This window comes from Luteococcus sp. H101, assembly GCF_038433155.1.
GTDB lineage: Bacteria > Actinomycetota > Actinomycetes > Propionibacteriales > Propionibacteriaceae > Luteococcus.
In genome coordinates, this window is record NZ_JBCDMW010000029.1 from 1 (window position 1) to 57,433 (window position 57,433).

Annotated in this window: 47 protein-coding genes and 1 riboswitch (1 of these 48 cut by a window edge); of the genes, 27 read left to right on the top strand and 20 right to left on the bottom strand. The window is 69.5% G+C overall.

Annotated features, from left to right (window positions below; genetic code table 11):
• Nucleotides 1–137 precede the first annotated feature (137 nt).
• The 5 genes from AAEX60_RS12030 to AAEX60_RS12050 all read right to left on the bottom strand — a co-directional run bounded on the left by AAEX60_RS12030 (nt 138) and on the right by AAEX60_RS12050 (nt 4,145).
• Complete coding sequence (locus AAEX60_RS12030) at nt 138–917, bottom strand: alpha/beta fold hydrolase (protein WP_342103769.1); 780 nt, start codon at nt 915–917, stop codon at nt 138–140.
• A 2-nt stretch (nt 918–919) separates the two neighbouring features.
• Nucleotides 920–1,201 (bottom strand): muconolactone Delta-isomerase, encoded by a 282-nt coding sequence (gene catC, locus AAEX60_RS12035; protein WP_342103771.1) that lies wholly within the window; start codon nt 1,199–1,201, stop codon nt 920–922.
• A complete protein-coding gene (gene catA / locus AAEX60_RS12040) occupies nt 1,201–2,070 on the bottom strand; it encodes a catechol 1,2-dioxygenase (RefSeq protein ID WP_342103773.1) in 870 nt (289 codons plus the stop codon). Before catA ends, catC begins: the two co-directional genes overlap by 1 nt.
• Nucleotides 2,071–2,133: 63 nt before the next feature.
• A complete protein-coding gene (locus tag AAEX60_RS12045) occupies nt 2,134–3,240 on the bottom strand; it encodes a mandelate racemase/muconate lactonizing enzyme family protein (protein ID WP_342103775.1) in 1,107 nt (368 codons plus the stop codon).
• Entirely contained in the window at nt 3,237–4,145 is a 909-nt protein-coding gene (locus tag AAEX60_RS12050) for a LysR substrate-binding domain-containing protein (RefSeq protein WP_342103776.1), read from the bottom strand. Before AAEX60_RS12050 ends, AAEX60_RS12045 begins: the two co-directional genes overlap by 4 nt.
• A 245-nt stretch (nt 4,146–4,390) precedes the next feature.
• On the opposite strand from AAEX60_RS12050, the gene benA reads away from it, so the two are divergent.
• From benA to AAEX60_RS12070, 4 genes are read left to right on the top strand one after another with little or no spacing between them, the layout of a single operon-like run.
• Nucleotides 4,391–5,791, top strand: coding sequence for a benzoate 1,2-dioxygenase large subunit (benA, locus tag AAEX60_RS12055; RefSeq protein WP_342103779.1), 1,401 nt, complete (start codon nt 4,391–4,393; stop codon nt 5,789–5,791).
• Between the two features lie 2 nt (nt 5,792–5,793).
• Complete coding sequence (benB, locus tag AAEX60_RS12060) at nt 5,794–6,294, top strand: benzoate 1,2-dioxygenase small subunit (RefSeq protein ID WP_342103781.1); 501 nt, start codon at nt 5,794–5,796, stop codon at nt 6,292–6,294.
• 11 nt (nt 6,295–6,305) lie between these two features.
• Nucleotides 6,306–9,095, top strand: a complete 2,790-nt coding sequence (gene benC, locus AAEX60_RS12065) for a benzoate 1,2-dioxygenase electron transfer component BenC (protein ID WP_342103783.1) — start codon at nt 6,306–6,308, stop codon at nt 9,093–9,095.
• A 45-nt stretch (nt 9,096–9,140) separates the two neighbouring features.
• Complete coding sequence (locus tag AAEX60_RS12070; protein WP_342103784.1) at nt 9,141–11,843, top strand: helix-turn-helix transcriptional regulator; 2,703 nt, start codon at nt 9,141–9,143, stop codon at nt 11,841–11,843.
• A 107-nt stretch (nt 11,844–11,950) separates the two neighbouring features.
• On the opposite strand, the gene AAEX60_RS12075 is transcribed toward AAEX60_RS12070, so the two are convergent.
• Nucleotides 11,951–12,847 (bottom strand): LysR family transcriptional regulator, encoded by an 897-nt coding sequence (locus AAEX60_RS12075; RefSeq protein WP_342103785.1) that lies wholly within the window; start codon nt 12,845–12,847, stop codon nt 11,951–11,953.
• 72 nt (nt 12,848–12,919) lie between these two features.
• Here AAEX60_RS12075 and AAEX60_RS12080 point away from each other — a divergent pair, with 72 nt between their 5' ends.
• Genes AAEX60_RS12080 through AAEX60_RS12090 form a run of 3 tightly spaced genes read left to right on the top strand, consistent with a single transcriptional unit; the run spans nt 12,920 to nt 15,467 of the window.
• Nucleotides 12,920–14,107 (top strand): thiolase family protein, encoded by a 1,188-nt coding sequence (locus tag AAEX60_RS12080; protein ID WP_342103786.1) that lies wholly within the window; start codon nt 12,920–12,922, stop codon nt 14,105–14,107.
• On the top strand, nt 14,107–14,802 hold the full coding sequence (locus tag AAEX60_RS12085) for a 3-oxoacid CoA-transferase subunit A (RefSeq protein ID WP_342103787.1): 696 nt from the start codon (nt 14,107–14,109) through the stop codon (nt 14,800–14,802). The genes AAEX60_RS12080 and AAEX60_RS12085 overlap by 1 nt, the downstream gene beginning before the upstream one ends.
• A complete protein-coding gene (locus tag AAEX60_RS12090) occupies nt 14,799–15,467 on the top strand; it encodes a 3-oxoacid CoA-transferase subunit B (protein ID WP_342103788.1) in 669 nt (222 codons plus the stop codon). The genes AAEX60_RS12085 and AAEX60_RS12090 overlap by 4 nt, the downstream gene beginning before the upstream one ends.
• A 345-nt stretch (nt 15,468–15,812) precedes the next feature.
• Here AAEX60_RS12090 and AAEX60_RS12095 read toward each other — a convergent pair whose 3' ends face one another.
• Nucleotides 15,813–16,772: a S66 peptidase family protein gene (locus AAEX60_RS12095; protein WP_342103790.1), complete on the bottom strand. Its 960-nt coding sequence runs from the start codon at nt 16,770–16,772 to the stop codon at nt 15,813–15,815.
• Between the two features lie 194 nt (nt 16,773–16,966).
• Here AAEX60_RS12095 and AAEX60_RS12100 point away from each other — a divergent pair, with 194 nt between their 5' ends.
• A complete protein-coding gene (locus AAEX60_RS12100) occupies nt 16,967–18,118 on the top strand; it encodes a hypothetical protein (RefSeq protein ID WP_342103791.1) in 1,152 nt (383 codons plus the stop codon).
• A 160-nt stretch (nt 18,119–18,278) separates the two neighbouring features.
• Here AAEX60_RS12100 and AAEX60_RS12105 read toward each other — a convergent pair whose 3' ends face one another.
• On the bottom strand, nt 18,279–19,148 hold the full coding sequence (locus AAEX60_RS12105; RefSeq protein WP_342103793.1) for a hypothetical protein: 870 nt from the start codon (nt 19,146–19,148) through the stop codon (nt 18,279–18,281).
• A 98-nt stretch (nt 19,149–19,246) separates the two neighbouring features.
• Here AAEX60_RS12105 and metG point away from each other — a divergent pair, with 98 nt between their 5' ends.
• From metG to AAEX60_RS12145, 8 genes are all read left to right on the top strand, one after another.
• Nucleotides 19,247–21,052 (top strand): methionine--tRNA ligase, encoded by a 1,806-nt coding sequence (gene metG, locus AAEX60_RS12110; protein WP_342103795.1) that lies wholly within the window; start codon nt 19,247–19,249, stop codon nt 21,050–21,052.
• Between the two features lie 198 nt (nt 21,053–21,250).
• Entirely contained in the window at nt 21,251–23,701 is a 2,451-nt protein-coding gene (locus AAEX60_RS12115; RefSeq protein WP_342103796.1) for a DUF2207 domain-containing protein, read from the top strand.
• Nucleotides 23,702–23,816: 115 nt separating this feature from the next.
• Entirely contained in the window at nt 23,817–25,454 is a 1,638-nt protein-coding gene (locus tag AAEX60_RS12120) for a vWA domain-containing protein (RefSeq protein ID WP_342103798.1), read from the top strand.
• Nucleotides 25,455–25,464: 10 nt separating this feature from the next.
• Nucleotides 25,465–26,091, top strand: coding sequence for a 5-bromo-4-chloroindolyl phosphate hydrolysis family protein (locus AAEX60_RS12125; RefSeq protein ID WP_342103800.1), 627 nt, complete (start codon nt 25,465–25,467; stop codon nt 26,089–26,091).
• Nucleotides 26,088–27,233: a hypothetical protein gene (locus AAEX60_RS12130; protein ID WP_342103802.1), complete on the top strand. Its 1,146-nt coding sequence runs from the start codon at nt 26,088–26,090 to the stop codon at nt 27,231–27,233. Before AAEX60_RS12125 ends, AAEX60_RS12130 begins: the two co-directional genes overlap by 4 nt.
• Nucleotides 27,234–27,350: 117 nt before the next feature.
• Nucleotides 27,351–28,685, top strand: coding sequence for a toxic anion resistance protein (locus AAEX60_RS12135; protein ID WP_342103803.1), 1,335 nt, complete (start codon nt 27,351–27,353; stop codon nt 28,683–28,685).
• Nucleotides 28,686–28,722: 37 nt separating this feature from the next.
• The gene (locus tag AAEX60_RS12140; RefSeq protein WP_342103805.1) at nt 28,723–29,607 is read left to right on the top strand and encodes a Sir2 family NAD-dependent protein deacetylase; all 885 of its coding nucleotides are present in this window, start codon (nt 28,723–28,725) and stop codon (nt 29,605–29,607) included.
• A 515-nt stretch (nt 29,608–30,122) separates the two neighbouring features.
• Nucleotides 30,123–32,018, top strand: coding sequence for a cell wall-binding repeat-containing protein (locus AAEX60_RS12145; RefSeq protein WP_342103807.1), 1,896 nt, complete (start codon nt 30,123–30,125; stop codon nt 32,016–32,018).
• Nucleotides 32,019–32,277: 259 nt separating this feature from the next.
• Here the strand turns inward: AAEX60_RS12145 and AAEX60_RS12150 are convergent, their stop codons facing one another.
• The 4 genes from AAEX60_RS12150 to AAEX60_RS12165 form a co-directional block, all read right to left on the bottom strand.
• The gene (locus tag AAEX60_RS12150; RefSeq protein ID WP_342103808.1) at nt 32,278–33,207 is read right to left on the bottom strand and encodes a CPBP family intramembrane glutamic endopeptidase; all 930 of its coding nucleotides are present in this window, start codon (nt 33,205–33,207) and stop codon (nt 32,278–32,280) included.
• Entirely contained in the window at nt 33,204–35,036 is a 1,833-nt protein-coding gene (locus AAEX60_RS12155) for a DUF2207 domain-containing protein (protein WP_342103809.1), read from the bottom strand. Before AAEX60_RS12155 ends, AAEX60_RS12150 begins: the two co-directional genes overlap by 4 nt.
• 239 nt (nt 35,037–35,275) lie before the next feature.
• A complete protein-coding gene (locus AAEX60_RS12160; RefSeq protein ID WP_342103810.1) occupies nt 35,276–36,940 on the bottom strand; it encodes a phospho-sugar mutase in 1,665 nt (554 codons plus the stop codon).
• Nucleotides 36,941–37,126: 186 nt separating this feature from the next.
• Nucleotides 37,127–37,951: a purine-nucleoside phosphorylase gene (locus AAEX60_RS12165; RefSeq protein WP_342103811.1), complete on the bottom strand. Its 825-nt coding sequence runs from the start codon at nt 37,949–37,951 to the stop codon at nt 37,127–37,129.
• A gap of 47 nt (nt 37,952–37,998) precedes the next feature.
• Here AAEX60_RS12165 and AAEX60_RS12170 point away from each other — a divergent pair, with 47 nt between their 5' ends.
• Together AAEX60_RS12170 and AAEX60_RS12175 are read left to right on the top strand one after the other, a co-directional pair.
• A complete protein-coding gene (locus tag AAEX60_RS12170; protein ID WP_342103813.1) occupies nt 37,999–39,426 on the top strand; it encodes an NAD(P)H-quinone dehydrogenase in 1,428 nt (475 codons plus the stop codon).
• A gap of 145 nt (nt 39,427–39,571) precedes the next feature.
• A complete protein-coding gene (locus AAEX60_RS12175) occupies nt 39,572–41,077 on the top strand; it encodes an APC family permease (protein WP_342103814.1) in 1,506 nt (501 codons plus the stop codon).
• Between the two features lie 4 nt (nt 41,078–41,081).
• Here AAEX60_RS12175 and AAEX60_RS12180 read toward each other — a convergent pair whose 3' ends face one another.
• From AAEX60_RS12180 to AAEX60_RS12190, 3 genes are all read right to left on the bottom strand, one after another.
• Nucleotides 41,082–41,951 (bottom strand): alpha/beta hydrolase, encoded by an 870-nt coding sequence (locus AAEX60_RS12180; RefSeq protein ID WP_342103816.1) that lies wholly within the window; start codon nt 41,949–41,951, stop codon nt 41,082–41,084.
• Nucleotides 41,951–42,796: a hypothetical protein gene (locus tag AAEX60_RS12185; RefSeq protein WP_342103818.1), complete on the bottom strand. Its 846-nt coding sequence runs from the start codon at nt 42,794–42,796 to the stop codon at nt 41,951–41,953. Before AAEX60_RS12185 ends, AAEX60_RS12180 begins: the two co-directional genes overlap by 1 nt.
• 102 nt (nt 42,797–42,898) lie before the next feature.
• Nucleotides 42,899–44,668, bottom strand: coding sequence for an ATP-binding protein (locus AAEX60_RS12190; RefSeq protein ID WP_342103819.1), 1,770 nt, complete (start codon nt 44,666–44,668; stop codon nt 42,899–42,901).
• 141 nt (nt 44,669–44,809) lie between these two features.
• On the opposite strand from AAEX60_RS12190, the gene AAEX60_RS12195 reads away from it, so the two are divergent.
• The 4 genes from AAEX60_RS12195 to AAEX60_RS12210 all read left to right on the top strand — a co-directional run bounded on the left by AAEX60_RS12195 (nt 44,810) and on the right by AAEX60_RS12210 (nt 49,020).
• Complete coding sequence (locus tag AAEX60_RS12195) at nt 44,810–45,322, top strand: NUDIX hydrolase (RefSeq protein WP_342103821.1); 513 nt, start codon at nt 44,810–44,812, stop codon at nt 45,320–45,322.
• A 48-nt stretch (nt 45,323–45,370) separates the two neighbouring features.
• A riboswitch (cobalamin riboswitch) is annotated at nt 45,371–45,500 on the top strand.
• Nucleotides 45,501–45,566: 66 nt separating this feature from the next.
• Entirely contained in the window at nt 45,567–46,634 is a 1,068-nt protein-coding gene (locus tag AAEX60_RS12200) for a CbiQ family ECF transporter T component (RefSeq protein WP_342103822.1), read from the top strand.
• Entirely contained in the window at nt 46,631–48,220 is a 1,590-nt protein-coding gene (locus tag AAEX60_RS12205) for an ABC transporter ATP-binding protein (RefSeq protein ID WP_342103823.1), read from the top strand. The genes AAEX60_RS12200 and AAEX60_RS12205 overlap by 4 nt, the downstream gene beginning before the upstream one ends.
• Before the next feature lie 65 nt (nt 48,221–48,285).
• Nucleotides 48,286–49,020, top strand: a complete 735-nt coding sequence (locus tag AAEX60_RS12210) for an ECF transporter S component (protein ID WP_342103911.1) — start codon at nt 48,286–48,288, stop codon at nt 49,018–49,020.
• Nucleotides 49,021–49,266: 246 nt separating this feature from the next.
• Here AAEX60_RS12210 and AAEX60_RS12215 read toward each other — a convergent pair whose 3' ends face one another.
• A complete protein-coding gene (locus tag AAEX60_RS12215) occupies nt 49,267–49,956 on the bottom strand; it encodes an SDR family oxidoreductase (RefSeq protein ID WP_342103824.1) in 690 nt (229 codons plus the stop codon).
• A gap of 147 nt (nt 49,957–50,103) precedes the next feature.
• On the opposite strand from AAEX60_RS12215, the gene AAEX60_RS12220 reads away from it, so the two are divergent.
• The 4 genes from AAEX60_RS12220 (at nt 50,104) to AAEX60_RS12235 (ending at nt 53,446) form a co-directional block, all read left to right on the top strand.
• Nucleotides 50,104–50,511: a hypothetical protein gene (locus AAEX60_RS12220; protein WP_342103825.1), complete on the top strand. Its 408-nt coding sequence runs from the start codon at nt 50,104–50,106 to the stop codon at nt 50,509–50,511.
• 432 nt (nt 50,512–50,943) lie between these two features.
• Nucleotides 50,944–51,789 carry a MetQ/NlpA family ABC transporter substrate-binding protein gene (locus AAEX60_RS12225; RefSeq protein ID WP_342103827.1) on the top strand — a complete coding sequence of 282 codons (846 nt, stop codon included), beginning with the start codon at nt 50,944–50,946 and terminating at the stop codon, nt 51,787–51,789.
• Nucleotides 51,786–52,778 carry a methionine ABC transporter ATP-binding protein gene (locus AAEX60_RS12230; protein WP_342103829.1) on the top strand — a complete coding sequence of 331 codons (993 nt, stop codon included), beginning with the start codon at nt 51,786–51,788 and terminating at the stop codon, nt 52,776–52,778. Before AAEX60_RS12225 ends, AAEX60_RS12230 begins: the two co-directional genes overlap by 4 nt.
• Nucleotides 52,775–53,446, top strand: a complete 672-nt coding sequence (locus AAEX60_RS12235) for a methionine ABC transporter permease (protein ID WP_342103831.1) — start codon at nt 52,775–52,777, stop codon at nt 53,444–53,446. The genes AAEX60_RS12230 and AAEX60_RS12235 overlap by 4 nt, the downstream gene beginning before the upstream one ends.
• A 3-nt stretch (nt 53,447–53,449) precedes the next feature.
• Here AAEX60_RS12235 and AAEX60_RS12240 read toward each other — a convergent pair whose 3' ends face one another.
• The 4 genes from AAEX60_RS12240 to AAEX60_RS12255 form a co-directional block, all read right to left on the bottom strand.
• Complete coding sequence (locus AAEX60_RS12240) at nt 53,450–54,052, bottom strand: Maf family protein (protein WP_342103833.1); 603 nt, start codon at nt 54,050–54,052, stop codon at nt 53,450–53,452.
• Between the two features lie 107 nt (nt 54,053–54,159).
• On the bottom strand, nt 54,160–54,822 hold the full coding sequence (locus AAEX60_RS12245; RefSeq protein WP_342103835.1) for a DUF937 domain-containing protein: 663 nt from the start codon (nt 54,820–54,822) through the stop codon (nt 54,160–54,162).
• A gap of 161 nt (nt 54,823–54,983) precedes the next feature.
• Entirely contained in the window at nt 54,984–55,226 is a 243-nt protein-coding gene (locus tag AAEX60_RS12250) for an acyl-CoA carboxylase subunit epsilon (RefSeq protein WP_342103836.1), read from the bottom strand.
• Nucleotides 55,227–55,240: 14 nt separating this feature from the next.
• Nucleotides 55,241–56,824 (bottom strand): acyl-CoA carboxylase subunit beta, encoded by a 1,584-nt coding sequence (locus tag AAEX60_RS12255; protein ID WP_342103838.1) that lies wholly within the window; start codon nt 56,822–56,824, stop codon nt 55,241–55,243.
• 81 nt (nt 56,825–56,905) lie between these two features.
• Here AAEX60_RS12255 and AAEX60_RS12260 point away from each other — a divergent pair, with 81 nt between their 5' ends.
• Nucleotides 56,906–57,433, top strand: partial view of a biotin--[acetyl-CoA-carboxylase] ligase gene (locus AAEX60_RS12260; protein WP_342103840.1) — the 5' portion only. The gene runs 270 nt beyond the window's last position; only the first 528 of its 798 coding nucleotides appear in the window; its start codon is at nt 56,906–56,908; the stop codon falls past the right edge of the window.

Sequence of the window (57,433 nt, forward strand, 5' to 3'; positions counted from 1 at the left end):
GCGGTCGGCTGGCGCCACCAGGCCCGGTGACAACACCCCCCGGATCATGCGTACGACAGGGGCACAGAGTCATGCCGGGCCCGGCGACCGTAACCCCGCCCTACGGGGTCACCAGCAAGGTAACGGGGTGGCGGCGCTCAGCCGACGTGATCCAGCAGGGCGGCCGCCGTCTCCCGCGGGGCCTCCAACGGCGCCAGGTGCCCGACGCCCTCCAGCACCCGGAAGCTGCCCCGGCCCACCCGCTGCGCCAGCCGACGCATGGCCTCCGGCGGGCTCACGGGGTCATCCGCACCGGCCAGGCACAGCACCGGCGGGGTGATTCCGGGCAAGAGGTCTGCGATGTCGTAGTCGGCCAAGGCCTCGCACAGCCGGGCGTAGCTCTCCACGTCCACATTCGCCAGGTCCGTCAGGGCCTCCTGGCGACGATTCTCGGGCCAGGCTGCCGCCCGGGAACCGAACCAGCGGGCGGGGGTCCCCGCCAGCACCGGGCCGATCCCCTCGCGTCGCACCAGGGCGGCGCGTTCCAGCCAGGCCTGGGGACCGCCGAAGGCCGAGCCGCTGCACAGCGCCGCCGAGGTGGCCACCCGCTCCGGGTGGTGCAGGGCCAGCAGCAGGGCCACGGCCCCGCCAATCGAGTCACCCGCCACGTGGAACTGCTGACCGGCGCCCAGCTGGGCGTCGACGGCCGTCAGCACCGCCTCGGCCAGCTGCGGCAGGGTGAGCGGATGATGATGGGCCGGGGCCCCGCCGTGGCCGGGAAGATCCCAGGCCACGACGTGGTGCCCCGACAGGAGCTGGGCCGCCCCGCCCCACAGGCGTCGACCCGAGGTGCCCATCGAGGGGCCGAGCAGCAGCAGTGGCTGCTCGGCGTCCCCGGCGAGCGGGGTCAGGCGGATCTGGGGGTGGGGCGTGCCCATGGTCACTCCTTGATGTCGGACGGATGCTTGGCGAGCGGGGTGACCTCGATGTCCATGTACTTGAACAGCGGGAGCCCCCACAGGATCTCGTGCAGCCGGTCATTCGACGCGACGTCGAAGACCGAGTAGTTCGAGTACTGGCCGGGAATCCGCCAGATCTCGGGCCACTCCCCGTCACGCTGGAGCTGCTGCGAGTACGCCTTCTCCTTCGCGATGGTCTCGTCGCGCAGCTGCGGGTCGAGGTCGAGAGGGATGTTGACGTCCATCTTCACCAGGTAGAGCATCAGGCATCAGCCTTGTCCAGCACGAAGCCGTACTCGACGGTGGAGGTGCCATTGCCCTGGTCCTTCGGGTCCAGGATCAGCTCGGGCTTCACGGCCGAGGCGATGTCGTCGTCATTGTGCTCGTCGCCCGGGAAGTAGAGCTGCGCGGTGAGCAGCTGGTGGCCGGGGGCGGAGACCTTGACGTGCAGGTGGGCCGGACGCCAGGCGTGCCAACCCGCGGCGGCGATCAGCTTGCCGCAGGCGCCGTCGGTGGGGATCTGGTACGGCGACGGCTGGATGGTGTTGATGGTGAAGGTGCCGTCGGCGTTCACCGGGAAGGTGCCGCGCAGGTTCCACTCGGGCTGGCCGGGGGCGAACTGGGAGTAGAAGCCCAGGTCATCGGCGTGCCACAGCTCGATCTTGGCGCCCTCCATCGGCTTGCCGTCGGTGTCCAGCACGGTGCCGGTCCACTGCAGCTTCTGGCCGGGCTCGTCGTCGCGCATCGGGATCTGGCCGTCGGCGCAGACGGGGGAGTTGGGCACGTAGTAGGGGCCCTCGATGGTGCCCTTGCTGCCCTTGCGGTCCTTGGTGGCAACCTCCTCGACGATGTGCTCCACCCAGACGTCCAGGAAGAGCGGCCACTCGCCGTCCAGACCCACCTGGATCAGCCATGCCTTCAGGGCGTTGTACTCGTCGTAGGTGACGTCCTCTTCGCGGATGGTCTTCTCGATCTCGCCGAGGATGCGCTTGGCGAGCATGTCGACGCGCTCCTTGGGGGTGTCCTTCACGGCGTCGAAGGCGGCGGCCTTGTCGCGCTCGAAGTTCGCGGTGGCGCCGGCACCGGCCTGGGCAGCGGTGCCCTTGCTCTCTTCTTCCAGGTACTGCGACATTGCGGTGTCCTTTCGGTTGTGCACCCGCCAACGGTCGTGGCGGAGCGATCTTGGGGGGTGGGGTCAGCCGTCCGTGCGGTAGTGGCGCAGCTTGTCGGCGTCGATCTCGACGCCGAGGCCGGGCCCGGGACGCACGGACAGTTCCCCGTCCTGGATGACGAGCGGCTCGGTGAGCAGGTCGTCGCTCATGTCCAGGAAGTTGGAGAGCTCACCGGCATGACGGCTGGTGAGCCGGTGGGCGGCACCGAAGACGACGGTGCACAGGCTGCCCAGCTGGGTGTCGATCTGGTTGCCCATCACCACCTCGACGCCCAGCCCCTCGGCCAGGTGCAGGGTGCGCTGGCTGGTGGTGAAACCGGTGCGGGCGGTCTTGATGGAGATGGCGGTGGCCGATCCGCCCAGCAGCTCGCGGGTCACCTCCGCCGGCGTGGTGGCCGACTCGTCGGCGATGTAGGGCACCTCGATCTGGGAGACCAGCCAGCGCCGGCCCAGCACGTCGTCGGCCGGGTTGAGCTCCTCGGCGAACGCCAGGTCCAGGCCGGCCATCTGGCGCCAGGCCCGGGCGGACTCGGCGGCGCTCCAGCCGCGGTTGCCGTCGACGTAGAGGGTGGCGGTGTCGCCGAAGTGCTCCCGCAGCGCCTGCACGACGGCGACGTCCAGCTCGACGGGATGGCGGCCCACCTTCACCTTGAAGGTGGTGATGCCGTACTGGTCACGCATCCGCTGTGCCTCGTCGACCATCTTGGCGGGATCGTCGAAGCCGAGCATGTGGCTCACCCGCATCCGGTCGCTGTAGCCGCCCAGCAGGTCGGTCACCGACGTCTGCAGGGTGCGGCCCAGGGCATCCCAGACCGCCATGTCGATGGACGACTTCGCGGCCGGGTTGCCGACGGTGCGCTCCATCACGGCGGCCATCTGCTCCCGCGCGGTCAGCTCCATGCCCACCAGCGCCGGGGCGAAGATCTTGGTGATGACGGCCACGACGCCGTCCTGGGTCTCGCCATAGGTGAAGGGGCGGGGCACCGCGTCGGCGGTGCCGACGACGCCGTCGCTGGTGTGCACCCGGACCAGGACGTGCTCGGCCGCGTGCACCTCACCGGAGGCGAACTTCAGCGGCTTGCGGTAGGGGATGGCATAGGGAATCGCCTCGATGGCGGTGATGGTGGTCATGCGTCCTCCTTGACTCTCGGGTGCGCCTCGGCCCGCAGGGACTCCAGGGCATCCAGGGCCCGGGCCAGCAGCGGCGAGGGGTCGTCGGCCCGCACCGCCAACGACAGGTCGACGCTCGCCGTGTCCGGCAGCTCCCGGATCACGACGCCGCGGGGTTGGATGGCCCGCGCCGAATCGGGGACCAGCGCGATCCCCAGCCCGGCCGAGACCAGGGCCAGCAGGGCCGCCGTGCCGGGGGCGCGGTGGGCGACGCGGGGGGCGAAGTCCGCCCGACGGCAACTGGCCAGCACGGCCTCGTTGACGGTGGACATCTCCGCCGAGTAGGTGATGAAGGGCTCGGCCCGCAGGTCCGCCATGCCCAATGCGGGCTCGGGCACCAGCCGGTGGTCATGCGGCAGCGCCAGCAGCAGCCGCTCCTGGGCGATGCTGCGGGTCAGGATGTTCGGCTCCGAGACCGGGCCCCGCAGGACGCCCAGGTCCAGCCGGCCGTCCAGCAGCGCCTGCAGCTGGCGGGGGGTCAGCATGTCGGCGTGCACGTCCAGGGTGACCTCGGGCAGGGCGGCGCGCACCATCCGCGCCACCAGGGGGAGCTGGCTGTAGGCGCTGGTGCCGGTGAACCCGATCCGCAGCAGGCCCTGGCTGCCCTCGGAGATGTTGCGGGCGCGCTCCACGCTGCGGTCAAGGTCGGCCAGCAGCCGTCGGACGTCGGAGTGGAAGCTCTCCCCGGCGGCGGTCAGGCACACCTGCCGGGTGGTGCGGGTGAACAGGGCCACGCCGAGCTCCGACTCGAGCCGACGGATCGACTGGCTCAGGGCCGGCTGGGCCAGGTGCAGCCGCTCAGCGGCCCGGCCGAAGTGGCAGGTTCCCGCCACGGCGTCGAAGTACTGCAGCTGTCGCAACTCCATGGGGTCACCTCCTGTGGCTGTCGGTCGCCTGCTGGATAGCGGTGCGGCGTCGGTGCCGCTGGGTCGACCTGGGGTCCACGCTAGGGCCCGATGATCCATTGACACAAGGATCAATTTGAGAGCTATTCATAACTCAAAAGTATCAAAGTGGACTGGGGTCCCCCTAGGCATTTGCCGGTGTGACCACCCCCATGAGCCGTGGTGGACTTGCCGACCATGACCCCCCAATGCTGTGGAGGAAGACGATGAGCGACACGCTGGCACGTATCACCAAGACCCTGGACACCGCCCTGGTGGAGGATCCGGCCGCTGGCCTGTACCGGGCCAACCGCGCGATCTTCACCGACGAGGAGATCTTCGAGCTGGAGATGAAGCACATCTTCGAGGGCAACTGGATCTACCTGGCCCACGAGAGCCAACTGCCCGAGCCCGGTGACTACCTCACCACCTACATCGGCCGGCAGCCGGTGGTGATCACCCGGGATAATGCGGGTGGGATGCACTGTCTGATCAATGCCTGCGCCCACCGCGGCGCCATGATCTGCCGTCGTAAGACGGACAACCGCAAGACCCTGACCTGCCCCTTCCACGGCTGGACCTTCCGCAATGACGGCACCCTGCTCAAAGTCAAGGACCCCGACGGCGCCGGCTACCCGTCGAACTTCGACACCGACGGTTCGCACGACATGACCAAGGTGGCCCGCTTCGAGAACTACCGCGGATTCCTGTTCGGCAGCCTGAATCCCGACGTCCCCTCGCTGGCGGAGCACCTGGGCGATGCCACCAAGGTGATCGACATGCTCGTCGACCAGTCCCCGGAGGGCCTGGAGGTGCTGCGCGGCTCGTCGACCTACACCTACGACGGCAACTGGAAGGTGCAGGCCGAGAACGGCGCCGACGGTTACCACGTCACTGCCACCCACTGGAACTATGCCGCCACCACCTCGCGTCGCGGCACCGGCGAGAGCGCCAATGACACCAAGACCCTGGACGCCGGCCAGTGGGGCAAGTCCGGCGGCGGCTACTGGAGCTACCCGAACGGCCACCTGTGCCTGTGGACCTGGGCGGGCAATCCCGCCGACCGGCCGCTGTGGGACCGGATGGAGCAGCTCAAACAGGAGTTCGGCGAGGCCAAGGGCGAGTTCATGGTCAAGGGCTCCCGCAACCTGTGCCTGTACCCGAATGTCTACCTGATGGACCAGTTCAGCACCCAGATCCGCCACTTCCGGCCGATCGCCCCGGACAAGACCGAGGTCACCATCTACTGCATCGCGCCCAAGGGGGAGAGCGACGAGGCCCGGGCTTGGCGAATCCGCCAGTACGAGGACTTCTTCAACGCCTCCGGCATGGCCACCCCGGATGACCTGGAGGAGTTCCGCAGCTGCCAGCTCACCTACCAGGCCAGTGCCGCCCCGTGGAATGACATGAGCCGCGGTGCCGAACACTGGCTGACCGGCCCCGACGAGGTGGCCACCAGCCTGGGCATGGACGGCGTGATCTCCGCCGGCGTGAAGAACGAGGACGAGGGGCTCTACCCCGTGCAGCACGGCTACTGGCTGCAGACCATGCGCAAGGCCGTGGAGCGCGAGGCCGCGGTGCATGACTACCAGAACAAGCGTGGCACCACGTCGGGCAAGGAGGCCTGAGCATGAGCGAGAAGACCATCACCCATCACGAGATCGAGCAGTTCCTCTACCGGGAGGCCCGCCACCTGGATGACCGCGAGTTCGAGAAGTGGCTGGAATGCTATGCCGACGACGTCGTCTTCTGGATGCCGGCCTGGGATGACCGGGACCTGCTGACCGAGGACCCGCAGCGGGAGATGAGCCTGATCTACTACTCCAACAAGGGCGGGCTGGAGGACCGGGTCTTCCGGATCCGCACGGAACGCTCGTCGGCCACCTCCATCCCGGAGCCCCGGACCAACCACTACATCGCCAATGTGGAGGTGATCGAGCGCCGCGGTGACCTGGTGGACGTCCGCTTCAACTGGCACACCATGTACTACCGCTACAACACCGTCGACCCCTACTACGGCACGTCCTTCTACACCATCGACTTCTCCGGCGACGGTCCGCTGATCCGGCGCAAGACGGTGGTGCTGAAGAACGACTACATCCACCATGTGGTCGACGTGTACCACGTCTGAGCGGGGGAGCCATGACGAGCACCGAGAATGAGGTCCCCACCCACCAGGTGGCGTTGACCTTCGAGGACGGCGTCAGCCGCTTCATCAAGGTCCGGGAGGACCAGACGGTGGCCGACGCCAGCTACCGCCAGCGGATCAACATCCCGCTGGACTGCCGCGACGGCGCCTGTGGCACCTGTAAGGCGCTGTGTGAGTCGGGCGACTACGACGGCGGCTCCTACATTGAGGATGCCCTGACCGCGGACGAGGCCGCCAAGGGCTACGTGCTGCCGTGCAGCATGAAGCCGAAGAGTGACCTGGTGCTGCAGATTGCCGGGACCTCGCAGATGGCCAAGGCTGGCGCCTCCACCTGGAAGGGCACCGTCACCGGGATCGAGCACCTCTCGGCCACCACGGTGCAGCTGTCCGTGGAGGTGGAGCGACGCGATGAGCTGGTCTTCCTGCCCGGCCAGTACGTCAACATCGGCGTGCCGGGAACCGACCAGAAGCGTTCCTACTCCTTCAGCAATGCACCCGGCGAGCCCGTGCTCACCTTCCTGATGCGGGTCAGCCCCGGCGGCGTGATGTCCACCTGGCTGACCGAGCGGGCCGCGGTGGGGGACACGCTGGAGATGGACGGCCCACACGGCTCCTTCTTCCTGCGCGAGACCAACCGGCCGCTGCTGCTGGTGGCCGGCGGCACCGGGTTGGCGCCGATCCTGTCCATCATGCGGCAGCTGCGTGACCAGGGGGTCTCCCGGCCCACGCACCTGGTCTACGGGGTCAGCGGCGACGCCGACGTGGTGGCGCTGGACCAGATCGAGGGGGTGGCCGCCGAGCTGCCCGAGTTCAGCTGGGACTTCTGCGTCTCCCGCCCGGATTCCGACCAGATCGACGGGCGGGCGGTGAAGAAGGGCTATGTGATGAGCCTGATCGACGCCGAGCACCTGCACGACGGCGAGGTGGCCATCTACCTGTGCGGCCCGCCGCCGATGGTGGAGGCGGTGCGCCAGGACCTGGACGAACGCGGGGTGGAACCGGACGGCTTCTACTTCGAGAAGTTCGCCCTGGCCGTGCCCGCCGCGGCCGCCAAGCAGGCCGCCGAGGGCCTGGAGGAGGCCGAGGACCAGGCGGCGCGGGATGCCGAGGTGCTGGCCGCGGAGCCGCAGGCCGTCGCGACCCAGACCGCGGCACCCCGCGCCGGGGAGGCCCGCACCGGGGAGTCCGGCCGCGGCGAGGCCCAGGTGCTGCTGTTCGCGGCGGATGCCCGCAATGTCGCCAAGCAGCAGGTCTTTGCCCCGGCAGAGCTGGAGCCCCGGCCCGGCCCGGCGGCCGACCACGGCTCCACCCTGCGCCGGATCGCCAAGCAGGAGGCCTTCGCCTCCGACGGGAGCCCGGCCAGCGGTGCACCCGTCGAGGCGGGCGGTGAGCTGCTGTTCGTGCCACAGGCGCGCAACATCGCCAAGCAGCAGACCTTCCCCGTCGGCAACCAGCAGCCGCTGGTGGCCAGTGCGCAGGCGGACGGTGACCCGCAGATGGTGGCCGAGGACGGGTACCAGATTGGCGAGGAGCATCCCGACGTCCAGTTCTCCGACGCCCTGTTCGACGCCCGCGCGGCGCTGGAGCTGGGTGCCCTGGACCTGACGATCGGCAGGCTGGATGCCACGCAGATCTCCGGCTACCGGCTGCTCGCGGAGGCGACGGCCAAGCACGTCGACGGGGAGAATCTGGTGGACCCGGCCGGCTTCACCGAGGCCAATGGCGCCTTCCACGACTACCTGTTCGGCCTGACCGGCAATGCGCACCTGCTGCAGGCCCACCAGGCGCTGGACGTGAAGGCGCACATGAACGAGGCGCTGCGCGATGCCACCTGGATCGACGCCCGGTGCACCGCCGACCACGTCGAGCTGGTGGACCTGATCGAGGCGGGGGACCGGGATGGCGCCCGGGCCCTGCTGGTGGCGCACGCGGAACGGGCCAAGCAGACCACCCGTCGGGCCATGAACGAGAGCCGGGACCGCAGCAAGCCGCGCTTCATCACGCCGGGACGGTTCGCCAACCAGGTGGTGCTGGTCACGGGTTCCGCGCAGGGGATCGGGGCCCAGGTGGCCCGCCGGATCGCCGCGGAGGGCGGCAGCCTAGTGCTGGCCGACCGCTCGCCGCTGGTCCAGGAGCTCGTCGTCGAGCTGCAGGGTCAGGGCGCCCAGGTGGTGGGCGTCGAGTGTGACCTGGAGCAGGGGGCCGGTGCTCGCCAGATGGTGGAGCAGGCGCTCGAGCGCTTCGGCCGGCTAGACGTGCTGGTGAACAATGTGGGCGGCGCGATCAACTTCAAGCCCTTCACCGAGTTCACCGACGACGAGATCCAGGCGGAGATCACCCGCTCCCTGATGACGACGCTGTATGCCTGCCGGGCCGCCCTGCCCGTGATGCAGCGCCAGCAGTCCGGCGTGGTGGTCAACGTCTCGTCGGCGGCTACCCGCGGCATCCACCGGATCCCGTACTCGGCGGCCAAGGGCGGCATCAATGCGATCACCGCGTCGCTGGCCCTGGAGTACGCCGGTGACGGCATCCGCGTGGTCGGGACGGCCCCCGGCGGCACCGAGGCGCCGCCGCGACGGATCTCCCGCGGCACGCCCGAGGCCCGCACGGAGCAGGAGCGGGCCTGGTTCCAGGCGCACATCGACCAGACCCTGGAGCACTCGCTGATGGGGCGCTACGGCACCCTCGACGAGCAGGCGGCGGCGATCTGCTTCCTGGCCTCGCCCGAGGCCAGCTACATCACCGGCTCGGTGCTGCCGGTTGCGGGCGGCGACCTGGGCTGACCCGAAGGGCTGGTCGTCGAGGGTCCCGCAGGCTACTGTGAGCCGGTGGGACCCTCGACGATCCTCCCGAGCCGGCAGCGTGTGCTGGAACGGCTGCGCGACGCCGCGCGGCCGGGCCAGGGCTCACGCCTGGTGGTGGTGGACGTGGTGCCCGGCTCCCGCACCGACCTGCTGCGCGACGCCTTGCCCGGCTGCCGTGAACTGGTGGGCCTGTCCTGGCAACAGCCCGACCCCCTGGCCCTGCTGCGGCCGCTGATCGGCCCGTCGGCCACCCAGGATCTCAGCCCGGATCACAGCCCCGGCACGCTCGCCGCCGGCTGGCTGGCCGCGCTCCCGGTGGCCGCAGCGGAAGCCTGGGATGCCATCGTGCTGGTCCGGCAGGCGCAGCACGCAGATGCCGCCAGTCTGCAGGTGCTGGCCAGCGCCGTCCACCAGGCCACCGAGCGGCGGATCCTGGTGGTCCTGGAACTGGGGGAGGCGCGGATCGACAACCCCCTGCGGCAGTTGCACGATGAGCTGCGGGTGGCCGCGCACCAGGTGCTGCGGATCGGGCCCGTCACACCCGAGGACGTCGCGGAGATCGCCGCGCAGGAGGGCTTGCCCGCCAGTGCCGGGCTGGTTCGACGCCTGCTGGACCACTGCGGCGCCGACGAGTCGGAGGTGGTGGCGACCCTCCGGCTACTGGCGGCGCGGCGCGGCACCCAGGCCGAGCGGCTACCCGTCTCCGGTGCCCTGCGGGCCCGGATGCTCACCGCCCTGACCAGCCTCGATGACCGTGCCCGGGCCCTGCTGGCGGCATGCGCGGTGCTGGAGGAGGCCCGCCCGCTGGACCGGGTGGACAGCTCTCTGGCCGCCCGGATGGTGCAGGAACCGGCGCCGCTGGGCCCGCTGAGCGAGCTGTCGGCGGCCGGGCTGCTGGACATCCACGGCCCCGACGCCCGCTGGGTGGGGCTGCCCAGCGCGGCCCAGCGGCAGTGCGTCCTGGATGGCGTCGGGCTGCCGGAACAGACCCGGCTGCATGAGTTGGCGAGCCGCCACCACCCCGACGAGCGGGCCAGACTGCGCCACCGGTGGCTGGCCCGGCCGCAACCCGACGACCAGCTGGCCGCGCGGGCCGAGGAACTGGCCACGGCCCGCGCGGTGCGCGGCGAATGGCTGGCCAGCTTCGAATTGTGGGAGCTCGCCGCGCAGGCCTCGGCCGAGGACGTGGTGGCGGGCCGCCGCTGGGTGCAGGCCGTCGACTCCCTGGTGGCGGCCGGTGACCTGACCCAGCTGGAGGGCCGGATGGCGCGCTTGGAACAGGTCCGGGAGACGGCGCTGCGCGAAGCCTGCCTGGGCTATGTGGGCTGCCTCAGTGGGCGGCCCACCACAGCCGGAACCCGGTTGGAGCGGGCCTGGGAGCTGTGCAACCAGCAGCGCGAACCGCAGGTGGCCCGGCTGGTGGCCGAACGCCAGGTGCTGCATGCGCTGGCCCGCTGCCGCGCCGAGGACGTGATCACCTGGGCAGGCCGGGCGGCCGAGCCGGCGCCCGACGGCGTGGGGGAGGCGGGCACCAGCCAGGAGGCGGAGGCGGTGGGCTGCGTCGCCCTGGCGGCGGTGAAGGGCCCCAAGCCCGCCCTGCGGCGCCTCGACGAACTGGAACGGGTGGTGCCCGAGGGCACCATCATCCAACGGATCCTGCTGGCGCGGGGCTGGGTGCAGCTGGCCGCCGGTGAGCACCTGTTGGCTCGCGACGAGCTGGAGCGCGCGGTGGCCGCCGACGGCTGGGGCGGCTCCTTCCGGATCGGACTGTGGGCCAGCGCCTGGCTGGCCCGCCTGCACCTGGAGACCGGGCGCTGGGAGGAGGCGGAGCAGGTGGCCCGACGGGGTCTGGACGGCGCCAGCGAGCGGGGTCTGGCGCTGCTGGTGCCGTTGATGCAGTGGACCCTGGCCGAGCTGGCGGCCCTGCGGGGAGACTGGGCGGCCGCGGATCGGGCCGTTCGGGGCGGCGTGGCCGATGCCTCCCACTACGAGGTGATGCGGGTCTCCGCCGCGCTGGCCCGGGCCTCGGTGGCCCGCGCCCGGGGCAATCCCGAGGGCGTGTTGGAGGCCCTGACCCCGTTGGAGCAGTCCTGGGCCCGCGGGTGGGTCTCCGCGCCGGGCTTCTGGCCGTGGGTGGAACTGCGGGGCGACGCGCTGCTCACGCTGGGCCGACGCGCCGAAGCCGATGACTTCCTGCGCCCGCACGAGGCGCGTGCCCACCGCCAGCGGCACGCGGTGCAGTCGGCGCGGCTGGGGGGTCTGCGGGCCCGGCTTGAGCTGCTCGGGGGAGAGGCGGACAAGGCCCGGGCCCTGCAGGCCGCCTCGCTGTCCGAACTGCAGCGGCGGCCGCTGCCGCTGTGCCGGGCCCGCCTCCACCTGGGCTGGGCGGCCGCCCTGCGTCGCTCCGGCCGACGCAGTGAGGCCGAGCAGGAAGCGGACCTGGGCAATCGGCTGCTGGCCACGCTGGGCGGGTGGGTGGGTCACGGCCCGACCGACGACGAGATGCCCGGCGACGGCCGTCCGGCCGCGGCCCCGTCCCTGACCGCGCAGGAGCTGGCGGTGGCGGAGCTGGTGGCCAGCGGGCGCACCAATCGGGAGGTGGCCGGCGAGCTGTTCGTCTCGGTCAAGACGGTGCAGTACCACCTGACCAGGGTCTATGCGAAGCTCGGGGTGCGCTCCCGGGGCGAGTTGGCGGCGCGCGGCGTCGCCGACGTCACGGTTTCCTGACGCGTGTCGCCGGACACGTGCCGCCCGACGACGCGCCGCTTCCTCAGCGCGCTTCGCCGCCGCCCCGTGGGGGATTCTCGCGCACCAGCGACTGCCTCGCCGGGCCGTCAGTTGCCGGGCGCGCTCAGTTCTCGCAGGATGGCCAGCGCCCGGTCCAGCTGCGGTTCCCGGGGCCCCGCCCGATGCGCCGCCACCAGCTCCAGCCGGGCCTGGGCGTCGCCCAAGGGGATGAACCGCACCCCGTCCAGGGCCAGCGCCTTCACCGGCTCGGGGACGATCGCCACCCCCAGACCCCCGGCCACCAGGGTCACCATCGTCGAGGTCTCGCCGACCTCGTGCCGCACCCGAGGGGTCACGCCGCAGCCGGCGAACAGCTGCTGGACCAGGCCATTCATGGCGGAGCGGCGGGGTGAGGAGTGCAGGATGAGGTCGCTGCCGGCCAGCTCCGCGACGTGGGTGACCGGCCGGTCCGCCAGCGGGTGGTCGGCCGGGACGGCCGCCAGCAGACGGTCCCGGCGCAGGGTGCTGGTGACCAGGCCGGCGTCGTCGTGGATGGGCCGCATCACGGCCAGCTGGATGCTCCCCTCGCGCAGCGCCTCCGCCTGGTCCCGGCTGAGCATCTCGCCCTGGAAGGAGACCTCCACCCCGGGCAGCTCCTGCCCCAGCCGTCGGGACAGGGCCGGCAGCAAGCTGTAGGTGACCGAACCGACGCATCCGATCGCCAGCTGACCCACCATGCCCTGCGCCACCCGGCGCGCCCGGTCATCGGCGGCTTCGACGGCGGCCAGGATCTCCCGCGCGCGCACCAGGTAGTCGGATCCGGCGGCGGTGAGCTCCACCCGTCGAGTGGTGCGGGTGAACAGCTCGGTGCCCACCTCCTGTTCCAGTCGCTTGATCTGCTGGGAGAGTGGGGGTTGGGCCATGTGCAGCCGCTCGGCGGCCCGGCCAAAGTGGCATTCCTCGGCCACTACGATGAAGTATTCCAGCTGTCGCAGACGATCCATACCCAGCAGGATATCAATTGGGTAGTATATTGATACTTCACAATATCGGTGCTGGGTCGTAGCGTCATGGACATGACCTCCTACGTGTACTCCGCGGTGCGGACCCGGTTCGGCAAGTTCAACGGTGGCCTTGCCGGGGCGCGCCCCGACGACCTGACTGCCGCCGTGATCCGCGCCAGCCTGGCGCGCCACCCCCAGCTGGATCCCGCCCGGATAGACGACGTGGTCTGGGGCAATGCCAACGGTGCCGGCGAGGAGAACCGCAATGTGGGGCGGATGGGCGCCCTGCTGGCCGGTCTGCCGGTGAGCGTGCCCGGCACCACCGTGAACCGGCTGTGTGGCTCCAGCCTGGACGCCGTGATGATCGGTTCCCGGGCCATCGACGCGGGCGATGCCGACGTGATCCTCACCGGCGGCGTCGAGTCCATGACCCGGGCCCCGTGGGTGCTGCCCAAGCCGGACCGGGCCTTCCCGGCCAAGGACCTGGCGGCGGTGTCCACCACCCTGGGCTGGCGGCTGGTCAACCCGGCCATGCCCAAGGAGTGGACCGTCTCGCTGGGTGAGGCCAATGAGCAGCTGCAGGCCGAGTTCGGCATCTCCCGGGAGCGCCAGGACGAGTTCGCCGCCCGGTCCCATGTGCTCGCGGACCGGGCCTGGGCCGACGGCTTCTACGACGAGCTGGTGTGCGAGGTGGAGGGCGTCGAGCTGACCCGCGACGAGTCGATCCGCCCCGGCAGCAGCCCGGAGAAGCTGGCCAGCCTCAAGCCCGCCTTCCGGCCCGACGGCTCGATCACCGCCGGCAATGCCTCACCGCTCAACGACGGGGCCAGCGCCGTTCTGCTGGGCTCCGAGAAGGCCGCGGACCTGCTGGGCGCCCAGCCGCAGGCCCGGATCGCGGGCCGCGCGGCCCACGCCCTGGAACCGCAGCGGTTCGGTTTCGCGCCCGTCGAGGCCGCCAACCGGGCCCTGCAACGGGCCGGGATCGACTGGTCCCGGGTGGGTGCCGTCGAGCTGAACGAGGCCTTCGCCGTGCAGTCGCTGGCCTGCGTCGACGCGTGGGGGATCGACCCCGAGATCGTCAACGCCAAGGGCGGCGCGATCAGCATCGGGCACCCGCTGGGGGCCTCCGGCGGCCGGCTGGTGGGCACGCTGGCCAAGCGGATGCGTGACCAGCAGATCCGCTGGGGTCTGGCCGCCATCTGCATCGGCGTCGGCCAGGGCCTGGCCGTGGTACTGGAGAACGAGGAAGGAAAGAACTGATGGCTCTCACCCAGATCCTGCAGGAGACGGACCAGGCGGTCGCGGACATCCGCGACGGCGACACCGTGCTGGTGGGCGGTTTCGGCCTGGCCGGCATGCCCTTCGACCTGATCGACGCGTTGATCCGCCAGGGCGCCAAGGACCTGACGATCGTCGCCAACAATGCCGGCAACGGGGAGGTGGGCCTGGCGGCGCTGCTCAAGGCCGGCCGGGTGCGCAAGGTGATCTGCTCCTTCCCGCGGCAGAGCGATTCCTATGTCTTCGACGAGCTGTACCTGGCCGGCAAGGTGGAGCTGGAGGTGGTGCCGCAGGGCAACCTGGCCGAGCGGATGCGCGCCGCCGGCGCCGGGATCGGGGCCTTCTACTGCCCGACGGCCGTCGGTACGCCGCTGGCCGAGGGCAAGGAGACCCGCACCATCGACGGCCGGGACTACCTGCTGGAGTACCCGATCAAGGGTGACTGGGCGCTGATCGCGGCCGAGACCGCGGACCGGATGGGCAATCTGGTCTACCGCAAGACCGCCCGCAACTTCGGCCCGGTGATGGCCACCGCCGCCGCCCACACCATCGCCCAGGTGCACAACATCGTCGAGACCGGCGAGCTGGACCCGGAGAATGTGGTCACCCCCAGCATCTACGTCGACCGCGTGGTGCGCGTCGACGCCCGTTCCTACACCGTGGAGGGAGCCCGATGAGCTTCGTCGAGCACACAGACCGGGAGCCGCTCAGCACCAGCGAGCTGGCTGCCCTGATTGCCGCAGACATCCCCGAGGGGTCCTTCGTGAACCTGGGGATCGGCCAGCCGACGCAGGTGGCCGACCACATCCCGGCCAGCGCGGGCGTCGTGCTGCACACCGAGAACGGGATGCTCGGGATGGGGCCGGCCGCGCAGGGTGACCAGATTGACCCCGACCTGACCAATGCCGGCAAGGTGCCCGTCACGGAGCTGCCCGGCGCCAGCTACTTCCATCACGCGGACTCCTTCGCGATGATGCGCGGCGGGCATCTCGACGTCTGCGTTCTGGGCGCCTACCAGGTGGCCGCCACCGGTGACCTGGCCAACTGGCACACCGGCAAGCCGGATGCGATCCCGGCCGTCGGCGGGGCGATGGACCTGGCGATCGGGGCCAAGCAGGTCTACGTGATGATGTCGCTGTTCAGCCGCGACGGCAGCGCCAAGCTGGTGCCCGGCTGCACCTACCCACTGACCGGGGTGGGCTGCGTGAGCCGGGTCTACACCAACCACGCGGTCTTCGAGGTGGGCCCGGGGCGCGACGCGGTGGGCGTGCGCGCGACGTGGGGGATCAGCCTGGCCGAGCTGTCCCAGCGGCTCGACGTGGACCTGGTCCCCGTCGACTGACCCGCCGGTCGCCACCCGCCCGCCCGGTGGCCGGGTGGGGGCCTCTCGGGCGGCGCTCGGGTTTCGTTTTCCCGCCTCGGATACATCCGTCGCGGGAAAATGAAACCCGAGCGGCCACTCAGTCCGGGCTCGCCCGAGCCACTCCCAGCCGCGATGCCCGACCCTGTCGAGGGCCGGGGCAGGCCTTCGATGAGCCGCTACTGAGTCCGGGCCCGTTCGAGCCAGTTGACCGGCTCGGGGATCGTTGCGGAGCGGTGCGAGGATCGTGGCCGACGTCTTCGTCATGGCCATATCACGCGCGCACGGCCGGGACGCCTGGCTGGCTCGCCGCCCGGGCAACCGCCCTCAGCCGGGCAGCGTCAGCCGGGGCGTGTCCCCGTCCAGCCGGGCGTCGACCCCCAATGGCACGGTGCGCACCGGGCTGGCGTGGCCAAAACCCAAGTTCCAGGCGATCGGGATGTCCAGCGGGCCCAGCAACTCCAGCACCAGCTCCCGGACCTCCGGCTCCTTGCACTCGTGCCAGGAACCACAGGCCACCGCCCGGACCCCGTCGAACCAACCGGCTCGCAACAGGGCGGTCAGGTAGCCGTCCAGCTTGTAGGTGGCCTCGTGGACGTCCTCCAGCAGGGCGATGGTGCCCTCGTGGTCCAGCGGCGGCCGGGTGCGCGCCCCCAGGGTCATGGCAAGCAGGGACAGGTTGCCGCCGATCAGCCGGCCACCGGCCGAGCCCGGCACCAGCCAGCTGGCGTCCTCGGGCGCGATCACCCGTCCCCGCCAGGGGTCGAGCACGGCCTGGCGGAGCCACTCGGCGGCCAGCGCATTCTTCTGCACCGACGTCGATCCGACCATCGGGCCGTGCCAGCTGGCCACGCCCAGCTGCTCGTCCAGGAATTCCTGCAGGGCGGTGATGTCGCTGCAGCCATAGACGGGCTTGGGTGCGGCGGCGCGAATGGCATCGACGTCCAGCAGGTCCAGCATGCGCACCGTCCCGTAGCCGCCGCGGACCAGGAAGATCCCCTCCACCGTCGGGTCACACCAGGCCTGCTGCAGGTCCCGGGCGCGTTCGGCGTCGGTGCCGGACAGGTAACGGGCCCGGGGATGGGTGCCGCGGGAGGTCGGCATGCTGACCACCTCCAGGCCCCAGCCGCGCAGCACTCGCTCCCCGTCGGCCACCCGGTCCTCGGGCACCTGCCCGGCGGTGGCCAGCAGTGCGACCCGCGCTCCCGAGCGCAGCGGCCCCAGCCCCGCGTGCCGGCCCGGGCCCTCCTGACTGCCCGGGCCAGCCGGGCGATGGTGCTCAGCCACGGACCACTCCCGAGGGGACGACGCTGAGCAGTGTGCGGGTGGGTTCCGGTGATCTCACGACCACAAGGCAACCACACCGCAGGTACCTGCGCTCCCATCATCGAGCGGCGACCCATCCAGCCAGTGGGCAAGACACTCCCCAGAATGCGTGGCTTTGGGCACGCTTGGGCCCACCCACTACCACAGGAGGATTCGTGTCCACCAAGCCCATCCGCGGCATCGCCGCCGCGGCTCTCGCCCTGGGGCTGTGCCTCGGCGGCCCCAGCCTCGCCCCTGCCCACGCCGAGCTTTCGTCGGCCGTACCGGCCCTGGCCCCGGCCACCCGCCAGCTGGACACCAGCAAGCTGCCCAAGGTTGACCTGGCCAGCAAGATCGCCAGCTTCCAGGCCAAGCATCCCGCGAGCCACCTGGACCGTCCGGCGCTGCGCGCGATCAATCCCGACGACTATGTCTGCGACAACAACACCGACGTCGCCGCGTGGGTGGACCGCGAGGTTGCCAAGCTGAGCCAGGATGACCTGCAGGTGCTGCAGCTCACCGGGCTGGACATGCTGCCCGCCTACGACGCGATGCTGGCCACCGACACCGCCGCCTACCCGCTCACCGTCGACGCCCAGGCGCTGACCAAGACCTTCCGCAAGCTGCAGCGCTTCTGGGACATCAACAGCTCCGACATCGCGCTGATGCAGATGGGCGGCAGCATCTACTCCAATGTGGAGCGGATGCAGATGATCTACCAGGAGCTGGGCCTCAGCCCCCAGGATGCGCTGGTCATTGCCCAGTTCGTCGCCGACTACGTCAAGACCAGCGAGGGCCTGCAGCAGGGCAACAATCCGCTGCTCACCTTCAATGCCTTTGCCTACTCCACCTTCGGGCAGTACCCCCAGATCACCGACCGGATCGTGATGGGCCCGGGCCTGCTGCAGGCCTACCACGAGCTGGGCTATGGCGATGTGGCTCCCCAGGTGGTGCTGGCCCATGAGTTCGGCCACCACATCCAGTTCGAGACCGGGATGATCAGCCCCGACGACGCCTCCAGCCCGGAGGGCACCCGTCGCACCGAGCTGCACGCCGATGCCTCCGCGGCCTACTTCTCGTCGCATCCCAAGGGGCTGAGCATGCAGTTCAAGCGGGTGGCCGAGTTCAACCGGGTCTTCTACGGCATCGGGGACTGCTCCTTCACCAGCGACGGTCACCACGGCACCTCGGCCCAGCGGATGCGCGCCGCCACCTGGGGTTATCAGCTGCAGGAGGCCAACCGGCCCAAGTCCTACATCCACCCGGTGCTGCGCTTCCGCGAACTCTTCGACGCGGCGCTGCCCACCCTGGTGGCCCCGGACGCGTAGGCATCACCCGTCCGCGGCACGCACGGGGCCGACGCCCGCTGGGTGTCGGCCCCGTCTCACGGGCGTACCGCCGGCCCACCCGTCGTGGACAGAGGTACTGACCGCCTCCGGCGCCGTCAGTGCCAGACGCGGTCAGTGCAAATGACCCACTTTCGGGGAGTCAGTCCAGCTCGGCCAGCCGCTTGCGGATCGCCTTGAAGGCGGTCTGACCCATGTCCTCGCGGCCACCCTCGATCCAGGTGACGGTGTTGGCGTCGGCGGTGAGCACCACCCGGCCGTGGTCGGTGCCGTCCTTCTTCTTCTGGGAGAACTGGTGCCACTGCTCCGCGGGGTCCACGGAACTGCGCTTGTCGGTGAAGGTGTACTCCTCGGAGGTGCAGCCGTCGATCGCGGTCTGCAGCTCCTGCCAGGCCTTGCTGGCCGCGGCGGTGTCCCGGAAGCGCCAGGTGGCCGCCGCCCAGCCCCTGTCCGTGCCGGCCAGCACCAGCTGCTGCGCCGGTTTCACCGCGGCATTGGCCTTGGGGATGCACGGCTGGCTGCCCTTGAAGAGCTCCTGCGATTCCTCACCCACCAGCACATACTGCGCGGTGCCGACGGTCAACGGCGGGTTGTACAGCTCGCTCACCGAGGCCACCTGGTTCGGGGGAGCGTCGGCGCGGTTCCAGTACCGCCAGCCCAGCACACCCCCCGTCGCCAGCAGGGAGAGCACCAGGAGCCCAACCAGCCAGGGCCAGATCCGCCGTTTCGGGGCCAGGACCGGCACCGTTCCGGGGTTGAAGTCAGGTGGGGCGGCGGCCACCGGGGGAGTCTCTTCGGGGCCGGCGGCAGCCCGGGCGCTCCAGTCGGGCAGCGGACCGGGCTGCCAGTACTCGGGCGGTGGCGGAGTCGGGTAGCCGTAGGCGTCGCGGTAGAACTGGAAGCCGGCCGGGGCCGGTGGCCAGCTCGCGTCCGGCCGCCAGTCGGCCGCGGGCAGATAGCCCTCGGGCGGCGTCGGCCAGCCGGGTGGGGTGTGGAAGGTGATGCGGTTCACGGAGCTCCTCGACGGCCGGGCGGGCGGTGCCCTCCACGATAGTGCCGGGGCCAATGCCGTGTTCCAGCCCTGCATGGGCGGGCGATAGTCTTTCCCCCATGTGTGCCAACATTCTTGCCGCCGTCGCGTGGCCCTATGCCAATGGTCCCCGCCACATCGGTCACGTCTCCGGTTTCGGTGTCCCCTCCGACGTGTTCTCGCGGTTCATGCGAATGTCCGGCCACAACGTGCTGATGGTCTCCGGCACCGACGAGCACGGCACCGCCATCCAGGTGAAGGCCGACTCCGAGGGCCTGACGGCCGAGCAGACCGCCGACAAGTACCACCGGATCATCGCCGAGGACCTGCAGGGCCTGGGCCTGTCTTATGACCTCTACACCCGCACCACCACGGACAACCATCGCCAGGTGGTGCAGGAGATGTTCACCGTCCTGCATGACAACGGCTACATCATCAGCCGCACGGAGATGGGCGCGATCAGCCCGTCCACCGGCCGCACCCTGGCCGACCGCTACATCGAGGGGGAGTGCCCGCACTGCGGCTTCGACGGCGCCCGCGGTGACCAGTGCGACAACTGCGGCCGGCAGCTGGACCCCGTCGACCTGAAGAACCCGCACAGCCGGATCGACGGCGAGGTGCCCAAGTTCGTCGAGACCGAACACTTCTTCCTGGACCTGCCCGCCTTCGCCGACGCGCTGGCGGCCTGGCTGGAGACCCGGCAGGACTGGCGGCCCAATGTGCTGCGCTTCAGCGCCAACTTCGCCAAGGAGTTGCAGCCGCGGGCCATCACCCGTGACCTGGACTGGGGCATCAAGATCCCGCTGGACGGCTGGGAGAGCAACAACCTCAAGCGGATCTACGTCTGGTTCGACGCGGTGATCGGCTACCTGAGCGCCTCCATCGAGTGGGCCAAGCGCACCGGGGATCCCGAGGCCTGGAAGACCTTCTGGACCGGGGAGCAGGCCAAGAGCTACTACTTCATGGGCAAGGACAACATCGTCTTCCACTCGGTGATCTGGCCCTCCATCCTGCTGGGCGCCGACGGCAAGGGGGACAAGGGCGGCCGCACCAGCGAGTGGTTCGGCACCCTGGACCTGCCCACGGAGGTGGTCAGCTCCGAATTCCTCACCATGGGTGGCTCCAAGGTGGCCAGCTCCCGCGGCGCGAGCATCTTCGTGGGCGACTTCCTCAAGGAGTTCGGTCCCGACGCGCTGCGCTACTTCATCGCGGTGGCCGGCCCGGAGAACCAGGACACCGACTTCACCTGGGACGAGTTCGTCCGGCGCACCAACTACGAGCTGGCCAACGAGTGGGGCAACCTGGTCAACCGCTCCATCTCCATGGCGCACAAGAATGTGGGCGCCATCCCGGAGGCCGGCGAGTTCACCGACGCGGACAACGAGCTGCTGGCGGCCAGCAAGCAGGGCTTCCAGACCGTCGGCGAGCTGCTCCAGGTGTGCAAGTTCAAGGCCGCCATCACCGAGGCGATGCGGATTGTCAGTCTGGCCAACAAGTACCTGTCCGACCAGGAGCCGTGGAAGCTGAAGGACCAGCCGGAGCGTCGCAACACCGTGCTGCACGTGGCCCTGCAGGTGGTCAGCGACTGCAACACGCTGCTGACGCCCTTCATGCCGCACGCCGCGCAGCAGGTCTTCGACGCGATGGGTGGCGACGGCATCTGGGCCGCGCAGCCGCAGCTGGTGGAGGTCACCGAGAAGAACGAGGACGGGGTCGAGAAGTCCTACCCGGTGCTGCAGGGCGACTACGCCGCCGAGCAGGCTCGCTGGGAGTCCCGGCCGATCGCCGTCGGCACCCCGCTGGCCAAGCCCAGCCCGATCTTCGCCAAGCTGGACGAGAAGCTGGGCGAGACCGGCCCCGAATGGGCGCCGATCATCCCGGCCTGAGCAGCTGCTGACGGGTCAGTCGAATCAGTGGGGAAGTTTTGGTCTCTCCCCAGAGCCCAGAACTTCGGCCATTGTCCGTTCCCACCGCGTGGTGGGCAGACGGGCCCTTGGGTGTGACGGGTTGGTGGCATGACCAGAACCGCCCGCGGGCGCGTCCGGCTGGTGGGGCTGAGCTCGCGTCTTGTCATGATGAGGCGCATGACCACGCTGTCCAAGAGAGTCGTCTGGCTGGCCATCACGCTGCTGCTCGCACTGGGCCTGGGTGCGACGGGTGGCCGGCCCGCGTCGGCCGCGCCGGGGGACAGCATCCGCACGCTGGCGGTCAGCTACACCATTCGCCCCGACGGGCTGGTGGACATGGACTACCGGGTGGACTACCACTTCGGTGAGCCCGGCCGGCATGGCATCTCCTTCACGATCCTCACCGGCGAGGTCTGGGGAGCCGACCGCTCCAAGCTGGCGCTGTACGAACTCAGCGGGCTGCAGGTGACCGACGCTGACGGGGAGAAGGTGCCCTTCACCAGCCAGACCGAGACGGCCAGTGACGGCGCCAGCCGGCGGGCCCTGAAGATCGGCGACCCGAACAAGACCATCGAGGGGCAGGAGGCCAGCTACCGGATCCGGTACACCGCCAAGGGTGCCCTGCGCACCTTCGACGGCCAGCCCGAGTTCTACTGGGATGTCACCAGCAACGAGATCCCGACCATCGAGTCATACCAGGTCACCATCAAGGCCCCCGGCGCGCTGAGTGGCCCGAAGTGCTCCGCCAGCCAGTGCCGGACCACGGCGAAGGGCAGCAGCGTCACCTTCTCTGGCAGCGACCACTACCAGGGCACGGCGCTGACCGTCGCCGCGCTGATCGCCAAGGGGTCGGTGAACAATGCCGTCCCGACGCTGGTGGACCGGACCTTCGACTATCCCACCGCGCTGGCTGCGCAAACCGACATCAAGCTGGCAGCCACTGGTAGCGCGACGGTCACCCACACCGCCACCGTCTCGTCGTCGGGGGATTACGGCAACGTCATCCTGCAAGTCCCCAACCGGATCGCCTATGACACGCAACGGGACCAGGTCTTCCGGGTGGACCAGGTGCGGGCGAGCGTGGACGGCGAGCCGGTGGAGGTCGGTCAGCAGCCCGCCTACGGCGCCGAGCCCTCCTGGGCGGAGGAACAGATCAGCGTCACGGTCCCGGCGGGTACCCGGGCGCGCACGATGGTGCTCAGCTATCGGGTGCAGGGCGCCAGCGTGCGCGACGGGGATCGGGTCCGGTTCAGCTGGCCGGCGGCGGCGCTCAGCCTGGAGGACGACGCCAGGTCCAGCTACCGGCTGACCGCCCCCGGCCCGGTACAGCGCGCGGAGTGCGTCAGCCGGATGCTGCACAGGGACGCGGAGTGCCACTCCATGGAGGACAAGCCCACCGTCGCCGGCCCGACGGTGACCCTGGCCCGGGGGCCGGGCTGGGACGGCGACTTCCTGGACGTCTGGCTGCCGGCCACCGCGGTGCCGGGCGCGGACCAGTCCGCCCTGCAGCCCAGCGAGCAGTTGCGCGAGGCCACCCACGGGCACTGGCTGGTCAGTGGTGTCGTCGGCGCCTTCCTGGCCACGGTGATCATTCCGATGCTGGGCCGCCTGGTGGGCCGCAAGCCGGACCAGCGGTTCGCCGGGGTGGCGCCCGGCATCATTCCCGACGGCACGCCGCAGGAGACCGACGACGACAATCCCCAGATCCCGGTGGCCTTCACCCCGCCGGAGCTCAGCCTGAGCGAGGCGGCGGCCCTGCTGGATGACAAGTACCACCCGCGGCACCTGGCCGCCGTGCTCACCCGGATGGCCGTCGACGGCCTGATCACCCTGGAGTCCGACCCGCTGCTGGTGCGCCGGACCGGTGCCGCGGTCAGGGAGGCCTCGCCCCTGGAGGCACGTATCCTGCTGGATGCTGCGGACCCGAGCGCCACCAGCATGGGCACCGTCGGTGACGCCGCCCAGTCGATGGCCGATGAGGTGCGCAGCCACGTCAGCCGGTTCCGCCACCCGTCGCTCTTCCAGCCGGTGCGCTCGGGGTGGACGGTGCCGCTGGGGTCGGTGCTGGTGCTGTTGGGTGGCACCCTTGCGGCGGCCTGGCTGCTGCTGCCCACCTGGGGCGTGGCCCGGTCCGCCGTGCTGGCGGTGGCCGGCGTGCTGGGCAGCATCATTGGGCTGACCTTCCAGCGGGCGGGCGTGACAAAGTACCGCCGGACCGGGCTGGGCACGGCGCGGCATGACCAGCTGATCGGTTTCAAGAACTACCTGACCACCGCCGAGGCCGGCCAGATCCGGTTCGAGGAGGAGCAGGACATCTTCAACCGCTACCTGCCGTGGGCGGTGCTGTTCGACGTCGCGGACCGCTGGGTCCGGGTCTGTCGGGAGGCGGCCGCGGCCGGCCGCACCCAGCCGCCGGAGAACGCGGTGCCGTGGCTGATGGGGGACCTGGACGGCCTGGGCCGGCTGGAGGCTTCCATTGCCGACGCGATGCCGCGCACCTCCAGCAGCTCCAGCAGTTCGTCGTCGAGCGGCAGCAGTTGGAGCAGCGGTGATTCGGGCTCCTCATCCAGTTCGTCCAGCTTCAGCTCGGGTGGCGGTGGCGGCGGCACCAGCATCGACAGCTGGTGATCCGTTCACCCGCCGTTCACCCACCATTCAGGAGAGGTTGAGCAATTGGTGAACTCTTGACTGACAAGGGGTTGGCCGGGCAATTGTTGAACCCGTGAGCGGCTACAACTGGGGCATGAAGCAGCTTCCCCGCCCCGGCCGGCTGGCCGTCGCCCTGCTCACCACCGCCAGTCTGCTCACGGCATGCAGCCCGAAGGTGCCCGGCTCCGGCCCGGGCCTGACCGAGCCGGCAAAGACCCTGGACATCGTCGCGGGCTCCGAGCAGCGCTCCGTCCTGGAGCAGGTGGTGGTGCCCTGGTGCACGGCCAAGGGTTACACCTGCAACTACACCCTGATGGGCTCGGTGGACCAGGCCCGGCTGCTGCAGTCCGGCGGGGGATCGCACGACGCCTTCTGGTTTGCCTCCAGCGTGTTCAGCCAGCTGGGCAACACCGGCTCCCAGCTGACCGACGTGAAGCCGATGTTCCTCACCCCGGTGGTCTACGCCGGCTTCAAGCCGGTGATGCAGCAGCTGGGGATGGTGGGCAAGGACGTCACCGCCGCCCAGATCATCTCGTCGGTGGAGAGCAAGAAGGTCAAGGTCTGGGCCACCAACCCCACCCAGTCCAATTCCGGCGCCACCACGCTGTTCAGCTTTCTGAACCACTTCGCCGGCAACCCGGCGGGCCAGGCGCTGACCGCCCAGCAGCTGAAGAGCCCCACCGTGGTCAAGGGGATGCAGACCTTCATCCAGTCCATCGAGCGCACCCCACCGTCCACCGGCACCATGATGGATGACTGCCTGGCCCAGCCCGACGCCTGTCAGACCATGTTCACCTATGAAGACCTGGTGATCGAGAAGAACCAGGAGCTGGTGGCGCAGGGCAAGCAACCCCTCTACGTCGCCTACCCGCGCGGCGCGATGGCCATCTCCGACGCCCCGCTCGGTTTCGCCAAGCGAGGTCAGGAGCAGCAGGACGCCAAGCACGCCATCTTCACCGAGCTGCAGCAGTACCTGCTCACCGACGCCGAGGCCACCAAGAAGATCCAGGGCCTGGGCCGCCGCCCCGCCGGTGGCGTCGGCTTGAGCCTGCCCAATGCCGACCCCAAGGTCTTCAACCCGGACTGGGGGATCAAGGCGAACCTGAAGGACCGGGGCGTCACCTTCCCCGCCGCGCCGGTGATCCAGCAGGCGCTGGACGCCTACCACACCACCTTCCGCAAGCCCGTCCACCTGTTCTACTGCCTGGACGCGTCGGGTTCGATGGACGGCAATGGGGGCTGGGATGGGGTCAAGGAGGCTGCCGGGGCGCTGTTCGACCCGGAGCAGACCCGCCGCAACCTGTTGCAGACCGCCGCCAATGACGTCACCCAGGTGGCCATCTTCAACGGCGCGGTGGCGGCTGGGCCGTGGCGGGTGGACGGCAATGCCGACGCCGACCTGAAGAACCTGCAGTCCCAGGTGACCGGGCACAATCCCGGCGGTGGCACCAACATGTACTCCTGCCTCAGCCGGGCCGCCGACGAGCTGGCCGCCACCGACGCCAAGTACAAGAAGCTGGTGGTGGTGATGTCCGACGGCCAGTCCGAGAACAGTCAGCATGACCAGGCCATGGCCCGGATCAAGGCCAGCGGGGCCCCGGTGGTGACCATCGCCTTCGGCCAGGATGCCGACCCCGGCCAGCTGCAGGAGGTGGCCACCAGCACCAATGGAGCCTTCGTGCAGAAGGACGACATGGTGGCGGCGCTGCGCGAAGCCGCGGGGTACCGGTGACGGGAGCGCGGTGAAGAAGCATTCGACCCTGGTGGCGCTGGGGATGGCGGCCGTCGTCTTCCTGGCGATGTTCGCGCTCCTGGCCGACGCCACCGACGCGATCCGGTTGCTGGGCCCGGCCGTGCTGGCGGTGATGGCGGCCGGCGGCACCAAACTGATGTTGCTGCGCTCGGCGGCCGAGATCACCGACGAGGCCTACCGGGACGACGCCCGGGGCCAGCTGGAGGCCTGCGAGGACCTGGTGGAGCGGATCCGGCAGCACGCTCGGCAGGTGCAGTCCCGCAGCCTGCGCAATGAGGTGGAGCGGATGGCCCAGGTGGTGCCGGAACTGCTGCGACGGGTGCAACGCACCTCCCCGACCTCGCTGTACTCGTCGTCCAGCCAGTTGCGCGGCCACTTGGAATCCCTGGACGGGGTGGTCAGCACCTTTGCCGACATCGAGCGCAACCCGGCCTTCTATGACCAACCGGAGGCGCAGCTGGTGGCCGGTGAGCAGGCGGTGCGCCGCTTCGTGGAGTTCGCCACCGACAACATCAAGCTGGTCAACCAGGGGGACCTGGCCGCCTACCAGGCCAACCTGGAGACCGTCGCCCCACCCAAGATGCCCACTCTCGAGATCCCCAAGGAACAGCCGTGAAGAAGAACTCCTCCTTCGTCGTCGGGCTGGCCATCCTGCTGGCCGTGCTGCTGGGTGGTGGCGGGCTCTACCTGTACACCCAACGCACCCCCGGCGCCCAGAAGCCGCTCAACCAGCAGCCGGTGAGGATCAGCTGCGCGGGCGGCTCGGAGAAGTCCGAGCTGATGGCCGATCCAGACGTCAAGAAGCTGATGCAGGACAAGTACGGCCTGGCCGTGGACTACGCGTCGATGGGCTCCTACAAGCAGGTGATGCTGACCACCGAGCAGATCAAGGCCAAGGGTTATGAGTGTCTGTGGCCCTCCAGCGCATCGGCCCGCAGCGTCTTCGAGGCCAAGCACGGCAGCGACTTCCCCGGCTATCGGGCGGCCACCGTCCTGCAGTCACCGGAGGTGATCTACTCCGGGCCCAGCGCCACCGAGGCGCTGAAGCGGGCCAAGCTGGTCACCACCAATGGGGCCGTCAACAGCCTGGACATCAAGGGGGTGCTGCTCAACCAGATACTGGCCAATGGCACCTGGCAGAAGCTGAAGGCCGGCGACCTGACCGGGCCGGTGCGGATCGGCAGCACCGACGCCCGGACCTCCAATTCCGGCTTCACCCTGGCCCAGCTGGAGCTGACGGTGATGGCCACCCAGGACCTGTCCACCCCGCCCACCCTGGCCCAGGCCAGAAAAGCGCTGCCCACGCTGCGCCAGGTCTACGAGACCTCCGGCCTACAGGCCGCCAGCTCCGACGACGGCTTTAGGCAGTGGCTGCTGCAGGGCGGTGAGTATTCGGCCCCGCTCTATGCCGGCTACGAGAACCAGGTGATCCAGCACTGGATCAAGAACGGCCGTCCCGATGGCCTGATGAAGGAGATCACCATGCTCTACCCGAACCCGACCATCTACGCCGACCATCCGGTGCTGGCGCTGGAGGGTGACGGCGGCCGGCTGATCGAGGCCATGCAGGACCCGGAGATCCAGAAGATCGCCTGGGAACGCTACGGCTTCCGCTCCGGCACCAGCGCCGGCATCAATGACGTCAAGACCTTCGACAAGCTGCCGCTGCAGGCCCGGGTGCGCACCATCCCGGCCCCCAATGCCGACGTCACCTTGGCCATGCTGGCCTGCCTGGAGAGCGAGAAGAACTGCGCCTGACCGAACCACTCCACGACGGCCGAGCGTGCCGAGGCCGGTGGAAGACCAACCCTCTGAACCCACAGTGACCACGGTGGCCGAGCGTGTCGAGGCCCAAGAGAGGCAACCATGTCCGAGATGAGCATTGACTTCGGCGCCATCACCGGCGCCCCCACCCAGCCGGCCGGCCCCGCGGAGAGTGGCGTCGCCCAGCTGGCCCAGCAGGCGGCCCAGAGCGGATCCGCCATCACCAACCTGGCGCCCGGCAGTCAGTCCGGCGGCCTGTCCTGTCTGGCCATGCTGAGCCCGGCGCAGCAGGAGCAGGCCCGGGCCGTCGCCACCCAGCAGCTGCCGGCGATGCTGGCCGACACCCAGAAGCTGGCCACCTTCGGTGACCAGGCGCTCACCGCCGTGAACTCCCAGGTCAACCGGATCTTCCAGGAGGTCGGGCCGGTGCAGATCCCGGAGCTGACCACGATCATGCACCAGATCAATGACCGGATGCGGGAGTTCCGGCGGCACTACGACCCGGCCGATCCGCGGGTGCGGGAGACCTTTGATCGGTTCATCGATGCCGTGCACGGCATCTTCAAGCGCGGCCGGGACCTGGTGGAGATGCTCTTCGAGGAGGCCCGTTCGGTGGAGCAGCAGCTTGACCGGATTGCCGGCCAGCTCTCCGAGAAGCAGATGCAGCTCAAGCGCAATGTGGTGCTGTGCGACGAGCTGTACAAGGCCAACGAGGCATCGATCAGCCAGCTGGTGGGGGTGATCGCCGTGATGGAGGCGGTGCTGGAGCAGGCCCACCAGCAGGCCGACGCGATCGTCGTCGACCCCAACGCCGCGGACAGCCGGGAGAAGCAGGAGGAGCGCGCCCGGATCACCGAGTTCATCATGGCCTTGCAGACCCGGATCAACGAGTTCCAGCAGCGGCTGTTCGTGGCCTGGTCCACCAGCCCGCAGATCCGTAACATCCGCACCCTGCACTACGGCCTGGGCCAGCGGTTGGCGCTGCTGGTCAACCTCACCATCCCGACGATGAAGCTGACCATCGCCCAGTGGGGGCTGCTGTTGCAGGCCCAGCAGGCGGCGGGGCTGCAGCAGGCCGTCGCGGACGGGGCCAATGAGGTGCTGGGAGCCTATGCCAGCGCGTCCGGCCGAGCCATCCCGGAGATCGCCCGGCAGATGCAGACCCCCACCCTGCGGCCCGAGACCATCTTGGAGGTCGCCGCATCACTGGACAGCCAGGCCACTGGGATCGAGGAGGCGGTGCGCTACGGCGAGCAGGCCCGCCAGCAGGTGGTCGGCTCCATCGTGACCGCCCAGCAGGCGATGCTGGCCAGCTCCGACCGGCTGGACAAGGCGGTCAGTGAGCTGGTCAGCAAGAGCCAGCAGACCGTCGAGCTGCCGACCGGCCCCGAGTTGCCGCAGGCCGTGCTGGAGCAGGCACCGAAGCTGGCCACCCCGGCTTCCTGAGACTGTCCGGCTTGGGTGGCGCACTAGGATTCCCCGGGTGAACAGCCTGGTCAACGTCCGTCGCGCCACCCGCGCCTGGGAGCCGACGACCATCCTGCGCGGCACCGTCCAGGACGCGCGGGAACTGCTGGAGGAGCTGGACCGGGTGGTGGTGCTGACCGGTGCCGGGATCTCCACCGATTCCGGGGTGCCGGACTACCGCGGCCCGTCCGCGCAGCGCGCCACCCCGATGCTGTACTCCGAGTTCGTCTCCGACGAGGCCAATCGACGGCGCTACTGGGCCCGCAACTACCAGGGCTGGGCCCAGCTGGGCCGGGCCGAGCCCAACCCCGGCCACCGGGCGCTGGCGGCGTGGGAGCGGGGCGCGGGACCCACCCGGCTGACCGGCCTGATCACCCAGAATGTCGACGGGCTGCACGAGGCGGCCGGGTCGGTCCGCCTGGTCACGCTGCATGGTCGCTCGGCCGACGTGGTCTGCCTGGATTGCCGTCGGGTGAGCCGCCGGGCGGACCTGCAGCCGCGGTTGGCGCAGTTGAATCCGGGGGTCCAGCCCCGCGCGGATCTGGGACATGCCGAGCTGCGGCCGGATGCCGACGCGGTGGTGGACGACTGGCAGGACTTCGTCGTCCCGCCCTGCGAGGACTGTGGGGGAGTGCTCAAGCCCGACGTCGTCTTCTTCGGCGAGCCGGTGCCCCGGGATCGGGTGGAGCAAGCCTTCGCCTGGTGCGAGGAGGCCGACGCGCTGCTGGTGGCGGGTAGTTCCCTGACGGTGATGAGCGGGTTGCGCTTCGCCCGTCGGATGCACCGCGACGGCAAGCCCGTGCTGGTGGTGAACCGGGGCGCCACCCGGGCCGACGAGCTGGCCACCATCCGGCTGGACGCGGGAACCAGCGCCGTCCTGCCCGCACTTCTGCGGGGTTGACCGGCCCGGGTGGTGATGCTCTCGGGAACCAGACGGGTTTGCCGGGCTGTTCCGGACGGCGGTGAATGCGCCGTATCACGGCCTGGCCCGGGACCCGATCAGAGGTCTGCGGTGGCACGGCACACGCGCGCTGAGACCAAACTGAGGATTGGTTGAAGCGGGGAACCCCCCGGGGGGACCCCGAGGCGGCCCGGAGGCGTTTCGGCGTTGGGTTTCTCTCATTCGGACCAGGCGGTCAGATTGGCCAGTGGACACGCCAACGGCAAGCCCCGTTACGCCTGTCCAGGGCCTGGGGTGTCTGGGTCACATGACTGGGTCGAATTCCTTGGATCAATCCAAGGCGATGAATTTCAACCACGTGGACCGGGATTTGGACAACTTTCGCGGGGATTGGCGGGCGACCCTGCCACTGCTATGTTCAGCATCAGAGTCATCCGGGAATTACCCGTCCCGAATGTCTCACGACCAACTGTTCAGCGGAGGCTGCCCACAGCCTCGCAAGAAGGAGTTACACAATGGGTTCCAAGTCCCTGACCCGGCTCGGCGTCCTGGCTGCCGCCTCTGGCGTCGTCATGACCCTCGCCCCCGGTTCGGCCCTGGCTGCCGCCCCGCAGCCGATCGACAACGGCTCCAAGCCGATCGTCCCCTTCTCCAGCGGCGCCTACCGGATCTCCGGCCTGGATCGCCAGGAGGTCTCGGTGAACGCCGCCAAGGTCGCGCTGGCCGACGGCAAGGCCGACGGCAAGACCTTCGTGATCGCCTCCGGCTACGTGTGGCCCGACGCCGTGTCGGTCACCCCGCTGTCCGGCTGCATGAAGGCCCCGGTGCTGCTGAGCCGCGCCAATGGCCTGGGCAAGCCGGTCGCCGACTTCCTGAAGACCAAGAAGGGCACCGTCACCCGCGTTGTCATCTCCGGTGGCGAGGGCACCGTCAGCCCGGCCGTCGAGGCTCAGCTGAAGTCCCTCCTGGGCAACATCAAGATCGAGCGCAACGGTGGCGAGAACCGTCAGGCCGTGGCCTACAACAACGCCGCCGAGGCCGCTGCCTGCCAGCTGGGCAGCAACTCGGTCAGCAATGCTCACGACGCCCTGCAGGCCCTGAAGGAGCGCGAGGCTGCCTACCAGTCCGCCCTGGCTGCCTACAACGCCGCTCGCGACGCCTACGACGCCGCCAAGAAGGCCGACGACGCCGCGCAGGCTCAGGTTGACGCCCTCGTCGACCAGCTGAATGCCAAGGCCATGGAGCTGGTCAGCGTTCCCGCCGCCACCCAGAAGGCCTACGACGACGCGGTTGCCGCCCGTCAGGCCTCCGAGGAGCAGCTGAACAAGTTCGTCGCCGCCGCCCAGGTGATCAACGGTCTGGCCACCACCGACGTGACCACCACCGAGCTGCAGTCCACCATGACCGAGTACCTGGCCACCGCCGGTGCCAAGGCCCCGGCCGTCCAGGCCGCCATGACCGTGCTGGGTATCCAGGGCAGCAACACCATCCAGGACGCCATCGGCATCGCCAACACCAAGGTTGACGCCGGCGTGGCCGACGTGAACTCCAAGACCGAGGCCGTCTCCCAGGCTGCCCTGGCCCTGCAGAAGGCCGCCACCGCCACGGCGCAGAACGCCGCCGTTGCCAAGGAAATGGCTGCGATCCAGGACAAGCTGAACGCCGCCCGTGCCAAGAAGGCCGCCACCGCGGCCGCCCTGGCCAAGGCCCAGGCCAAGCTGACCGCCGCCACCACCGCCCTGGCCGATGCCCTGGCCAACCGCCCCACCCCGGGCCAGATCGCTGACGCGGTCAAGGCTCTGGACAAGGCTCGCGACGAGGCCGTCAAGGCCGCTGGCAAGCAGGGTGCCGCCCCGGCCTTCCTGGCCACCGGCCGCATCTACACCGACGCGCTGACCACCGGCCCGGCCGCGGTCAACGTCAAGGGTGTCGTGCTGCTGACCGGTGAGGCCAGCAGCAAGGGTGACCAGCTGGGCACCTGGGCCACCCGCTGGAAGACCAACTACTCCGCCGGCGCCCAGCTGGTGGGTCAGGTTGTCAACGGCCAGTACGTGGCCGTTGGTGGCGACGCCATCAAGGCGGCTGGCAAGGACTACATGTACCAGGTGCCCGGCGCCGACCGCTACGAGGTCTCCGTCAACCTGGCCAAGAAGTTCTTCAAGGGCCCGGTCTACCCGTCGGTTGCCTCCGGCCAGATCTACGCGGACGCCATCACCGGTGGCGCCTTCTCCGGTCTGTACGCCAACCCGCTGGTGCTGACCAAGGCCAGCAGCCTGCCGCTGACGGTGGACAACTACCTGCGCAACAGCAATGAGCTGTCGCAGCCGTCCGGCGCCGTGGTCATCGGTGGTCCCTCCACCGTCACCGCTGCCGCGATGGCCCAGATCCAGGCCGCCATCTCCGCGAAGTGATCTAGCACTTCCATGGGGCTCGTCCTCATGGTTGGCTGAACAGTCCGGGGCCCCGTCTCCCACCCGGGAGGCGGGGCTTCGGCCTGTTCTGGGCAGTTTTGTGCATCATTGGGGAGGCGCGATGGACACCTGACTGGGACGAATTCCTGGTGACATTGTGGTGAACCACTGACGTGAGTATTTCCACTCAGGAAATTGCGTGGGAATGGCCGCCGATTTACCGGAGAATGGCGCCACTGTATGTGGGATTCAGTGACTTTCAGTTCCTCAGCGCCTGCGGACGACGCCACGCGGGTGTCACCGTGTGGCGGCCGGCCACCAGCCGTCGCGCCACCCAGACGGAGCAGGCCAGCCAGACCAGCACCGCGACCAAGGAGGCCTCCAGCCCGAAGGATCCGCCCGACCAGTGGGTCGGTCCGCTGGGCAGGGAGACCAGCAGGCCGTCGCCATTGCCGGTGGCACCGGAGACGGCCGAACCCAGGACCGGCCCCTGCACCACATTCCACGCGGCATGCACGCCGATCACCAGCCACAGGCTGCGGGTCAGGGCGTACAGCAGACCGAAGCCCACGCCGGCCTCCACCGCGATGGCCAGCGCACTCCACCAGGTGGCGTGCGGATTGCCCAGATGCACCCCGCCGAAGACGCCGGCCGAGACCAGCACCGCGCCCCACGTGCCCAGCGCGGGCTCGGTCAGCCGGAAACAGACGCCGCGGAAGATGATCTCCTCACTGACGGCGGCCACGACGCCCAGCTGCAGCGCCGGGATCAGCAGGGGCGCGTCGGGATTGGTCCCGGCGACGGTCCGCCAGCCGCCCGCCAAGCACAGCAGGAAGACCAGCAGGCAGCCGGCGGCACCCATCGCCAGCCCGGCCGAGAGACCCCCAATCCGTCGCCAGGCCAGCTCCACGGGTGGCCATCGCCCCTCCACCAGCCAGACCAGCACCAGGTAGGCGGCCACGCTGCCGCCCAGCTGTGCTACCTGGTAGACCCACTCGGGTGCGCTGCCGCCCTGCTCGAAGGGCACGGTGGCCAGCGCGAAGAGAGCCAGCACGACGACGAAGACCAGCAGCCGGGCCATCGGGCTGCGCCACCCCCGGCACGGGGTGAGTGGTTGGTCCGGGGCCGATCGGCGGCCCAACGCGACGTCGGCCCGCAAGCGCTCCAGCAGCGGATGGGCGACGGTCACCAGCCGCCGCCACCCCCGCCACCGAAGCCACCGCCACCGCCGGAGAAGCCCGAGCCGCCCGAGGACCGGGCCGAGGCGGCCGCCGCGGAGGCCTGGGAGGCCTGCATCGCGGAGCTGAAGGAGTCACCCAGTGAACCCATCGACGAGCCGAGATAGCCGTACCCGAAGCCGAACTGGTTGCCGACATACCAGGTGGGCTGCAGGTCGTAGCGACCCTCCGCGGCCAGCTTCTCGAACAGCTTGCTCCACCGCTCTGCGACGCCGAACATGATGGCCCAGGGCAGGTAGCGGGAGAAGATGTCCTCGCCCTCCTCGAAGCGCAGCTGGTCGGCCTCCGCGGTGCGCAGGTAGAGCTCGAAGCCACGCGCCTGGGCCAGGGCGGCGGAACCCTCGGCGGTGCGCGACGGCATGGAGGGGGAGCAGATGACGGTCAGGATGCCGACCGCGGCCAGTGCCAGACCGGGCAGGGCCAGGTTGAAGGCGACCATCCCCAGACCGGCCGCCAGGACCCCCGCCACCGTGACGAAGATCCCGATCCCCAGCCAGACCGCCCGGGTGGTTTCCGGGTTGCTACGGAACCAGTGCCGTCCGCCCACCACCTGCTTGTAGAGCGCCTTCTTGTTGGTTGGGAAGAGCGTCGCGTAGCTCTGGTTGCGCAGGTCCTGGGTGCTCACCTGCCCCTGCTTGCGGAACAGGGAGGCCAGCAACTGGTGCTCGTGCGGCAGCAGGTCATCCTTGGGGCTGGACAGCAGGGTGAAGGTCCAGTCCTTCTTGCCGGTCTGGGCAATCTGGATGTGTCCGCGAACCGCCAGGTCAATCAGGGTGGCCACCACGTCGCGTCGGTCTGCCTTCTCATCCACCAGGGTGCCGATCTCACCCGGACGGGCATCCGGCGGGGTGAACTGGACGGCGACGGGTGCCTTCCGGCTGGTGCGGCTGGTGCCCTCAGCCCCGCCGGCCGCCGGGCTGAGGCCCGGGGTCAGGCCGGTGTAGACCTCGTCGCGGCCGTGGCGTCGGAAGGCCTGCAGCAGCAGGGCGCCAGCGCCCAGCAGGACGGCCAGCGCGCCGCCCGCGTTCTGCGGTGTGAGGGAGAAGGCCTTGGCCGGGTTGGCCCGCGGGGTCAGCGTTGGCTCGGCGCCGACGAAGGTGCCGACGGGCAGCCCCGCGACGGTCTGCAGGTAGTCGCCCCGGCCCAGGTTGCGGTGCTGGTACACGACGCTGCGGCCGTCAGCCGTCGCCCGCTGGCAGTTCGACGAGCTGTCCACCCAGCACTGGGTGCGGGTCGGGGCGGCGGGCAGGTTCAGGGTGACCTTGGCATTGCGGATCGGCACCTCGAAACCGTCGCCGATCGCCATCCAGTTCACCTCGTCCAGCTGGCTCTCGGCCTGCTTCGGCTCGACGATCCCGCGGATGGTGTAGCTGATCACGTAGCGCTGCACGCCGGTGTAGGTCCGGCCCTCCCGGCCCACCCGCAGGGTGAGCACGCCACCGCTGGTGGACTTCTTCAGGTTGGCCGCGGCGCCGCTGGGGCTGCTGGCCCTGATGTCGCGGATCTCGATCTGGCGCCAGTGGTCCGGGTCGCCCTTGACCCCCTGCCGGGTGACGAAGGTAAGGAAGGGGCCGTGCCCCGGGTCGTGCGCGAAGTCGAAGTCGATGGTGGTGGTCACCTTGGCGGTGCCGTTCTCCCCGACGTCGGCCACCGTCTCGTAGTTGGTGATCTGCCAGGCGCTGGAGTCCTCGGCCCGGGCGACGTCGGCCAACCCGGACGCGGTGAGCACACCCAGCAACAGCGCGACGAACAGGGCACGGAACCAGCGGATCGGCGTCATGGTTCCACGCTATGCCACCGCGGGACCAGTCACCAGCACCCAAAAGGCCATGTCAGCCGCGTGTCAGCCAGCCGCGCGAAGGTGCTCTGGCGGCCGCGGGCGGATGGCTCGGGGCCACCGATGGCGGGTGGCTGGCGCCCCAGCACGGCGGGTGGCTGGGAACCCACCGCTGTGGGTGAACGGGAACCCCACCACGGTGGCCGAGCATGTCGAGGCCCCCCGCTCGCGCGATGGTGGGATCAGGCGTCGACGCCCAGAGCGGTGGCCATCTCGTCGCGGATGGTGGTCAGCATCTCGGCGGCGCGCTGCCGGGCGGCCTTCAGGTCCGCGGCGGATTCCTTGGCGCCAACCCGCACCTCCAGATAGCACTTCAGCTTGGGCTCGGTGCCCGACGGCCGGGCGACGACGTGCACCGCGGGTCCGGTCAGCTCGATCGCGTCGGTGGGCGGCAGCTCGTCGGTGCCCTGGTTGAGGTCCCGCACCGTCACCGGCTCGCCCAGCAGGGTGGCCGGGGGATTGCTGCGCAGCCTGGTCATCGCGTCGCGGATGATCTGCAGGTCCTCCACCCGGACGCTGAGCTGGCCGGTGGCGTGGACGCCGTGGGTGCGGGCAATCTCGTCCAGGCGGTCGGCGATGGTCTGGCCGTTGGCCTTCAGCTCGGCCGCCAGCCGCAGGATGGTCAGGCAGGCTGTGATCCCGTCCTTGTCCGGCACGTGCTGCGAGTCACAGCAGTAGCCGATCGCCTCCTCGTAACCGAAGGCCAGGTCAGGCACCCGGCCGATCCACTTGAAGCCGGTCAAGGTGGTGACATGCGGCTTCCCGGCGGCCCGGGCCATGGTGCCCAGCAGGGTGGAGGAGACCACCGAGTTGGCGTAGGTGCCAGCGACATTGCGACGGATCGCGTCGTCGCCCAGCAGGGAACCCAGCTCGTCGCCGGTCAGCATCCGCCAGCCGACGACGGGGAAGGGCGCTGCGATGGCGCACCGGTCCGCGTCAGGGTCATTGGCGATCACCAGGTCTACGTCGGTCTGCTCCGCCAGCTCCAGGGCCAGGTCGATGGCGCCGGGCTCCTCCGGGTTGGGGAAGGCGACGGTGGGGAAGGTCGGGTCGGGGTCGTGTTGCTGCCCGACGGGGATGGCGGCCGGGAAGCCCGCGGCCTGGACGGCCTGCTCCACCACGCGGGCGCCGACGCCGTGCATCGCGGTGTAGACCCAGTCGATCTGCCGGGGCGCGTCGGCGGTGACGAGGGCGGCGGCCACCTCACAGTAGGCGTCGACGAGTTCTTGCCCGATCAGCGCGTATTCGGTGGAGCGGGGGAGTTCGGCCAACGGCCGGGCCGCGGCCAGCGCGATCTGGTCGGCGATCTCTTCGTCGGCCGGGGGCACGATCTGGGAACCGTCGCCCAGGTAGACCTTGTAGCCATTGTCGGCGGGCGGGTTGTGGCTGGCGGTGACCACGATGCCGGCCACACAACCCAGGTGCTTGATCCCGAAGGCCACCACCGGGGTCGGGACGTGCTGGTCGCTGAGGATGGGCTCAAAGCCCGCCCCGGCGAAGATCTCGGCCGTGTCCCGGGCGAAGACGTCGGACTTGGTGCGGGCGTCGTAGCCGATCAGCACCTTGCCCCCGGAATGGCCCTGTTTCTGCAACCAGGCGGCGAAGCCGGCGGCTGCCTGGCTGACCACGACGCGATTCATCCGGCCCGGGCCGGGGCCCAGCGCGGCGCGCAGCCCGGCGGTGCCGAAGGTCAGCGGCCCGGCAAAGGCGCTGGTGATCTCGCCGGTGGCGCTCTGGTCACCGGCGTCGCTGGCCGCCAGCAGCTCGGCCAGCCGCGCCTGGGTCTGCTCGTCGGGATCCTCGGCGATCCAGGTCAGGACAGTGCGGCGCAGTTCGGCGTCGATCATGGGTGCTCCCTTGTGGTGCGGCTGGACTCCACGCTAGCGGCTCGGGCGATGGAATGGGGTCAGCTCCGGGTCTCCCAACCCTCGGCGGTGAGGGTTGGGACCCCCAGGAGTTCTGGACGCTTGTCCTGAGGTTATTTGGGTTGCGAACTCACCACCAAAAAGACCACGGGACAAGCGACCCACTTTTCAGAGGCGCTCCAGCAGCCCGGTGAGCAGCGTCGTGAGCTTGGGTCCGGCGTCCTTGCCGGCGGTCAGCACCTCGGTGTGGTCCAGGTGGGCCTCGGTGATTCCCGCGGCGGCATTGGTGACCAGGCTGATGCCCAGCACCTCCAGCCCGGCCTCGCGGGCGGCGATGGTCTCCAGTGCGGTGGACATGCCCACCAGGTTGCCGCCCAGGATGCCGGCCATCCGCACCTCGGCAGGGGTCTCGTACTGCGGCCCGCTGAACTGTACGTAGACGCCCTCCGGCAGCGACGGGTCCACCTCCCGGGCCAGCGCCATCAGTCGTCGGCTGTAGGCCTCCGAAAGGTCGATGAAGGTGGCGCCGCGCAGGGGAGTGGCGCCGGTCAGGTTGATGTGGTCCTTGATCAGCACCGGGGTGCCGGGGGCCCACGTCGGGTCCAGGCCGCCGCAGCCATTGGTCAGCACCAGCATCGATGCGCCCAGCGCGGCGGCGGTGCGCACGCCGTGCACGACGGGCGCCACGCCCCGCCCCTCGTAGTAGTGGGTGCGGCCGGTGAGCACCATCGCCACCTTGCCGTTCGCTGTACGGGCCAGCCGCAGCGCGCCGCCGTGCCCGGCCACCACCGGCTTGCTGAAGCCGGGAATCCCGTCAAGCGGCACGGTGGTGATCTCGTCGCCCAGCTGGTCGACGCCCTGGTTCCAGCCCGAGCCCAGCACCAGGGCCAGGTCAATCCGGTCCAGACCCGCGGGGGGCAACAGTTCCCGGCGGATGTGCTCGGCGGCGGCCTGGGCCACGGCCGTGGGGTGCTCGAATTCACTCGGGTTCACGCCGCCAACAATACGGCCAAGTCAGGAAAGCATGGAACAATGACCCCGTGACCAGAGTCGTGATCATTGGTGGAGGCCCCGGAGGATACGAAGCCGCTCTCGTAGCGGCCCAACTCGGCGCGGAGGTGACTCTCGTGGAACGCACCGGGCTCGGCGGTGCCGCCGTGCTGACGGACTGCGTTCCCTCGAAGACACTCATTGCCACGTCCGAGGTGATGAGCATGATCGAACGCGCCGGCCAGCTGGGCCTGAAGGTGACCAGCTCCGGCGACGACGATTCGGTGGTCTCCTCGGTTGAGGTTGACCTGGAGGCCGTGAACAAGCGCGTGCTGGACCTGGCGATGGCCCAGTCGGAGTCCATCGGCAAGAGCCTGGACAAGTTCGGCGTGAAGGTGTTGATCGGCGACGCCAAGCTCACGAGTGCCACCCGGATCGCGGTGACCGGGGAGCAGGGCGAGCAGGAGCTGGAGGCCGACATCGTGTTGCTGGCCACCGGCACCACCCCGCGTGAGCTGGAGGCCGCCAAGTGCGACGGCGAGCGGATCCTGAACTGGAAGCAGGTCTACAACCTCACCGAGCTTCCCGAGAAGCTGATCGTGGTGGGTTCCGGCGTCACCGGCGCCGAGTTCGCCAATGCCTATGACGCCCTGGGCGTCGACGTGGTACTGGTCAGCTCCCGCAAGCAGGTGCTGCCGGGCGAGGACCAGGACGCCGCAGCCGTGCTGCAGGACGTCTTCGAGCGTCGCGGCATGGAGATCATGAGCGAGTGTCGCGCCGTGTCCGCCCGTCGGGAGGGCGACGAGGTGGTGGTGGGCCTGGAGGACGGCCGGGAGGTGCGTGGCTCGCACTGCCTGATGGCCGTCGGTTCCATCCCCAACACCACCGGGATCGGCCTGGAGGAGGTCGGTGTCACGCTGAAGCCCAGCGGACACATCGAGGTGGACAAGGTCTCCCGCACCTCGGTGCGCACCATCTACGCCGCCGGCGACTGCACTGGGGTTTTCGCCTTGGCCTCGGTGGCCGCCATGCAGGGCCGGATCGCCATGTGGCACGCCCTGGGCGACGCGGTGGCTCCGCTGAACCTGAAGTCGGTCAGCTCCAATGTGTTCACCGCACCGGAGATCGCCACCGTCGGCATGACCCAGAAGGAGGCCGACGAGGGTGCCCTGGACATCGGCCAGATCATGCTGCCCCTGGCCGGCAATCCCCGCGCCAAGATGCAGAGCGTCAGCGACGGCTTCGTGAAGCTCTTCTGCCTGCCGGTCACCGGCATCATCGTCGGCGGCGTCGTGGTGGCCCCGCACGCCTCCGAGCTGATCCACTCCATCTCCCTTGCGGTGGCGGAGAAGATCACGGTGGACCAGTTCAGCCACGACTTCACGGTCTACCCGTCAATGTCCGGTTCCATCGCGGAGGCGGCCCGGCAACTGCACCTGTACGCCCACCCGGAGAAGCCCTCCAAGACCCAGGTCTGATCAGCTGCCCGCCCGGTAACAGACCACAGTGCCGCCCCCGGTCTCGGGGGCGGCACTGCTCTATGGCTAGGGTCTCTGGTGGTCCAAGAGGTCGTCGTCGACTTCCGTGGGCCAACAACCCTTCGACTTCCCACAGGAGCATGCCATGTCCGCTCTACCTCCCGCGCCCGGCGAGGCGCTGGACCATCGCCAGGCCAGCCAGCGCACCATCACCTGGTCCAATCTGGCGCTGATGGCCTTCGTCACGGTCTGGGGTTTTGGCAATGTGGTGAACAACTACGCCAATCAGGGGCTGACGGTGGTCTTCTCCTGGATCATGATCATGGTGATCTACTTCGTTCCCTATGCCCTGATGGTGGGGGAGATGGGGGCCACCTTCCCCGAGGCACGTTCCGGGGTGACCAGCTGGATCCGCTCCACCATGGGCTCCGGCTGGGCCTACCTGTGCGGCTGGACCTACTGGGTGGTGCACATTCCCTATCTCGCACAGAAGCCGCAGGCCATTCTGATTGCCGGCGGCTGGGCGGTGGAAGGCCATTCGGGCCTGATCAAACGCTTCCCGGTCTGGCAGACCCAGATCGTGGTGCTGCTGCTCTTCCTGCTCTTCATGGCGTTGGCTTCCCGCGGCGTTCGCTCGCTCAAGCTGCTGGGCTCCATTGCCGGTATGGCCTCCTTCGTGATGGGCATCCTCTACATCCTGCTGATGCTGGCTGCTCCGGCCATCCGGGATGCCCACGTGGCGACGCCGAACATGACGTCGCTGAGCACCTACCTGCCCCACTTCGATCTGGGCTACTTCACCACCATCGCGATGCTGGTCTTCGCCGTCGGCGGGGCGGAGAAGATCTCTCCGTATGTGAACAACATGGTGGACCAGAAGCGTGGCTTCTCCCGCGGCATGATCGCGCTGGCCGGCATGGTGGCCGTCTCGGCGCTGCTGGGTTCCATCGCGATGGGCATGATGTTCGACGCCACCCAGTTCGATGCCAAGGCGGTGGCAAATTTCAAGGCCAACGGGCAGTACATGGCCTTCCAGAAGCTGGGCCAGTACTACGGTGTCGGCAACTTGTTGATGATCATCCAGGCCGTCGCCAATGCCTGTGCCCAGGCGGCGGTGCTGCTGATCTCCATCGATGCTCCGCTGAAGGTGCTGCTGGCGGATTCCGATGACCGCTACATTCCGCGCTGGCTGCGCAAGGAGAACCGCTTCGGGGCCCCGGTCAACGGCTATCTGCTGACCGCGATCCTGGTCAGTCTGGTCTCTCTGCTTCCGATCATCGGCGTGGGGAACATGGATGAACTGTTCAGCAATCTGCTGGACCTCAACGCCGTCGTGATGCCGCTGCGCTACCTCTTCGTCTTTGCGGCCTATGTGGCGGTCCGACGGATGGCCGGCCGGTTGGGTCTGGTCTCCCACTACCGCTTCGTCAGGAACGACGCGGTGGCGCTGGCGATGGGGGCGTGGTGCTTCCTGTTCACCGCCGCCGCCTGCATTCTGGGGATGATCCCCGGCAAGCTGGAGCCCTACACCACGGCTTGGTGGAACAAGCTGCTGCTGAACGTGGTTGCCCCGGTGGTCTTCATCGCCCTGGGTCTGATCATGCCGTTGGTGGCGCGTGCCCAGCGGTCCCGGGTGGAGGCCAACGACTAGAGCCTCACAGTCTCAGGAAGTCCGCCACCCTGGCGATATAGCCCGGGCGGTCGGCAAAGTAGGCACCGCAGTGGTCCACCCCGGGGACGAGGTGGACCACTGCTTTGTCTCCGGCGGCGGCCGCCAACCGACGGGTGTGCTCCACCGGGATCACCGAGTCCCGGGTGCCGTGGACCAGCAGCAACGGCCGGGGAGGGATCTGGGACACGACGTCGATGGGCTGCACCTGGCCAAAGCCGTAGCCGTAGCGCAGCCGGGTGACCCGGTCCACCAACGGCACCAGCGGCACCGGCGGCAGCCGCATGCCGCGGGCGGCGGCCGCGATCACGCCGTGCAGGTCAGCGAAGGGGGAATCGGCCACCACCCGGGTGACGCGGGAATCCCCGGCGGACACCAGCAGCGCCACCGCGGCTCCCATGGAGAAGCCCACCACGTCGATCTCCGCCCCGGGGCAGCGGGCCGCCACCCAGTCCAGCGCGGCCGCCAGGTCCAGCTGCTCATAGTGCGCGACGGACTGCGGCCCGTCCGCGGAATCCCCATTGCCGCGGAAGTCGAAGACCAGTACCGCGGCGCCGGCCCGCCACAGGCCCGGGCCGATGCCCAGCATGTCGGCCTTGCTGCCCCGATGCCCGTGACAGACCACCACAACGTGGGTCGCACCGGGCCGGTCGAACCACCAGCCCGCCAGCCGGGTGCCGTCGCCGGCGGTGAACCAGACGTCCTCGGCGGACATCCCCACCTCGAAGGGGCTCATCGCGTAGGCCAGGGCGGGGCGCTGCGGTCCGCTGATCTGGTGCGCCGCGGCCAGCGCGCCGACGGCAAGACCGCCTCCGGTCAGGCCGAGGGCGGTCAGGGCGGTGCGAACCCGGGGCATCAGTCGCCGAAGAAGTCGCCGAGGCCGTCGAACATGTCGCCGATGCCGTCGCCGATGCTCTCGAAGCCGTCACCGATCCCCTCGCCGATGCCCTCGAAACCGTCACCGATCCCGTCGCCCAGGCCGCCGTCGAAACCGCCGCCGAACCCGGGGCCGTCGAACAGCGAACCCACGCCATGGAAGACCAACGAGCCGATCGCGATGTCCCGGATCAGGTTGGAGCCGGACCAGCCGGAGTAGTAGCCCTGCGCCCACGGCGCGTAGGCCGGGCCGCCCTGCCAGTAGGGCACCCTCTGGGCGCCCACCTGCACGGTGCGGATGTAGGGATCGGCACCGGCCAGCACCCGCTCGGCGTCGGCGGCACAGGCCGGGATGTCGCGCTGGGTGCCGCCCGGGGGAGTCCAGGTGACGTTCTGGCTGCTGGGGCCGTGCGCCGGGTTGAAGAAGCACGGCGGGCGCTTCTGCGGCAACGGCTCACCGGCCACCCGGGCGTTCACGCACGCGATGGCATAACGCCCGTCCTCCAGGATCTCCGTGACGTGCTTGACCTCGTCGGGCGTGGTGACGGCGGCCAGGGAGGACTTGGCGTTCTCATAGGCGTCCAGGGCGCGCTCGTAGTCCTGACGCATGGCCTGGTCCAGCGGATGGCCGGCCACCTCCGAATCCAGCCGCTGCAATTCCTCGCCGAACTTGGTGACGTCCTCGTCCGCGGCCCGACGGCTGGTGGTCAGGGCGGTCTCCAGCGCCGCCGCCCGCTGCGCCTCGACGGCCTTGCGCTGGCGGCTGGACTGGAACAGGCCCACCACGACGGCGAGCATCGCGATGACCAGAAGGAGCTCAAACATGGTTTCCAGTGTGGGGCATGCGTGAGGCGGGCCCAAGTCATGGGCCCGCCTCACGGGAATTCATGGTGACTTCACAGGTGACCGCCGGTCACCGGCTGAGAATCACTCAGGATCGACGATCTCGCACAGCACCGCACCGGCGTTGACCGTTTCGCCGGGGTTCGCGGCCAGCGCCTTGACCACACCGGTCCGGTGAGCGGTGACCGGGTTCTCCATCTTCATGGCCTCCAGCACCACCACCAGCTCGCCTTCCTCCACGGTGGTGCCCTCCTCGACGGCCACCTTCACGACGGTGCCCTGCATGGGCGCGGTCAGCGAGTTACCCGACGGGGCCGAGGCCTTGGCGCCGCCCCGGTCACGCTTGGTGGGCTTCTTCTTGCCGGACGGCTTGGCCGCGGTGGCCAGGTTGCCGGGCAGCTTGACCTCCAGCCGCTTGCCGTTGACCTCCACCACGACGGTGGTGGGCTCCGGCACGTCGTCGGCCTCGCCCAGTTCGCCGGTGTAGGGGGCCACCTTCAGGTCGGCCTCCGTCTCGATCCAGTTGGTGTAGACGCCGAACTTCTCGCCGTCGCCCTTGAAGGCCTCGTCGTCCAGGACCGCCTGGTGGAAGGGGATCACGGTGGGCATGCCCTCCAGGACCAGCTCCTTCAGGGCCCGACGGGAGCGCGCCAGCGCGTTGTCCCGGCTGGTGCCGGTGACAATCACCTTGGCGACCAGCGAGTCGAAGGAACCGGGCACCGTCATGCCGGTGTGGTAGCCCTCGTCGACGCGCACGCCGGGGCCCGTCGGCGGGACCCACTTGACCAGGGTGCCGGGGGCGGGCATGAAGTTGCGGCCCGCGTCCTCGGCATTGATCCGGAACTCGATCGAGTGGCCGCGGATCTCGGGATCGTCGAAGCCGAGCTCTTCGCCATTGGCAATCCGGAACATCTGCTGCACCAGGTCCAGACCGGTGACCTCCTCGGAGACGGGGTGCTCCACCTGCAGGCGGGTGTTGACCTCGAGGAAGCTGATCAGGCCGTCCTGGGCCACCAGGAACTCGCAGGTGCCGGCGCCGACGTAGCCGGCCTCCTTCAGGATCGCCTTGGACGAGCTGTACAGCCGCTCCAGCTGCTCGTCGGTGAGGAAGGGCGCGGGGGCCTCCTCCACCAGCTTCTGGTGACGACGCTGCAGGGAGCAGTCACGGGTGGAGACCACCACGACATTGCCGTGCTGATCGGCCAGGCACTGGGTCTCGACGTGACGCGGCTTGTCCAGGTAGCGCTCGACGAAGCACTCGCCCCGGCCGAAGGCGGTCACGGCCTCACGGGTGGCGGACTCGAACAGCTCCGGCACCTCTTCCATGGTGCGGGCCACCTTCAGGCCGCGGCCACCGCCACCGAAGGCGGCCTTGATGGCGATCGGCAGGCCGTGCTCCTTGGCGAAGGCGACAACCTCATCGGCATCCGCCACCGGGTCCGGCGTGCCGGGAACCAGCGGGGCGCCCACCTTCAGCGCGATGTGACGGGCCTTGACCTTGTCGCCGAGGTTCTCGATGGCCTCGGGCGAGGGGCCGATCCAGATCAGGCCCGCGTCGATGACGGCCTGGGCGAAGGAGGCATTCTCGGCGAGGAAGCCGTATCCGGGGTGGATCGCGTTGGCGCCGCTGCGCTGGGCGACCTCGAGGATCTTGTCAACATTCAGGTAGGTCTCGGCGGGGGTTGCCCCGTTGAGCGCGTAGGCCTCGTCGGCGAGCTTCACGAAGAGGGCTTCGGAGTCGCTGTCGGCATAGATTGCAACGCTTCCGATCCCGGCATCGGCGGCGGCACGAATCACCCGAACGGCAATCTCGCCGCGGTTCGCCACGAGCACCTTGGTGATCTGGTTTCCCACTGTTCCTCCTTGAACTGGCCTGCTTCATGGGCCTTGCTGCTGGGAGTCTATTGCCTGCTGGCCTGCTTCGGCAGCCGTTGGACCTGCTCACTCACAGTGTGGAACGAAAACCTTTGCCGGGCGCCGCACTATTGTGGCCGCATGCCTACCCCCGAGTTCATCCTGGAACTGCGCAAGTCCATCGGTCACGCCATGCTGTGGCTGCCCGGCACCACCGCCGTCGTGCTGCGGCCGGGGCCGCGCGGGGAGCAGGTGCTGTGCGTGCAGCGCTCCGACAACGGCTCCTGGACGCCGATCTGCGGGATCGTCGAGCCGGGGGAGGACCCGCATGTGGCCGCCATCCGGGAGGCGGAGGAGGAGGCCGGCGTCCGGATCGAGATCGAACGGATGGTCTGGATGAGTCCCACCGGCGAGATGCAGTATGACAACGGCGACCGCAATGACTACCTGGACCACACCTTCCGCGCCCGCTGGGTAGGTGGCGAGGCCAGCGTGGGCGACGACGAGTCTGTCAACGTCGGCTGGTTCGATCTGGATGCCCTGCCCCAGCCGATGGCCGAGATCCAGCGCCGCCGGATCATGGTGGCTGCCGGCAACCCGCCCGAGGTGCTGTTGGGGGTGCAGGCCGCCCTGGACTTCCTGGGCGAGGGCTGACTCTGGTCGTCGGTCTCGCGTGCCGCGCAGCGGACCATCCCGGCCGTCGCGCTACCGTGGTGCGGTGATCGACGGGGGAATCCGGTGCGAGACCGGAACTGACCCGCAGCCGTGAGGTCTCCCGGGCGGTAGTGCCCGCGAGCCGAGTCGGAATGCCCGTCGACGACCGACTCGATTGACCCGTCGCGGCCCGCGGGAGAGTCAGGGGCGCGGCTCCTGGCCCGTGCGCCGCGGGAAGGACCCCGTGACCCGCACCCTGCACCCGATGGCCTGGTGGGCCTGGGCCCTGGGCTGCGCCGTGGCGGTCAGCACCCTCTACAACCCGCTGCTGGTGGTGCTGGTGGTGGCCGCGGTGTGGGCGGTGGTGCTGAACCGGCGCACCCGGGCACCCTGGGCCAAGGCGGCCGGCGCGTACCTGACCCTTGCACTGGTGGTGCTGGGCATCCGGGTCTTCTTCCAGATCCTGCTGGGCATCAACCGCACCGGTCAGGTGCTGTTCACCCTGCCCCAGCTGCAACTGCCCGGCTGGGCGGCCGGTCTGCGGATCGGCGGCCCGGTCACCCTCGACGGCCTGCTGTACACCCTCTACGACTCGCTGCGGCTGGTGGCGATGCTGCTCTGCGTCGGGGCCGCGAATGCCCTGGCCAATCCCAAACGGGCCCTGCGGGTGGTCCCGCCCGCGCTGCACCAGCTCAGCGTCGCCCTGGTGGTGGCGCTGAGCGTGGCGCCGCAGCTGATCGAGAGCGTGCAGCGGGTCCGCCGGGCCCGGCGCCTGCGCGGTGGGGCCAGCCGCGGCTGGCATGCCGTGCGGGCCGTGGTGGTGCCGGTGCTGGAGGACGCGATCGAACGTTCCATGCTGCTGGCCGCGGGAATGGAGGCCCGGGGCTATGGCCGCACCCACGCCCAGCGCCCGGTGGGCCGCGCGCTCACCGCCCTGCTGCTGGGCGCCCTGGTGCTGATCACCCTGGCCACCTTCCTGCTGCTGGGAATTCCGGGTTCCGGACCCTGGGGGTGGGCGCTGCTGGCGCTGGGGCTGGTGGCCGCGTGGCTCGGGCTTCATCGCTCCGGCCAACGGCTCGCGGTGACCCGCTACCGTCCCGACCCGTGGGAATGGCCCGAATGGTCGGTCTGTGCCGCCGGGGCACTGGCCGTCGGGGCGGTGCTGTGGCTGCAACGCGTCGTGCCCGACGTGATGTCGCCGTCCTCCTCGCCGCCGGTCTGGCCACAACTCGACCCCCGGATGCTGCTGGTGCCCGCGTTGGCCCTGCTGCCACTGCTCACCACCCCGAAACCGCCCAAGGATGCCCTGTGATCACCTTCGACGACGTCACGCTGCGCCACCCGGGCGCCGCGCGGCCCACGCTGGCCAACCTGGACTTCACCATTCCCGACGGGGACCTGTGCCTGGTGGTGGGACGCACCGGTGTCGGCAAGTCCACCCTGCTGGGCGCCATCAACGGCCTGGTGCCGCACTTCACCGGCGGCCACCTCAACGGCGACGTGCGGGTGGCCGGCCGCTCCACCCGCACCCACCGCCCGCGGGAGATGGCCGAGCTGGTGGGCTATGTGGGGCAGAACCCGCTGGCCGGCTTCGTCACCGATCGGGTGGAGGACGAGGTGGCCTATGGGATGGAGCAGCTGGGCCTGTCCCCAGCCACCATGCGCAAGCGGGTGGAGGAGACCCTGGACATCATGGGGATTGCGCCGCTGCGCAACCGGGCGCTGATCGAGTTGTCCGGCGGGCAACAGCAGAGGGTGGCGATTGCGGCGGTGCTGGCCGCGCAGCCGCGCGTCGTGGTGCTGGACGAGCCCACCAGCGCCCTGGACCCCACCGCTGCGCAGGACGTGCTGGCCTCCATCACCACCCTGGTGCACGAGGTGGGCCTGACCGTCGTGCTGGCCGAGCACCGGTTGGAGCGGGTGATGCACGCCGCCGACAGCGTGCTCTGGCTGCCCGGCGACGGCTCCGCCCAGTACGGCCTGGCCGGACAGGTGCTGGCCCGGGCCGACGTCGTGCCGCCGCTGAGCGCCCTGGCCCGGACGCTGGGCTGGGCCGAGGTGCCGCTCAGTGTGCGCAATGCCCGCCGACGGGTGGCCGCCGAGGGCATCACGCTCAAGCCGCTTGCCCCTGCACGGCTGCCACGCGGTGAGGTGGTGGCCCGGCTGGACAGGTTGCGGGTGGCCTACGACGATCTGGTGGCGGTCAACAGCATCAGCCTGACCTTCCAGCGGGGCACCATCACCGCCCTGATGGGCCGCAATGGCGCCGGGAAGTCGTCGCTGATGTGGGCCCTGCAAGGGGCGATGCCCAGCACCGGGGAGCTGGTCGTCGATGGGACTGATCCGCGGACCGTCCCCGCCCAGCGCGCGCGGCAGGTGGTCTCCCTGGTGCCGCAGAATGCCACCGACCTGCTCTATCTGCCCACCGTCGGACAAGAATGTGCCCAGGCCGACCAGGAGACCCACTCACCCGCGGGCTCCACCGCGGCCATCCTGGCCCGGTTGGGGGCCGAACTGGATCCGCAACGGCACCCCCGTGACCTGTCCGAGGGGCAGCGGCTGGCGCTGGTGCTGGCCATCCAGCTGGCCGCTCGCCCGGCGCTGATCCTGCTGGACGAACCCACCCGCGGTCTGGACTACGCCATGAAGCAGCAGCTGCACCGGATCCTGACGGACCTTGCCGCGCAGGGCAGCTGCATCCTGGTCAGCACCCATGACGTCGAGTTCGCCGCCCAGGCCACCCAGCGCACCATCGTGCTGGCCGACGGGGACGTGGTGGCCGACGGGCCCACCCGCGAGGTGTGCACCAGCTCTCCCAGCTTCGCACCCCAGGTCAGCAAGGTCTTCCACCCGGCCGAGGTGTTGACCGTCGACGAGGTTGCCGAGGCCCGGCGGTGAGCCCGACCCGTCCCGAGACTCGTGCGCGCCCGGCCGTGGTGCGGGTCTCCTGGCGTTCGGCCGCGATGCTCAGCGTGGCGGCGGTGATGAGCCTGCTGGCCTTCTGCTGGCCGCTGCTGTGGCATCCCGGCGCGGGCCTGTCCGGCGATGCGCACACCCCGCTGGTCTTCGCCTTGCTGCTGCCCGTGGTGATCGCGCTGGTGATGACCGAGCTGGGCAATGATGACCTGGACGTGAAGGCCCTGGCGATGCTCGGGGTGCTCTCCGCCGTCGGGGCCGCGGTTCGGCCGCTGGGGGCGGGGACCGCCGGGCTGGAGGCGATCTTCCTGCTGATCATCCTGGCCGGGCGGGTCTTCGGGCCCGGTTTCGGCTTCATCCTGGGCAACACGACGCTGTTGGCCTCGGCCCTGATCACGTCGGGGATGGGGCCGTGGTTGCCCTTCCAGATGCTGGCCGCGGGCTTCGTCGGGCTGGGCGCGGGGCTGCTGCCGCATCTGCGGGGCTGGTGGGAGATCGGTCTGCTGGCGGCCTACGGGGTGGTGAGCGGTTTTGCCTATGGCTGGCTGATGGACCTGTCCTTCTGGCCCTTCACCCTGGGCAATGCCTCCGAGCTGTCCTTCGACCCGACGGCGTCGGTGGCCACCAACCTGCACCACTTCGTGCTCTACAACCTGGCCACCTCGATGGCCTGGAATGCCGGCCGGGCGTTGAGCAATGTGGCGCTGGTGATACTGCTGGGGCCGTCATTGTTGCGGATCCTGCGCCGTTCGGCGCGACGCGCGGCCTTCGACGACGCCTGAGCCCGCTCACGATGCGCTAGGACCTGGGGCATGGGCACGCCAAAGTTGGCGGCCTGGTGGACACAAAAACCTATTGGCAGGTTCAAATTGCCGGATATCTGCCAACTTTGGCGAGCCTGACTCGCCGGGGCTCGCATCCTGCCCCTGCCAGGGGCCGCGACAACTCGGCCGCCGGGGCTGCGGAGCCTGCCCCACGTCCCCCGAGCCTGTCCTCTCACGATTCCCGAACTTGTCGAGGGGGCTCTCTCAGGCCTTGAAGACCGGGCGGATGCTGAGCTCCTCCACCATCGCCTCCGGGCTGGCGTACACGGCCAGCGCCACGGCCTCGGCCACCGACTCCGGGCGCAGGTGCTCCTCGGCGACGTAGGGCCGGCCCTTCTCGGCCTGCAGCTCCACCTGCATGTCGGTGTCCACCCGGCCGGGGTGGATGGAGCTGACCCGCACCGTGCCCCGTTCCTCCTCCCGGAGTGCGTCGGTCAGGGCTCGGAGCGCGAACTTGGAGCCGGAGTACAGGCCGCCGCCGGGGCCGGAGTGGAAACCGGAGCCGGAATTGATGGTGATCACTTGACCACGGGCTTCGCGGAGCCGGGGGAGCAGCAGGCGGGTCAGGTCGGCCACCGCAAAGACATTCAGCTCGAAGACCTCCCGCCACTGCTCCCGGGTGCTCTCGCCGACGTCGCCGGAACGGCCGATCCCGGCCGAGTGGATCAGCACGTCCAGCCGCTCCACCATCGCGACTGCTTCGGCGGTGCCACGCTCATCGGTCAGCTCGCAGACGAAGGGAGCGGCGCTGGGCAGCTCGTCGACCACCGGCCGCACCGCCTCGTCGGTCCGCCCGCCCACCAGAATGTGGTGGCTGTCCGCCAGCCGACGGGCGATGGCCAGGCCGATCCCCCGGCTGGCTCCGGTGACAAGGGCAACGGGTCGCTCATTCATGCCATCCAGCCTAGGAGGTGGCCCGGAGCCCCCACCCTGCGGCTGGGAGTCCACCGTCCAGGACGCAGGGCGACTCCGACGCCGCTGCGTCGCGAACCCGCTGACACCAACCGGGTGGCGACGGCACCGGGCAGTAGGGTGTGCCGGGTGAGACGACGGATGCTGGCCGGGCTGACGGTGCTGGCCCTGGCGGCGGGCTGTTCGGCCGCGCCCGAGGCGTCCGTGGCCAGCTCCAGCCCGCAGGCGGAGATCAGCGCGCCGGCGGATGCGGTCACCCTCAAGGACATGATGCTCACCCACGGGCCGTCGGAATTCCTGCTGCCCAAGCAGGTCCAGGTCACCAGCCGGATCGACCAACCGAATGTGGTCACCCTCACCTTCGAGCCCGCGCAGCGGAAACTGCTGGCGGGATGGCTGGCCACCCGGCTGCCCAGCGGGTGGAGCGTGGACGCCAGTGCCAATGACTCGCTGCTCTTCCACTCGTCGGCCTGGCAGGGAGCCTTCACCTGCTCCGCGACGGAGTGTGCGCTGACCCTGCGCAAACAAGCGGGGTGAGTGCCGGGCTGCCCACGCGGGGCGTCGACGGGCTCGGCCGTCGGGGTTGCGGTCCTGGCCACCATGGGTGGGGGCTCGGCCGCCGTGGGCCAGGCCACCATGGGTGGGGGCTCGGCCGCCTGGGCATGGGCTCGGCATCGGGGGCTGGGTGCTGCGGAGGGCCCACATGCTGACCGGATTGGCACTGCACGGCGCGCTCAGGATAGATTCTGCCGCATGCCGAGCAAGTGCGAGATCATGACGGGCCACACCATGCCCGTGGTCGCGTGTGCCCGCATGACGCGTCGAATGTTGGGCTGACAACGCCTTTCGAACCCTGCCCTGGAGTGGGCGGGCCCGGTTGAGCTGGCTCCCGGTGGCGTTGTCAGGACGGTGGACCACTTGCCCGAATGATCGAGCCCACCCGGGTGGGCCCTGACGAAAGACCAACCAATGAACAAGTTTCTCCGCTCGCTGCTCGCGGGCCTGCTCGTCGTCCTGACCCTGGGCCTGACCGCCTGCGGCGCCGGTGGCAATGACACCTCCAAGCCGCTGGTCGTGCTGGCCGACACCACCCCCCATTCCGAAATCCTGAAGAAGGCACAGGAGCTCGGCCTGCTGGGTGACACCAAGATCCAGGTGAAGACAATCGCCGGCGAGATCGACGTCAACCAGCTCACCCAGAGTGGCGACGTCGACGCCAACTTCTTCCAGCACAAGCCCTACCTGGACACCTGGCTGAAGACGAAGGGCGTCACCGACCTGACCAGCGTCGCCACCGTGCATGTCGAACCGCTCGGCCTGTACTCCCGCAAGGTGAAGAGTCTGGAGGAGGTGCCCAACGGCGCCACCATCGCCGTGCCCTCCGATCCGTCGAACCTGGTGCGGGCGCTGTTCCTGCTGCAGCAGGCCAAGCTGCTGACCCTGGACGTGAAGCCGACCGATACCGACGTCGACTACATGAAGATCAATGTCAAGAACATCACCTCCAACCCCAAGGGTCTGAAGTTCCTGGAGATCGCGCGTCCGCAGCTGGCCGCCACCCTGGACGATGCCAAGGTCAACCTGAGCATCATCAATGGCAACTACGCCCTGGGTGCTGGGCTCAAGCCCAAGACCGACGCGTTGGCGCTGGAGACCGCCACCGACAACCCCTACGCCAATCTGCTGGTGGTCAAGAGCGACAAGAAGGATGACCCGCGGGTGAAGAAGCTGGCCGAAGCGCTGCAGAGCAAGCAGATCCAGGACTGGATCAACAGCAACTACCAGGGCTCGGTGCTGCCCGCCAAGCAGTCGTGATCACCTTCTCCCACGTCACCAAGCACTACGACGGGCGCGGCAAGCAGGCCGAGCCCGTCGTGGCGCTGGACGACGTCAGTCTGGAGGTGGCCCAGGGGCAGATCTTCGGCATCCTGGGCCGCTCCGGCGCCGGCAAGACCACCCTGTTTCGCTGCCTGAACCAGCTGGAGCCCGTCACCGCCGGCACCATCACGGTGGACGGAGTGGACTGGACCAGCCTGTGGGGCGCCAAGCTGCGCGCCGAGCGCCGCCGGATGGGCACCATCTTCCAGCACTTCAACCTGCTGGCCAGCCGGACCGTTGCCGACAATGTGGGCTTCGGGCTGGAGCTGGCCGGGGAGAACAAGCAGGCCATCGGGCCCCGGGTCACCGAACTGCTGGAGCTGGTGGGCCTGCCGGACAAGGCAAAGGCCTACCCCTCGCAGTTGTCCGGTGGGCAGAAGCAGCGGGTTGGCATTGCCCGCGCGCTGGCCACCCGCCCCAAGGTGCTGTTGATGGACGAGGCGACCAGCGCGCTGGACCCGACGACCACCGAGCAGATCCTGGACCTGGTCAAGGACCTGCGGGACCGGATGGGCCTCACCGTGCTGCTGATCACCCACGAGTCCGACGTGGTGCGCCGGATCTGCGACGGCGCCGCCCTGATGGAGGGTGGCCGCGTGGTGGAGCAGGGCAACCTGTTGGACCTGGTGGCCGACCCGGACAGCCGGATCGCCGACCAGCTGATCCCGTTGGGCCGCGACGACGAGTCCTTCGGCGTGCACAGCCAGCTGCTCAGTTTTGTGAACAGCGGCGTCAATGAGCCGCTGATCAGCAGTTTCACCCGGCAGACCGGAATCGACGTGTCCATCCTGGGCGGCTCGGTGGAGCAGATCGCCGGACACAAGGTGGGTCGGTTGCGGGTGGCCTTCGACCACCCGCACGGTGAGGTGGACGACGCTCTGATCCATCAGTTCTTCAGCGAGCGCGGAGTGACGGTGAGCCGATGAATGACACCAGTATCCAACAAGCTTTGCCCGAACTCTGGGCTGCGCTGGGGGAGACGGCATGGATGGTCTCGCTCAGCTTCCTGATCACCCTGGTCTTCGGCACCATCGTCGGGATCCTGCTGCGCATGACAGACCACGACGGGCTGCGTCCCAACCGCGTCTTCTACCGGGTCTTCGGCGCGATCGTCAATGCCTTTCGCTCGCTGCCCTTCCTGGTCCTGCTGATTGCCCTGATCCCGGTGATCCGCCAGATCATGGGCACCGCCTACGGCCCCACGCCGGCCGTGCTGCCATTGGCCGTCGGCGCCATCCCCTTCTTCGGGCGGGTGGTGGAATCGGCGCTGCGTGAGGTCTCCCCGGGCAAGATCGAGGCTGCGCGGGTGATGGGGGCCAGTACCTGGCAGATCGTCCGCAAGGTGCTGCTGCCGGAGGCGATGAGTCCCTTCGTGGCCGGCGCGACGCTGACCCTGGTGATGCTGATCGGCTACTCCGCCATGGCCGGCACCATCGGCGGCGGCGGTGTGGGCTTCTTCGCCATCCGTTACGGCTACGAGGTCTCCAACACGCCCGTGCTCCTCGCCTCGGTGGTGGTGCTGGTGATCGTCGTGCAGATCATCCAGTCCATCGGCGACGCCATCGTGCGTGGCATGGCCCACAAGCGCGACTGAGGTTCACCTTTGCCAGAGCTGGTGCCACTGGACGCCCAGGTCCAGCAGCATCTGGCGGACCAGTGGCAGGGAGATGCCCACCACATTGTGGTAGTCGCCGCTGATCCCGGTGACGAAGGCCCCGCCGATCCCGTCGATTGCGAAGGCGCCGGCCACCCGGGTGGGTTCGCCGGTGGCCACATAGGCGTCGATCTCGGCGTCGTCCAGGTCCGCGAAGGTGACCGAGGTGCTGCCCACCCGGTTCACCTCGCGTCGGCCCCGCTCGTCGTCGACGACGACGTGGTGCCCGCTGTGCAGGATCGCCGTGCGGCCCCGGATGGCCCGCCACCGCTCCACCGCCGCCTGGGCAGTCTCCGGCTTGCCCCACGCAATCCCGTCCAGCTCCAGCATCGAGTCGCAGGCCACCAGCGTGAAGCCGCTCTGCCCCGCCAGCCGAGTGAGCACCTCGTGCGCCTTCAACCGCGCCAGCTCGGCCGTCAGGGCCGCTGGGCTGGCTGCCCGCACCGCCGATTCGTCGACGTCGGGCCGGATCACCTCGGCGGTGATTCCGGCCCGGGCAAGGGTGGCCAGGCGGGCGGGGGAGGAGGAGGCCAGAATGAAACGCACGCCCCCAGCCTAGGGCTGGGGGCGCACGGTGCTCGGGCTGGCCCGACGGGTGGATGGTGGCTTCGACAGGCTCAGCCACCGAGGAGGCGGCGCAGCCAGCGTCCGAGTTACTTCTTGCCGCCGAGCAGACCGCCGAGGATCTGGCTGACGATGTCGCCGCCGGTGGCCTGCGCCTGCTGGGTGGTGGCCTGGGCATTGGTGGTGTCGAAGGGGTTGTTGGCCGGAGCGGCATTGCCGCCCAGCACGCTGCCGAGCACCTGCGAGAGCACGCCACCGAGCATGCCGGAGTTGGCGCTGCCCGCACCGGCCTGCTGGCCGGCGCCCCCCAGCACCTGGCCCAGGATGTTGCCGGCCGCGCTGTTGCCGCCACCCAGCTGCTTGGCCAGGTAGCTCAACACGATCGGGGCCAGAATCGGCAGCAGCTTGTTGACCAGGGCGCTGCTGACGCCGGCCTGGGAGCTGAGGGCCTGGGCGACGCCGTCGGTCTGGTTGCCGAAGACGTGGCCGATGATCTTCTCGCCGTCCGCGGTGTCGACGGCCTGCAGGTCAACCGGCTGGTCGGTGGTCAGCAGCTCTTTGTCCTTGTGCTGCTCCAGGGCCTGGGCCAGCGACAGCTCGCCCTCGGGGTTCTGCGCGTTCTGGGTCAGCCCACCCAGGATGCTGGTGACGGCCGGTGCCGCCGCCTTCTCAACCGCGGCAGGGTCCTCGTTGAGCTCGGAAGCCAGCTGGTTGATGGGCAGGGCGGCAAGAATGTCGTTCAGGGCGCTCATGCGGTGGGTCCTTTCAAAGTGACTGCCCCCAGCGTGACACAAAAGCGCGCCGCGCAACGCAATATTCGCCTCAAGGGGAACAGCCCACGGGCATGCTTCAGCTCCCGCCCGGGAAAGCGGACGGGAGCTGAAGGTGAAACGTGGAGATCTGTCAGCCGACCTCAGGGACGGGCGCTGTACCGCCAGGCCTCGCGGCCGGGGTTGACCGGCCGCCGCAGGGTGCGGTGGTAGCTCTTCCAGCCGCCGGCCAGCGGACGGTCGTCGCTCTGTTCGGCCGGCGCGCCGGCCCGGTGGGCCGCCTGCAGGACCGCCATCACGGCGGCCAGTTCGACGTCGTCGGGGTTGCCCCCGCTCACCTGGAAGGTGAGCGGGGTGGCCTCGGCGCTCTGCTCGGTTTCGGTCATGGCATCGCTCCCGGTCACAGCGGAATGTTGCCGTGCTTCTTCGGCGGCAGCACCTCACGCTTGGTGCGCAGCAGACGGAGCACGCGGATCACTTCGGCGCGGGTCTCGTGCGGGTAGATGATCTGGTCCACGTAGCCGCGCTCGGAGGCGACGTACGGGTTGGCCAGCTCGTCGTTGTACTCCTGGATCAGCTCCGCGCGGCGCTTGGCCTTGGCGTCGGCATCCTCGATCTCGCCGAGTTCCTTGCGGTACAGGATGTCGACGGCACCCTCGGCACCCATCACGGCGATCTGCGCGGTGGGCCACGCCAGGTTCACGTCGGCACCCAGATGCTTGGAACCCATCACGTCGTAGGCACCGCCGTAGGCCTTGCGGGTGATCACGGTCAGCAGCGGCACGGTGGCCTCCGCGTAGGCGTAGATCAGCTTCGCGCCGCGACGGATGATGCCGGTGTGCTCCTGGGCGACGCCGGGCAGGAAGCCCGGGGTGTCGACGAAGGTCAGCACCGGGATGTTGAAGCAGTCACAGGTCCGCACGAAGCGGGCCGCCTTCTCCGACGCGTCGATGTCCAGACAGCCGGCGAACTGGGTGGGCTGGTTGGCCACGACGCCGATGGAACGGCCCTCGATCCGGCCGAAGCCGCAGATGATGTTCTGTGCGAACAGCTCCTGCACCTCCAGGAACTCGTCGTCGTCCAGCACGCAGCGGATCACTTCGCGCATGTCGTACGGCTGGTTCGGGGAGTCGGGGATCAGGGTGTCGAGCTTGCGGTCGTGGTCGGTGATCGTGAGGTCCACTTCCTCGTCGTCGACGATCGGCGGGTCCTCGAGGTTGTTCTGCGGCAGGTAGCTGATCAGCTCGCGCACGTACTCCAGGGCGTCGGTGTCGTCGGCGGCCAGGTAGTGGGCATTGCCGGACTTGGTGTTGTGGGTCCGGGCGCCGCCCAGGTCTTCCAGCGTGACGTCCTCACCCGTCACCGTCTTGATCACGGCGGGGCCGGTGATGAACATCTGGGAGGTCTTGTCCACCATGATGGTGAAGTCGGTCAGGGCGGGGGAGTAGACGTGGCCACCGGCCGCCGCGCCCATGATCAGGCTGATCTGCGGGATCACGCCCGACGCGTGGGTGTTGCGACGGAAGATCTCGCCGTACAGGCCCAGCGAGACCACGCCCTCCTGGATCCGGGCGCCGCCACCCTCGTTGATGCCGATCAGCGGGCAGCCGGTCTTGATGGCGAAGTCGATGATCTTCACGATCTTCTCGCCGTAGACCTGGCCCAGCGCGCCGCCGAAGATGGCAACGTCCTGGCTGAAGACACAGACCGGACGGCCGTGGATGGCGCCGACGCCGATGATGACGCCGTCACCATAGGGCCGCTTCTTCTCCATCCCGAAGGCCTGCGAACGGTGTCGAGAGAACTGGTCGAGTTCGGCGAACGTTCCCTCGTCAAGCAGGGCGAGGACGCGTTCGCGTGCGGTCATCTTGCCTTTGGCATGCTGCTTCTCGACCGCCGCAGGCGAGGCGGCATTGACAGCGGCGTCAATGCGGCTACCCAGGTCGGCGATCTTTCCAGCTGTGGTGTGGATGTCGATCTCCATGGGGCAGACCTTAGCGTCTGCGGGCCCCTCATGGGTCCGTTCGCTTGGGCAATTCCACGCCTCGGGACTAGCCTCACCTCCATGCCTGCCAGCGAACCCGTCGATCAAGACCTGCTCTCACGGCTGCTTTCCGGCGTGAGCCTGTGGAAAGAGGTCCGTTGTGTGCCCACTACGGGTTCCACCAATGCCGACCTGACCGAACTTGCCAGAAATGGAACGGCGGACGGGATCGTGCTGGTCAGCGAGGAGCAGACCGCCGGACGGGGGCGGTTCCAGCGACGCTGGGAGACTCCGGCCGGGGCCGCCGTCGCCTTCTCCCTACTGGTGCGGCCGTCGCGTCCGGCGCAGGACTGGGGCTGGCTCTCCCTGCTGGCGGGAATGGCCGTCGCGACGGGGATCGAACGGGCTACCGAGGCCCAGCCCGGCCGGGTGGAGCTGAAATGGCCCAATGACGTGCTGATCGACGGCCGCAAGGTGTGCGGCATCCTGTCCGAGCGGGTGGAGTCCGATGGCGGTTCCGCGGCCGCGGTGGTGGGCGTCGGCATCAATGTCTCCCTCGACGAGGCGGAACTGCCGGTGCCGCATGCCACCTCCCTGCGGCTGGCCGGC

What these genes read in the sequence shown, in the direction of transcription:
- AAEX60_RS12080 (WP_342103786.1), top strand. Translation starts at nt 12,920, where the DNA reads ATGACCTCCTACGTGTACTCCGCGGTGCGGACCCGGTTCGGCAAGTTC.
- AAEX60_RS12210 (WP_342103911.1), top strand. Translation starts at nt 48,286, where the DNA reads ATGCTCAGCGTGGCGGCGGTGATGAGCCTGCTGGCCTTCTGCTGGCCG.
- AAEX60_RS12235 (WP_342103831.1), top strand. Translation starts at nt 52,775, where the DNA reads ATGAATGACACCAGTATCCAACAAGCTTTGCCCGAACTCTGGGCTGCG.
- AAEX60_RS12120 (WP_342103798.1), top strand. Translation starts at nt 23,817, where the DNA reads ATGAAGCAGCTTCCCCGCCCCGGCCGGCTGGCCGTCGCCCTGCTCACC.
- AAEX60_RS12090 (WP_342103788.1), top strand. Translation starts at nt 14,799, where the DNA reads ATGAGCTTCGTCGAGCACACAGACCGGGAGCCGCTCAGCACCAGCGAG.
- AAEX60_RS12085 (WP_342103787.1), top strand. Translation starts at nt 14,107, where the DNA reads ATGGCTCTCACCCAGATCCTGCAGGAGACGGACCAGGCGGTCGCGGAC.
- AAEX60_RS12215 (WP_342103824.1), bottom strand. Translation starts at nt 49,956, where the DNA reads ATGAATGAGCGACCCGTTGCCCTTGTCACCGGAGCCAGCCGGGGGATC.
- AAEX60_RS12050 (WP_342103776.1), bottom strand. Translation starts at nt 4,145, where the DNA reads ATGGAGTTGCGACAGCTGCAGTACTTCGACGCCGTGGCGGGAACCTGC.
- AAEX60_RS12225 (WP_342103827.1), top strand. Translation starts at nt 50,944, where the DNA reads ATGAACAAGTTTCTCCGCTCGCTGCTCGCGGGCCTGCTCGTCGTCCTG.
- AAEX60_RS12250 (WP_342103836.1), bottom strand. Translation starts at nt 55,226, where the DNA reads ATGACCGAAACCGAGCAGAGCGCCGAGGCCACCCCGCTCACCTTCCAG.
- benB (WP_342103781.1), top strand. Translation starts at nt 5,794, where the DNA reads ATGAGCGAGAAGACCATCACCCATCACGAGATCGAGCAGTTCCTCTAC.
- AAEX60_RS12135 (WP_342103803.1), top strand. Translation starts at nt 27,351, where the DNA reads ATGAGCATTGACTTCGGCGCCATCACCGGCGCCCCCACCCAGCCGGCC.
- AAEX60_RS12245 (WP_342103835.1), bottom strand. Translation starts at nt 54,822, where the DNA reads ATGAGCGCCCTGAACGACATTCTTGCCGCCCTGCCCATCAACCAGCTG.
- AAEX60_RS12160 (WP_342103810.1), bottom strand. Translation starts at nt 36,940, where the DNA reads ATGATCGACGCCGAACTGCGCCGCACTGTCCTGACCTGGATCGCCGAG.
- AAEX60_RS12030 (WP_342103769.1), bottom strand. Translation starts at nt 917, where the DNA reads ATGGGCACGCCCCACCCCCAGATCCGCCTGACCCCGCTCGCCGGGGAC.
- AAEX60_RS12155 (WP_342103809.1), bottom strand. Translation starts at nt 35,036, where the DNA reads ATGACGCCGATCCGCTGGTTCCGTGCCCTGTTCGTCGCGCTGTTGCTG.
- catC (WP_342103771.1), bottom strand. Translation starts at nt 1,201, where the DNA reads ATGCTCTACCTGGTGAAGATGGACGTCAACATCCCTCTCGACCTCGAC.
- AAEX60_RS12045 (WP_342103775.1), bottom strand. Translation starts at nt 3,240, where the DNA reads ATGACCACCATCACCGCCATCGAGGCGATTCCCTATGCCATCCCCTAC.
- benA (WP_342103779.1), top strand. Translation starts at nt 4,391, where the DNA reads ATGAGCGACACGCTGGCACGTATCACCAAGACCCTGGACACCGCCCTG.
- AAEX60_RS12185 (WP_342103818.1), bottom strand. Translation starts at nt 42,796, where the DNA reads ATGTTTGAGCTCCTTCTGGTCATCGCGATGCTCGCCGTCGTGGTGGGC.
- AAEX60_RS12145 (WP_342103807.1), top strand. Translation starts at nt 30,123, where the DNA reads ATGGGTTCCAAGTCCCTGACCCGGCTCGGCGTCCTGGCTGCCGCCTCT.
- benC (WP_342103783.1), top strand. Translation starts at nt 6,306, where the DNA reads ATGACGAGCACCGAGAATGAGGTCCCCACCCACCAGGTGGCGTTGACC.
- AAEX60_RS12075 (WP_342103785.1), bottom strand. Translation starts at nt 12,847, where the DNA reads ATGGATCGTCTGCGACAGCTGGAATACTTCATCGTAGTGGCCGAGGAA.
- AAEX60_RS12195 (WP_342103821.1), top strand. Translation starts at nt 44,810, where the DNA reads ATGCCTACCCCCGAGTTCATCCTGGAACTGCGCAAGTCCATCGGTCAC.
- AAEX60_RS12255 (WP_342103838.1), bottom strand. Translation starts at nt 56,824, where the DNA reads ATGGAGATCGACATCCACACCACAGCTGGAAAGATCGCCGACCTGGGT.
- catA (WP_342103773.1), bottom strand. Translation starts at nt 2,070, where the DNA reads ATGTCGCAGTACCTGGAAGAAGAGAGCAAGGGCACCGCTGCCCAGGCC.
- metG (WP_342103795.1), top strand. Translation starts at nt 19,247, where the DNA reads ATGTGTGCCAACATTCTTGCCGCCGTCGCGTGGCCCTATGCCAATGGT.
- AAEX60_RS12175 (WP_342103814.1), top strand. Translation starts at nt 39,572, where the DNA reads ATGTCCGCTCTACCTCCCGCGCCCGGCGAGGCGCTGGACCATCGCCAG.
- AAEX60_RS12180 (WP_342103816.1), bottom strand. Translation starts at nt 41,951, where the DNA reads ATGCCCCGGGTTCGCACCGCCCTGACCGCCCTCGGCCTGACCGGAGGC.
- AAEX60_RS12115 (WP_342103796.1), top strand. Translation starts at nt 21,251, where the DNA reads ATGACCACGCTGTCCAAGAGAGTCGTCTGGCTGGCCATCACGCTGCTG.